Here is a 57671-nt window from a genome sequence, read left to right on the forward strand (position 1 = left end):
TTTTCTTTTATCCATTTTACTTGGCGATACTTTCGTATCAATTTCTGAAACTTCTTTTTATAGAATTTTCAGGGGTTGGAATATACTGTTCAGTTATCAAGGTTCTCTTTGCGCTGATCTCTCAGCGAACGGAGAAGGAGGGATTTGAACCCTCGCGCCGCTATTAACGACCTACTCCCTTTCCAGGGGAGCCCCTTCAGCCAGCTTGGGTACTTCTCCAGATGCCTGAATCCTTTTATATAAATCCGTTATTTCCGAGCGGAGAGAGTGGGATTCGAACCCACGCGCCCTTTCGGACAAACGGTTTTCAAGACCGCCTCGTTATGACCGCTTCGATATCTCTCCAAAAGTGTGCTCGACTACTTTATCATATATCTCAGTGTTTGTCAAGAGGTTTTTTATTTTCTTTTTTGTTGCTTTGTGTTTTTCACACGCGCAAGGAATACTTTACCACCTTTCATCAAATATGTCAATTACTTTTTTCAATTTTTTTCATTTTATTTTTTCTTCTATTTTTCTTGTGGAGCGCTCTGTTTTTCGTTATACTAATATCATTGGTCTTCATAAGGCCACAACGACATTCCGATAAACGAATAGGACATTCAACAACAGGAGGTTTACTATGGGAGGTTTCTTTGGAGTCGCTTCCAAAAGCGACTGTGTCTTTGATCTGTTCTTTGGTACAGACTATCATTGTCACCTTGGGACAAGGCGTGCCGGCATGGTGACATATAATAAAAAGAAGGGCTTTGACCGGGCAATCCACAACATCGAAAACGCCCCGTTCCGTACAAAATTTGATAAAGAGGCAAATACCATGCACGGCAACATGGGAATCGGCTGTATTTCTGATTATGAACCGCAGCCGCTGTTGATCCGCTCCCATCATGGTACGTATGCTCTGACAACTGTAGGAAAAATCAACAATGCTGATGCCCTCGTGGAACAGCTTTTAAAGGATTCTCCCTCTCATTTCTTTGAAATGCGCGGCGGCCTCATCAACGCGACCGAGCTGGTGGCCGCTCTGATCAACCAAAAGGAAAATCTGATCGAGGGCATCCAGTATGCACAGGAAATCATCGACGGTTCCATGACCCTGCTGCTTCTGACACCGAAAGCCCTTTATGCCGCCCGTGACAGGCTTGGACGTACTCCTGTTGCCATCGGGCAGAAGGATACCGGCTTCTGTGCCGCGTTCGAAAGCTTTTCCTATTTAAATCTTGGCTATACTGATTACAAGGAGCTCGGCCCCGGAGAAATCGCTCTGATCACACCGGAGTCTGTCCGCACCCTGGTAAGTCCCGGAAAGGATATGAAGATCTGTACCTTCCTCTGGATCTATTATGGATATCCTTCTTCTTCCTATGAAGGAATCAGCGTCGAACAGATGCGCTACAACTGTGGTGCAAAGCTGGCGCAGCGCGACAACATCCGCCCGGATACCGTCGCCGGAATTCCCGACTCCGGAATTGCTCACGCCGTCGGATATGCCAACGAATCCGGAATTCCTTTTTCTCGTCCATTCATCAAATATACACCGACCTGGCCCCGTTCCTTTATGCCGACCATGCAGACACAGCGAAACCTGATCGCCAAAATGAAGCTGATCCCGGTTCACGATCTGATCCAGGGGCGCCGTCTTATGCTCATTGATGATTCCATTGTCCGCGGAACCCAGATGCGGGAAACCACCCAGTTCCTTTATAAGAGCAGTGCTAAGGAAGTCCATATCCGTCCGGCCTGTCCGCCTCTGATCTTCGGCTGCAAGTATCTGAACTTCTCCCGTTCCTCCTCGGAGATGGAGCTGATCACCAGACAGGTCATTCAGGAAATGGAAGGGAACTATCGCTTCGCAAGGCTGGAAGCCTACGTCGATCCGGAGACAGAAGAGTATCAGACCATGGTACATAAAATTGGGGAAAAGCTTGACTTTACCTCCCTGCGGTACCACCGTCTTGATGATATGATCGACTCCGTAGGAATCGACCGTGAAAAGCTCTGTACCTATTGCTGGGACGGACGCGAATAGCTTATCTGAATTTTTCATTTCACAGGATGAACTTTCCTGTGAAATAAAAAAAGCAGGCAGATGTGCCGCCTGAGTGACTGCCTCCGATGGGGAGGCGTCCGGGGTACACATCTGCCTGCTTTTCTATATTCTATAGCTCTGCTTTCATCTGTATCAGATCCCACGCTTCTCCGTGAAATTCCAATGCCGCCGGTTTTCGTCCGACTTCGGTAAAGCCCAGTGCTTCATAGCAGCCGATGGCCGCCGGATTATTGGTAAACACACCAAGGGTGGCCGTTTTCATGCCAAGGATCGTTCCGGCATAGCGAAGCGCCTGAGAAACCATCTGCTTTCCGGCTCCTTTTCCGCGCATGGACGGGGAAAGGATGATAAAGCCCAAATAAGCACTTTCCGCAGTAAAATCTGCCTGGCGGATCATGATATGCCCTACCGTATTTCCCGCATCATCAAGAGCCGCCAGACTCCAGCGGTCTTCCCGCTGTTCGGATTCCTTCTGGTATGCCTCGAACTGCTCTGCTGTGAACGGCCAGGCAAATACACCGTTACTCCATTTTGCAAAGGCTGCCTCATCGGCAAACCAGCCGGGAAGCAGTGCATGATCCATTTTTTTCCAGGGTCTCAATCGAATCATATTCTCTCCTCAAACGCTATCTGTTTTCCTTCTCCCGACTCTCCAGAAAGACTTCGGCAATCTTCATGTCCTCCGGTGTTGTCACTTTAATGTTTTCATAGCTGCCACGGACAAGCTTTGCCCGCCTGCGAAGGAAGATCTCCGCCAGCATGGTATCGTCCGTCACCGGGATCCGGTACTCCCCGGAGCGAAATCGGCGATGTGCCTCCAGGATCACCGGATAAGAAAATCCCTGAGGGGTATGAATCGCCCATAGACTCTTCCGGTCTGGTGTATCCACGGCCAGCTCCTCCTCATCCGCAATCTTGATGGTATCCTTTACCGGCATTCCCGTGGTGCAGCTGTCGTACATCAGTGCACCATCCAGCACTCCCGCGATAATCTCCTGGGTCAGAAGCGGCCTGGCACCATCATGGATCAGCACGTAATCACAGGGGGCTGCCGCCAGAAGCCCCTCATAAACGGAATCGTAGCGCTCGGCGCCGCCGGGAATGATCTTCGCCACCTTGGAAAAGCCATACTTCTCCACCAGCTCCTTCTGGCAATGCTCGATCTCTCCCTCTCCGGTGACCAGGATCACCTCATCCACGGGACTTTCTTCAAAGGCTTTCAAAGAATAATATAAGACCTCATGCCCCTTCAGCAGACGATACTGCTTCGGAACACCTGCTCCCATCCGTTTTCCCTGGCCTGCTGCCAGAACGATTGCTGTCACCTTCATTACCGTTCTCCCAGCCGCAGATTTGGCACGGCATTAAGATCCCAGCCGCTCCTGCGTCCTTTTTTATACTCATAATACGCCGCCGCACCGATCATGGCCGCATTGTCGGTACAGAGGATCGGCGACGGATGGTAAAAGTTCAGATGTGCTTTTTCACAGGCTGCCTTCATCCGGGCACGCAGCTCCGAGTTGGACGCTACCCCGCCTGCAATGACCACATCCCTGATCCCATATTCTTTTGCGGCAAGCATAGTCCGGCTTACCAGTGCCTCCACCACTGCATTCTGGAAAGACGCTGCCAGATCGTTGGGATTTACCTCATGCCCCTGCATCTTCTCATGGTTCAGATAATTCAACACTGCTGATTTTAAGCCGCTGAAGCTGAAATCGTAGGGAGATCCCGCAATCTTTGCCCGCGGAAATTCCATAGCATGGGGATTTCCCTCCTTTGCCGCCCTGTCGATCTTCGGGCCGCCCGGATAACCAAGGCCGATGGCCCGTGCCACCTTATCAAAGGCTTCTCCTGCCGCATCATCTCTGGTTCGTCCGATGATCTCAAACTCTCCGTAATCCTTCATGATGACCAGATGGGTATGCCCTCCCGACACGATCAGGCATAAAAAGGGCGGCTCCAGCTCTTTGTTCTCGATAAAGTTTGCACTGACATGCCCCTCGATATGATGAACACCGATCAGCGGCAGTTTCTTTGCATAAGCAATGGCCTTCGCTGCGGAAACACCTACCAGAAGCGCTCCTACAAGACCCGGTCCATAGGTCACGCCAACCGCCGTCATATCATCCAGTGTCATACCTGCATCCGAAAGTGCCTGCTCCACTACCTGATTGATTTTCTCGATATGCTTTCTGGACGCAATCTCCGGAACCACACCGCCGTACAGGGTATGAAGCGCGATCTGGGACGAAATCACATTGGATAAAACCTCTCTTCCGTTCTTGACCACGGCCGCTGCCGTCTCATCACAGGAGCTTTCAATCGCCAAAATATATACATCTTTTTCCTGTTCCATTTTCTCCGCCTCTATTCTTCATCCTCGAACTGGAGCGTCAGGGACTGACCGTCCTTTGCCGCCACCGCCCGCGGGAATATCTTTCTCACTTCATTCATGTAATCCTCCGGCCATGCCAGGGACGGACTGTAATGAGTCAGCCACATTTCCTTTGTATCGGCATCTCTCGCCAGTCTGGCAGCCTCATGCATGGTCATGTGTTTATGCTCTTTCGCTTTTGCCAGCTTCTCCGGCTCCCCGTACATGCCCTCGCAGATAAACAGATCCGCTGTTTCTGCTTCCTTTGCGATCACCGGAAGCGGTCTGGTATCGGTGCAGTACGTCACCTGGATTCCCTTTCTGGGTGCTCCCATGACCTGATCGGAGGTATATGTCACGCCGTCCAGCTCCACCGTTCCGCCATGCTGAAGAACGCCCCAGGCCTGAACGGGAAGTCCCAGCGCCTTCGCCTTTTCCACCTGGAATTTCCCGGCACGGGGCAGAGAAACACTGTATCCATAACAGGTAATGTTATGATTCACCCGAAAAGCCTTAATGGTATAAGGTCCCGCCTGAAATTCCTGCTCCTTTTCCGTCAGCTCCAGAAATTCAATGGAAAAAGGAAGCTCCGGTGCAATGGTCCGAAGTGCCGTTACCACCCGCTCCAGGCCCTTGGGGCCGACCATCAGAAGCGGTTCCGTCCGCTCTGCATTTCCCATGGTCAGCAAAAGCCCCGGAAGACCACTGATATGATCCGCATGATAATGGGTAAAGCAGATCACATCAATGGGCTTTGCGCTCCAGCCTTTCTTTTTCAGGGCGATCTGCGTTCCTTCTCCGCAGTCGATCAGCAGATGGCTTCCTTCACATCTGGTCATCAGGGAAGTCAGCCATCGGTAAGGGAGGGGCATCATGCCGCCCGTCCCAAGCAAACATACATCCAGCATATCGATTCCTTCCTAAATAGTCTCTGTTGTATCTGTGATCCTCACATTCTTCTTCCCACCCGAACCGTCACGCTTCTCTGATGTAACAGAACAGTCTGGCATCCTCGGTGGGATTATGATAATAAGCCCGTCTTTTTCCGGTTTCCCGAAAGCCGCAGGACTCGTAAAGGGCGATGGCCGCCTCATTTCCGGCACGAACCTCCAGAAACGCTGCCTTACACCCGGTTTCCTCCAGCCAGGAAACGAACTGCTCCATGAGCATTTTTCCGATTCCGTGCCTCCGGTACTCCGCTGCTACGGCAATCCGGTGCAGCTCCCCCTCACCGGCTACCGCCATGGAAAAGAAATAGCCTGCCAGTACGCCGTTTTCAAACCAGCCGAAGGCTCCGTAGGACAGCGCCGCCGTCTGTTCTTCTGCCTGACAGATGGATTCATTCACCATATTTTCCGTCCATGGTTCCCCGAAGCTCCGGCGCTCCAGAAGCGTCACTGCTTCCGTATCCTCCGGCCGCAGTCTCCGGATCATGGCTGCCCCTTTTCCATCCGGTTCCGTTCTGCCTGGGACAGACGCAGATACTCCGGTCCATGCTCTGCCGCTGTCTCCGTCTTTCCCTCCCGGTAATAGACCGCTCCAAGAGCCGCCACCGCACCGGCTCTCGCCCGCGCACCAAAGGAGGGTGCAATTACATAAGGCACCGGGCAGTCCCGTTCAATGACTTCCCGGCTCACGGGAACACCGTCTCCCAGGAATACCACAGGACAGGAAATCTCTCCCAGCTTATCCAGCACCTCGCCGATGGCCAGCGGTGTCTGAGGCATCAGGATTTCAAACTCATCGTGAAACTGGTAGATCCCCGCATAAACCTGTCCCCTTCTGGCATCCAGCATGGGACAGATCACCCGGTCCGTTCCATAATGCTGATATGCCATGGCATCCAGCGTCGGCACATGGATCAGAGGTTTTTTCAGGGCAAGGCCCAGCCCCTTTGCCGTTGCCGACCCAATCCGCAGTCCTGTAAAGGAGCCCGGGCCGCCGGACACTGCGATGGCATCCACCGTTTCCAGATCTGTTTCCGTCATGGTCACAATCTCATCGATCATGGGCAGCAGCGTCTGGGAATGGGTCTTTTTATAATTGACTGTATACTCTGCTGTCAGAATATCGTCCTCCCAGATGGCAGCAGAGGCCGTCAGGGATGCACTTTCAATTCCCAATATTTTCATCGTTTCTCTCCAAACCGTTCTTCCACGGTAATCGTTCTGTAATCAAAGCCATGTTCCAGATCCTTTTTTATAGTAACCTGAATGGCCGTTTCCGGAATCAGCTCGCTGATCATGGACGCCCACTCGATCAGGCAGACTCCGTCTCCGTAAAAATAATCCTCATAGCCGATCTCATCCATTTCCTCCGGCTCTTCAATGCGGTAAACATCGAAATGGTACAGAGGAAGCCGTCCTTCCTCGTAGATCTGAAGGATCGTAAAGGTCGGGCTGTTGACCGGCTCTTCAATTCCAAGTCCCACGGCAAAGCCCTGGGTAAATACGGTTTTTCCTACGCCAAGCTCTCCATCCAGGCAGATCACGGTTCCGGCCTTTGCCTGCTTTCCCAGCTCTTTCCCGAACTCGAATGTTTCTTCCGGGCTGAATGTTTCTTTTACCACCGTTACTTCCTCCGTTTTTTCCGCTTATTGACAATCTTCATGCCGGACGCATCCGCAAGGATCGCCTCTGTCACTGCATCCGCCTGGGCCTCCGGGAGCTGATCCAGCGGAAGCAAATGGGCACGGACCTTCCCCATATAAAAGATTACCAGGTTCTTTAAAATTACGATCTTTGTTACCTCTTTCCAGGCAATGCTTCCGCCGTTTTCCCCCTGGGTCAGGGAAATTCCCTCTTTGGTGATCTCCAGATCAATGGGATTTTGGAACAGCTCTGCAGCCTCCACCTGGCGTTTTGACTTGAAATATAAGTTCACCGGATTGATGACCAGCGCCCAGAGGATCAGAAGCACACAAATCGCTTTTGTTCCCGTATTCATCGATGTAAAGTTTCCGATAAGATCCGCCAGGGCCAGAATGGAAAGAAGCCCCAGCAGCAGTCCTGTCACACCAACATACGTATGATACAGCTGGAAGCGGTACATATCCTTTGGCCCGATCTTGGTAGTTGCCTTCACACCGCACTTCTGTCCGGAAGTACTGCTTTTCACTGTCTCTTCCCCGGTTACTGTTTCTGTATCTGGCGTCTCCGCCGCTCTTTTTTCTGTATTCTCACTGTTTTCCATATCCATTTCTTCCTTTCCTTTCCGCCGGCCACCCGCTTCGGCCCGCTTTCTGTCTTACCTCCCGATCTTCATGGTAAGCTGGATCCGTCTGCGATCCACATCCACCGTCATGACCTGTACCTCGACCACATCACCTACACTGACTGCCTCCAGCGGATGCTTAATGTAGCGCTCCGTCATCTGGGAAACATGCACCAGTCCGTCCTGATGAACGCCGATGTCCACAAAGGCGCCAAAATCGATCACATTCCGGACAGTTCCCTTTAAGATCATACCCGGTTTCAGATCCTTGATATCCATCACATCAGTCCGCAGGATCGGCTTGGGCATTTCATCACGGGGATCTCTTCCGGGCTTTTCTAACTCCGACAGAATATCCTTTAAGGTGATCTCACCGATCCCAAGCTTCTCCGCCATCTTCTCCGGCATCGTCACCTTCTTTGTGATCCCCGGAAGTCCGCCGGAGCCGATCTCATTTTTCTCATATTGCAGGCTCTTTAACAGCTCATCCACGGCCTTATAGCTCTCCGGGTGGACTGCCGTTGCATCCAGCGGATTGTCACCGCCGCGGATCCGCAGGAAGCCGGCGCACTGCTCATAAGCCTTGGGGCCCAGCTTCGGCACCTTCAAAAGAGCCCGCCGGTCACGGAACCGGCCATTTTCCTCCCGGTAAGCAACAATGTTTTTCGCCACTGCTTTGCTGATTCCGGAAATATAGGATAATAAGGACGCCGATGCCGTATTCAGATCCACGCCCACCTTATTCACACAGTCCTCCACCACACCGGTCAACGTCTCATCCAGCTTTTTCTGGTTCATATCATGCTGGTACTGGCCCACACCGATGGCTCTCGGTTCGATCTTCACCAGCTCTGCCAGAGGATCCTGAAGCCGTCTTGCAATGGAAACTGCGCTTCGCTGCGCCACATCAAAATCCGGGAATTCCTCTGTTGCCAGCTTGCTGGCAGAATATACCGAGGCCCCCGCCTCATTTGTGATAATATACTGAACCTTTTCAGGAATTTCCTTCAAAAGCTCTGCGATGATCTGCTCCGACTCTCTGGAGGCTGTTCCGTTACCCACGGAGATCAGCGTGATCCCATACTTTTTAATGAGCTTTTTCACCGTTTCCTTGGCAGCCTCCACCTTATTCTGAGGCGCGGTCGGATAGATCACCACCGTATCCAGTACCTTGCCCGTGGGATCCACCACCGCCAGCTTGCAGCCGGTACGGAAGGCCGGATCCCAGCCCAGCACCACCTGTCCCTCAATAGGCGGCTGCATGAGGAGCTGCTCCAGATTCTTTCCGAACACATGGATTGCTCCCGTCTCGGCGTTTTCGGTCAGCGTACTCCGCACTTCCCGCTCCACTGCCGGAGCGATCAGTCTCGTATAACTGTCCGCGATGACCTCCTTTAATACCGGAGTCGTGTTAGGGTTGTCCCGTACCAGGATCTTCTTCTCCAGATAACGGAGGATCTCTTCTTCCGGTGCTTCCACCTTGACCGTCAGAAATTTCTCCTTTTCGCCGCGGTTCAGTGCCAGGATCCGGTGTCCTGCTGCTTTCTTCACCAGCTCTTCATACTGATAATACATTTCATAGACTGATGTTTCCTCCGGATCTCTTGCCTGGGAGCGAAGCAGTCCCTTCTTCATGGTCAGCTCCCGGATATGGATCCGGTAATCGGCTTCATCGGAAATCCGCTCTGCCAGAATGTCTCCGGCTCCGGCCAGTGCCTCCTCAGCGGTCGAAACACCTTTTTCTTCAGAAACATACGCCTCCGCTGCTTCCAGGGCCGGCTCCTTCATCATCTGAAGCATCAGCGTATCTGCCAGCGGTTCCAGTCCCTTTTCTTTGGCAATCGTCGCTCTTGTCCGCCGCTTGGGACGGTAGGGACGGTAAAGATCCTCTACCACCACCAGCGTCTGTGCGTCCTCAATCTGTTTTTTCAGCTCAGCGGTCAGAACGCCCTGCTCCTCAATGGAGGAAAGCACCTGTACCTTCCGCTCCTCCAGGTTTCTCAGGTATTTTAACCGCTCATCGAGGTTTCGCAGCACCTCGTCATTTAAAGAGCCCGTCATCTCCTTCCGGTAACGGGCGATAAAAGGGATCGTATTCCCCTCGTCGATCAGGTTAACGGCAGCCTCCGCCTGGTTCTGTCGGATTCCAAGCTCCTCTGCCAGTGTTCTGATGATATCCATAAACCAACTCCTCCGATTACAAGCTCGCCGCCGTCCACTTTCCCGGAGCCGCCCGATGATCCGGACAGGTTTTGGGAAAGCATACCGATGACGATCAGTATTACTGCTATTTTAATATAAATACGCCGATAAGTCACCCCCTGTATTTTCCCATAAATGAAAATTTCCAGAGTGTGGCTGAACAGAAAGGCAGAAAAAAGACAGGGCGGCTACCACGAGGATAGCCGCCGGTCCCAGCCGATATAAAAGTCCGCTCGATATTTTTTATTCTTCGCCAAGGTCAAACTTGTCGTGAATTGCTCTCATGGCTCTTGTCACATCGTTCTCATCGATCAGAACCGTGATGCGGATCTCGGAGGTGGAGATCATCTGAATATTGATGCCTGCTCCGTAAAGTGCCTCAAACATCTTTGCCGCCACACCGGGATTGGAGGTCATGCCTGCACCGATGATGGAAACCTTTGCCACATGCTCATCATACTTGAAGGAGTTTGCGGTGAATGCATCCTTATGCTCCTCAATAATGGCCAGTGCTTCCTGAAGCTCGGTCTTCGGTACGGTAAATGCAATATCACGTCTGCCGTCTCTTGCTACGGACTGAAGAATGATATCAATGTTGATATTCTTTGCTGCCAGGTAATTGAAGAGCTTGAAGGCAATGCCGGGCTCATCCTTTACACCGATAACCGAAATTCTAGCTGTATTCATATCAGAAGCGACACCGCTTACGACCATTTTTTCCATTTTTGTTTCCTCCTTCACAACAGTTCCTTCTGCATAGTTCAGACTGGAGCGTACCACAAGCTGCACACCGTATTTCTTTGCCATTTCCACTGAGCGGTTATGGAGCACCTTTGCACCGAGAGACGCAAACTCCAGCATCTCATCATAGGTTACCTCGCTCATCTTTCTTGCATTGGGCACGATCCGGGGATCTGCCGTGTAAACCCCCTCTACATCTGTGTAGATCTCACAGGCATCTGCATGAAGCGCTGCGGCCAGTGCAACGGCCGTGGTATCAGAGCCGCCGCGTCCCAGCGTGGTGTAATTGTCATGACGGTCAACTCCCTGGAAGCCGGTCACGATCACGATCTTTTTTGCATCCAGCTCATTGCGGATCCGTTCCGTGTCGATTCTCTTCAGCCGGGAATTCGTATAAGCAGATGTGGTATGCATTGCCACCTGGAAGGCATTTAAGGAAACAGCCGGAATTCCCAGGGATGCCATCGCCATTGCCATGTAGGCAACAGACATCTGCTCGCCGGTTACCAGGAGCATATCCATCTCACGCTTGGGTGGATTGGGGTTGATCTCATGGGCCTTCGCAATCAGGCCGTCAGTGGTCTTTCCCATTGCGGACAGAACCACGACTACATCATTGCCTTTCTGGTAATCTTCGATGCAGCGCTTTGCCACATTGAAGATCCGTTCCTTGTCGGCAACAGAGCTGCCGCCGAATTTCTTAACGATTAACATAATCTCCTCCTGATTTGCATATAGGTTCTTTTATGCAGCTTTCGCCACAGTAACATCTTTTATAATGTATCCATGCGGATCATATGAAGAACGCCTTCGAGCTGTCCTGCCTTCTTCTCGTACTCCGCCTCGCTCATCACCGGCGTTACGAATGCAAACTCGTCCATGCCGGGAAGCTCGACATATTCCACAGCACCAAAGAGCTTTTCCACTTCTGCCTGGCGGTCTGCTTTCTTTCCGGAAACGCGGACAAAGAACTTCCGCTCCCAGCTTCCCTTGTCTGCCAGCGGCAGCTTCCTGGTGCTCCAGCTTGTCACCAGAGTTCTTCCGGGATTCTTTGCCATCTCGATCACATCAGCCACTACAGCACTTGCGGTGGGAAGGCTTCCGGCTCCGCGTCCGTAGAACATCAGCTTGTCAACCATGTTTCCCTCGACCAGAATGCCGTTAAACACATCGTTTACCGCGTAAAGCGGATGCTCCGGCCCGATCATCATGGGCGCTACCATGGCATAAAATTTTTCACCGGCACGCTTGCTGGTTCCGAATAATTTAATCGATGTTCCCATCTTTCTTGCATAATTAAAGTCCACATCGGTGATCTTTGTGATCCCCTCGGTGTAAACATCCTCGAAATCCACCTGACAGCCATAAGCCAGAGAGGACAGGATCGAGATCTTTCTGCAGGCATCAAAGCCCTCAATATCTGCGGTGGGATCCTTCTCGGCATAGCCCTTGTCCTGCGCTTCCTTTAATACGGCATCGAAGGTCATACCCTCCTTATCCATCTTGGTCAGCATGTAGTTGGTGGTTCCGTTTAAGATTCCGGTGATCTCCTCGATCTCATCCGCTGTCAGACACTGGTTCAGCGGACGGATAATGGGGATTCCGCCTCCGACGCTGGCCTCAAATAAAAAGCTTACATGATGCTCCTTTGCCAGCTCCAGAAGCTCGGTTCCCTTCTTGGCCACCAGCGCTTTGTTGGAAGTCGTAACGGACTTTCCGGCACACAGGGCTTTCTTGACAAAGGTGCAGGCAGGCTCTACGCCGCCCATAGTCTCTACCACAATCGCCACCTCAGGATCGTTCATGATCACATCAACATCATGAACGACCTTTTCCTGAATCGGATCGCCGGGGAATTCCCGAAGATCAAGCACATACTTTACTTCCAGAGCTTCTCCGACCTTTGCGGCAATGCTCGCAGCGTTTGTTTCCACGACCTTGGCAACACCGGAGCCGATGGTGCCATAACCCATGATTGCAATCTTCATTGTTGTTTTCCTCTCACTCTCTCGCAAGTATTTTTAAATAATGGATTCCTTCCAGTTTCTCAATGGTCTCCAGCATGGACGAGGTGTCTCCCGTTGTGGGAAGCACATCCACGCTCAATGTCAGCGATGCCACACCATTGATGGGAATCGTCTGATGGATCGTTAAGATATTTCCGTTATACTCGGCGATAGTCTTTAACACCGCCGACAAAAGCCCCGGCTTATCATCCATCTGAAGCACAAAGGTAATGGTCTTCCCCCTGGCATTGTCATGGAACGGAAAAATATCATCTTTATATTTATAGAAAGAACTGCGGCTGATCCCGACACGCTCCGTTGCTTCCTGTACTGTAATGGCTTTTTCCGAATCCAGAAGCCGTTTGGCCTCTACTACCTTTAACAAAACCTCCGGAACTGCCTTATTTCTCACCACATAATACTGATTATCCTCTGCCATAACTCCTCCGTCTCCAGGGCGTCCGTCCGTCAAATACATGTGTTTTTACCAGAAAGAATATTAACATATACTCCGGGAATATGCAACCGTTTTTTCAAAAAAAATAAAATTAGTATTTTCCCTTCGCGGCTCCACCCGGGCCAGCCAACCGGCACATATAGAAGCTGCCTCTGTCTGGCCCGGGTGGAGCCGCGAAACTGCAAAGCTTAATCAATTCCGGGGCTCAAAACATTCCCTCCGCAACAGACATGCACGCTTCCGGCTGATTAAATGTCGGAAAAGGAGCGCGCCCGGATCGCTGATAACCCGAACACGCTCCCAGAGCCTTCCGCTTACGCTTCCGGCGTTTTTTCTCCAAGCTGGAGATATTTTAAATACGCACTGATAAAATTATCAATATTTCCGTCCAGCACCGCATTCACATTGCTGCTCTCCTCACCGGTCCGATGATCCTTTACCATGGTATAAGGCTGCATCACATACGAACGGATCTGGTTTCCCCAGCCGATCTCCTTGACATCACCGCGGATGTCAGAGATCTTCTCCGCATTCTCCTGCTGCTTGAGCAGCAAAAGTTTTGCCTTTAACATCTGCATGGCCTTGTCCTTGTTCATATGCTGGGAACGCTCATTCTGGCACTGTACCACGATTCCCGTAGGAAGATGGGTGATACGGATTGCCGATGAGGTCTTATTGATATGCTGGCCGCCGGCGCCGCTGGAACGGTACGTATCGATCCGCAGGTCATCCGGATTGATCTCAATATCAATATCCTCCTCAATATCCGGCATCACATCGCAGGACACAAAGGATGTCTGCCGCTTTCCTGCTGCATTAAAGGGAGAAATCCGCACCAGACGGTGCACACCTCGCTCCGATTTCAGATAGCCGAAGGCATTCATGCCGTTGATCTGGACTGTCACCGACTTGATCCCGGCTTCGTCTCCGTCCAGATAATCCAGCACCTCTGTGGAAAAGCCCTTTCGTTCCGCCCAGCGGGTATACATGCGGTACAGCATGCCCGCCCAGTCGCAGGACTCGGTTCCGCCCGCCCCTGCGTGAAGGGTCAGGATCGCATTGCAGTTATCGTACTCTCCGGAAAGCAGCGTCGCAAGACGCATTTTCTCCAGTTCTTCAGAGAGGGTTTTCATTCCCTCCTCAATCTCGGGAAGAACCTCCGGGTCATTTTCTTCATAGCCCATCTCAATGAGGATCTGGATTTCTTCTTTTTTCTCCTCCAGCTCCTGAAATTCTTCCACCGTATCCTTTAAATTCTTTAACTCCTGCATGATCTTTGTGGAACGCGCCGCGTCATTCCAGAAATCCGGCTCCTCCAGGTGCCGTTCCAGCTCCGCGATCCGTTCCTTTTTGCCAGCCAGGTTAAAGTGAATCCCTCACTTCCACTAAAGGCTTCTCAAGAGCCGCAAGATCGGCCTTGTAATTATCTAATTCAACCATTAGCTTCACCTTCTTTCTATATGATGTTCCTGCGGCAGTTCTCCCCGCCGCAGGTCTTTCCGAACCGCTTCCGGTCCGGTTTTTCTTTTTATTTTCCGGCTTCTCTACTTTTCCAGCCGTCCGCAGCACTGCTTATACTTTTTGCCTGAACCACAGGGGCAGGGATCGTTGGGATAAACCTTCCGGTTTTCCCGCTTTTTGGGTGCATTGGCAACGGTATCGTCCTTGTTGGTTCCGGTCACCTTTGCCACCTGCTCACGTTCTACCTTCTGCTCTACCCGTACATGATACAGAAGCTTGATGGTATCCTCCTGAATATTGGCTGTCATGGCATCAAACATCTCATAGCCGGCCATTTTATATTCCACAAGGGGATCTCTCTGGCCATAGGCCTGAAGTCCGATTCCCTGGCGGAGCTGTTCCATATCGTCGATATGATCCATCCACTTCCGGTCGATGACCTTTAAGAGCACCACGCGCTCCAGCTCTCTCATCTGCTCTGCCTCGGGGAACATGGCCTCCTTTTCCTCGTAGAGCTTCACAGCCTCTTCTTTTAACATATGCTTTAACTTACTCTTGTTAAAGCTCTTATATTCCTCCTCGGGGATCTCGATGGGCTTTAAGGGGATCACCGGCCCGATCAGGTCGTTTAAGCTCTTAACATCCCACTCCTCCGGGGACTGCTCATCGGAGATGCTGGCATCCACCGCATTCTCCAGGGTATCCGTGATCATTTTAAAGATCACATCGCGCATGCTCTCGCCGTCCAGAACCTTCCGGCGCTCGGCATAGATCACCTCACGCTGCTCGTTCATGACCTCGTCATAATCCAGCAGACGCTTACGGATTCCGAAGTTGTTGCCCTCGATCTTCTTCTGAGCCTTCTCAATGGCACTGGAAAGCATTTTATGCTCAATCTGCTCCCCGTCCTTAACACCCATGGCATTAAAGATGGACATGAGACGCTCCGATCCGAACAAACGCATCAGATCGTCCTCCAGGCTGATATAAAACCGGGATTCACCGGGATCGCCCTGTCGTCCGGAACGGCCGCGCAGCTGATTATCGATTCGTCTGGATTCATGGCGCTCCGTACCGATGATCTTTAAACCGCCGGCCTCTCTTGCCGCATCATCCAGCTTGATATCGGTACCACGGCCTGCCATATTGGTCGCAATGGTCACAGCTCCGTGAACACCGGCCTCCGCAACGATCTCCGCCTCCAGCTCATGGAACTTGGCATTCAGAACCTTATGAGGAATTCCGCGGCGCTTCAAAAGCTCGCTGATTTCCTCCGAGGAATCGATGTTGATCGTTCCGACCAGAACCGGCTGTCCCTTTTCATGAGCCTCCGCCACCGCATCAACTACCGCATGAAGCTTCTCCCGCTTGGTCTTATAAACCGCATCATCAAAATCCTTTCGGATCACCGGACGGTTGGTGGGGATTTCAATAACATCCATGCCGTAAATATCACGAAATTCCTTTTCTTCAGTAAGAGCCGTACCGGTCATACCGGCCTTCTTGTCAAACTTATTAAAGAAATTCTGGAATGTGATCGTTGCCAGAGTCTTGCTTTCTCTCTTGACCTTTACATGCTCCTTTGCCTCAATGGCCTGATGAAGGCCATCGGAATAACGGCGGCCCGGCATGATACGGCCCGTAAACTCATCGACGATCAGCACCTGATCATCCTTTACCACATAATCCTGATCACGGAACATCAGATAATTCGCCCGCAGTGCAAGATCGATGTTATGCTGGATCTCCAGATTCTCTGCATCTGCCAGGTTTTCAATATGGAAGAACTGCTCCACCTTGGAAACACCCTGCGCCGTCAGATTTACGACCTTTTCCTTTTCATTTACCACAAAATCACCGGTCTCGGTAATCTCCTCTTTCATGATAGCTGCCATCTTGGTCATCTCACCGCTGGCCTCGCCGCGCTCCAGACGCTTTGCCAGACTGTCGCAGACCTCATACAGCTTTGTGGACTTTCCGCTCTGTCCGGAAATGATCAGAGGCGTTCTCGCCTCATCGATCAGGACCGAGTCCACCTCATCGACAATGGCATAATGAAGCTCTCTGAGAACGAGCTGCTCCTTATAAATGACCATGTTGTCACGAAGATAATCAAAGCCAAGCTCATTGTTGGTCACATAAGTAATATCACAGTTGTAGGCTGCGCGGCGCTCCTCGCTGTTCATGCTGTTCAACACCACGCCTACGGTCAGTCCCAGGAACTCATGGACCTGCCCCATCCACTCAGCATCTCGCTTTGCCAGATAGTCATTGACCGTTACCACATGGACGCCTCTTCCCTCCAGGGCATTTAAGTATGCCGGAAGAGTCGCCACCAGAGTTTTTCCTTCACCGGTCTTCATCTCTGCGATTCGTCCCTGATGGAGAACGATACCACCGATGATCTGCACCGGATAATGTTCCATTCCAAGCACACGCCTTGCCGCCTCACGGACAACCGCATAAGCCTCTGGCATGATCTGATCCAGAGTCTCTCCCTTTTCCAGGCGGGACTTGAATTCCTTTGTTTTTCCGCGAAGTTCTTCATCGGACAGCTTCTCCATCTCCGGCTTTAAGGCAACCACCTTGTCAGCGATGGGCCGGATCAGCTTTAACTCCCGGTCACTGTGCGTTCCGAATATTTTCTGCATTAAACCCATAATCGTTGTTCGCTCCTGCTTTCTTTATTCAATCAAAACAAGCTGTCAATCTGTTTCATTGTATCACTAACCGCCCCTCAGTTCAACTGTTTTCCTGTGCGCTCCCCCGTTCCCGCCCCTGTTTTCCCTTTGTCAACCTCTTTTTTTCCTGCTTTTTACACAAATCTCGCTCAATTTATACAACTTGCACAATTCGACACCGTGCGGTTTGTCTCTCCACAGGGACACCAAAATCTTATCCACATTATCCACAAAAGTTTTCCACAGGTTTTTCGCCCGTTTTCCCTTGATTTTTGGGTTATCCACGAAGTTATCCACATTATCCACAATTTCCACAGCGTGTTTCGTGGACAACCAGACAAAACATCCGTTTTGTGAACTTGCCCGAAAATACCATTTTCCGACCGTTTTCTTTCTTTTTCCCTTGACTTTTCCCTCGCATCTGTTCACGGCCTCCTTCTTCCATTTTGTTGTCGAACAATTCATAATCTTTTTATATTTTTGCCTTGTAAATTTTTCGTTTTATGATATAATATCAATACAATCTCTCATTACAAACACGAGAGAAAAAGCAGGTAAAGGAGTTGATGTTATGCAGTATATTATTACAGGAAGAAATATCGACATCACCGAAGGACTCAGATCTGCAGTCCATGAAAAGATCGGAAAACTGGAACGCTATTTCAGCCCCGCAACCGAAGTTCACGTTACTCTGAGTGTGGAAAAGGATCGCCAGAAAATCGAAGTTACGATCCCCGTAAAAGGTTCCATTATCCGTTCCGAACAGGTCAGCAATGATATGTATGTTTCCATCGACCTGGTAGAAGAGATCATTGAACGTCAGTTAAAGAAATATAAAACCAAGCTGGTTGACCAGGAGCAGAGTGCACTCTCCTTCTCCGAAGCCTATATGGAGGAAGAAGCGGAAGAACCCGATGCCGTAAAGATCGTCCGCACAAAGCGCTTTGCTGTAAAGCCTATGGATCCCGAAGAAGCCTGCATCCAGATGGAGCTTCTCGGACATAGCTTCTTCGTATTCCGCGACGCAGAAACCGATGAAGTATGCGTTGTTTATAAGAGAAAGGACGGTACATACGGCCTGATCGAACCGGAATTCTAACATCGTTTTTGCTTTACGGAGGACACCACCAAAGCCATTACCATGCGCGTGCAACCGGCACCTCCTTTCTGAACCAGGATCCCCGACGGGGGATCCTGGTTTTCTGTTGAAATACATCTGCTTCCTCCTGCAATCGAATTTCCGGCCCACCGATGACATCATACCGGCTGCGAAGGGGACGTCCCGAGCCCCGGCATTTCCTAAATTCTCTCCCACCTTTTCTGTAAATCGAATTTCCAGATTGGCGGCGCTGCCATATTGACTGCGCCGACTCCTCGGAATTCGGAAACTCTCTTTACTTTCCCCCCGTTCCCCGCTATACTTATACGCGGAGGAATTTATCATGTCATACACAAAAGAACCATCATTCTGGGAAGCCGGTCTGCGTGACGGTCTTCCCATCTGTCTCGGATACTTCGCAGTATCCTTTGCATTCGGCATTCAGGCGAAGAATTCCGGCCTTACGGTATTCCAGGCTGCCCTGATGTCCTTAACCAATGTCACCAGCGCCGGACAGTTTGCCGGCATCGGCCTCATTGCCGCCGGTGCATCCTATCTGGAAATGGCATTGACCCAGCTGATCATCAATCTGCGCTACTGTCTCATGTCCTGCGCCCTGTCCCAGAAGATCGGCCCCGACATGGCATTCGGCCACCGGTTCGGAATTGCCTTCGGCGTCACCGATGAGATCTTCGGCGTCAGTATCTGCCGCCCCGGCTCCCTGCGTCCGTCCTATTCCTACGGACTGATGGCAGTTGCCATTCCCGGCTGGGTACTGGGAACACTCTTCGGAATTCTTTCCGGAAATCTTCTGCCGGCCGGAATCATCAGCGCCCTGGGCATTGCCATCTACGGCATGTTCTTAGCCATCATCATCCCGCCGGCCAAAGAGGAAAAGCCGGTGCTTCTGGTGGTACTCAGCGCCGTTGCTCTGAGCACCCTGTTTACCTATACACCGGTCTTAAATAAGATCTCGTCCGGTTTCCAGATCATTCTGATCACGGTTCTCGTTGCCGGAGCTGCCGCGATCCTCTTCCCCGTAAAGGAAGAAACGTCCGGAGACGCAGCTTCCGATGGGGCCGACAAGGAGAAGGAGGCACACCATGAAGCCTAATGTATATCTTTATATCCTGGTCATGGCCGGTGTCACCTACCTGATCCGTATGCTGCCCCTGACCCTGATCCGAAAAGAAATTAAAAGTCCGTTTATCCGGTCTTTTCTGCACTACGTTCCTTATGCCACCCTGTCAGCCATGACCTTCCCGGCGATCCTTTATTCCACCTCCGGGATCTGGCCGTCCCTGTGCGGCTTTCTCACAGCGCTTTTCCTGGCCTATAGAAAGAAAAGCCTGCTCACCGTGGCAATCTGTGCCTGCGTGGTTGCATACGCGGCAGGACTGGTATTTTGAGCTTGTAAAAGAAAATTTTAAAGTTTTCCTGATAAATTAAGATATGGCAGACGAGTATGTTTCCGACCTCTCTCATCGAAAATCGGTTCCTGAGGAAGCATACACGATCTGCCATATTTCGTTTCTCTATTATCTTTACCAATTTCTCCGGCATCGTCTTTTTAATCCGCGCCCGTATCCGTCCTTTTAATTCCACAAATCTCCCGAAGACTGCGTTCTTTATAGCCGATCCGGCCCGCGGGGTGTTCCGTCTGAAAAATCCGATGTTCCGATGATATTCCGTCAGATTCCAGTGCGTGCCGAATCAGATTCAACAGTTCTTCTTCTCCTGTTGTTTTCCGTGTTCCTGATACACGGTTTCGTTCCTCTCCGCTTTCATTCCCCAGTTTCCAGTCTCCCATCAGCACCACATACTCCGGTTGTAACAGCTCGATTTCCCGCTGAAGATATGCCTGATAATACCGGACATAACCGATCAGCCGCCGGGAATCACAATTCTTATAACCGCCCCGCTTATTCAGGTTCAGATAGGCGCAGTCAGCAAGGCTCCATGTTTTCCATGAATCAGATCCCGATTTTACTCCATGATTTCCTGCCGTCTCGTCTTCCGTCCTGCTCCCTGTCAGGCTCTCATTTCGGGCCTGCTTCTCCAATTTCTTTAAAATCCATTCCAGAACATTCTTATACCTGGTCTGTGCCGCTTTTTCCGATGAGCTTAACAAAATTCCCAGACGCTTCCGCTCTTCCGGCCAGTAATAGCTGCCCTTCTTCTTCGCCCGCAGCACCTCCCGCAGCCAGAAGGTATCGCTTCGCTCCCCGGCAGCTTCTGTCCTGCTCCCGTCTGTGCCATTGTCCAGCAGATGCGATTCTTTTGCCACAAATAAAACATGCGCTCTGCGCTTCTCCGTTTCTCCCAGGAATCCATCTGGCGTGAAGCTTCCCTTAAATAATTCATACACCGGAACATCGTCTCCCGATTTTGGAAACGTGTTTTTCAGACAGGACATTTCCGATTCCAGCTCCTGAGCCTGTTTCCAGGATAAAAACAGTTCTTCCAGTGTCCGGCAGGCTTCCGGCGCAGAACCAGCTTCTGAAGCGGAACTGATTCCGTTTTCCCCGGCTTCTGGTAAACATCCATCTTCCGTCCTCTGTATCTTCCGCTCCACCGGTTTCCTGTGGAACAAAAACGCTCCGCGGGGATCGCCGCGTCTGCTGTCCTTACGCACCTTCATTTGTTCTCACGAACTGGCTGTTGTAAAGCTCGGCGTAGAAGCCGTTCTTCGCCAGCAGTTCCTTATGCCGGCCCTGCTCGATGATATGACCATCCTTCATGACCAGAATGATATCGGCCTCCCGGATCGTGGACAGACGATGGGCAACGATGAAGCTGGTACGTCCCTCCATCATCTTTGCAAAGGCCTCCTGGATCCGGATCTCAGTCCGGGTATCAATGGAGGAGGTTGCCTCATCCAGGATCAGCATGGGCGGCAGACACAGCATCACACGGGTGATGCAGAGCAGCTGCTTCTGTCCCTGCGACAAATTATCGCCATCCTCGGTGATCACGGTATCATAGCCCTCCGGCAGACGTTTGATAAAGCTGTGAGCATGAGAAGCCTTCGCTGCCGCAATGACCTCTTCGTCGGTGGCATCCGGCTTGCCCATGGTGATATTCTCGCGAATCGTGCCGGTGCGGAGCCAGGTATCCTGAAGCACCATGCCGAAGTTCTCCCGCAGGTTCTTTCTCGTCATGTCTCTTGTTTCGATTCCGTCCACCTGAATCGTTCCGCTGTCCACATCATAGAACCGCATGAGCAGATTGATCATGGTTGTCTTTCCGCAGCCGGTGGGACCGACGATGGCGACACGCTCGCCGGGGCGGACAGACAGATTAAAATCCTCGATAAGCTTCTGCTCCGGATTATAGGAGAAGTTCACATGGGAAAGCTCCACGTTTCCTTCTGCCTGCTTTAACACCTGCGGATCTTCCTTGTCCGGCATCTGAGGCTCCTCCTCGATCAGCTCAAAGATCCGCGCCGCACAGGCCACCGCGTTCTGCAGCTCTGTCACCACGCCGGAAATCTCGTTGAACGGCTTGGTGTACTGGTTCGCATAAGAAAGGAAGGTGGTCAGCTGGCCGATGCTGATGCCGCCGCGGATTGCCGAAAGAGCGCCCGTGATTCCCACTCCGGTGTACACCAGGCTGTTGACAAACCGGGTTGACGGATTTACCAGCGAGGAGAAAAAGGTCGCACGCAGGGAGCATTTTGCCAGCCGTTCGTTGATCTCATCAAACCTCTCCTGGGTTTCGTCCTCATGGGAGAAGGCCTGAACCACCTTCTGGTTTCCGATGGCTTCCTCGATGAGCGCCGTCTGCTCGCCCCTTGTCTCTGACTGGAGCTTAAACATGAAATAGGTTTTCTTTGCAATAAAGCTTGCCACAAATAACGAGACCGGGGTGATCAGAACCACCACCAGAGTGATCTGGAAATTCACCAGCAGCATAAAGCCCAGGGTTCCGAGGATCGTGATCACACCGGTGAACAGCTGGGTAAAGCCCATAAGCAGGCCGTCAGCAAACTGATCCACGTCTGCCACCACACGGCTCACGATGTCGCCGTAGGAATGGCTGTCAATATATTTCAGAGGAAGGATCTCCAGCTTGGCAAAGGCATCACGCCGGATATCCTGCACCACATGATAGGTGATGCGGTTATTGCACACGTTCATGATCCACTGGGATACCGCCGTCAGGGCAATAACGATCACCGCGGTCCGCAGGACACCGAACACGCCGTCAAAATCCACATGGCCGGGGCCGATGATAAAGTCTACGGCCTTTCCGGTCAGGATCGGGATATAAAGGGTCAGTGCCACGGTCACCGCTGCGAACAGGATCGACAGTACCACAAAAAACCAGTATTTTCCAATATAGTGTAAAATTTTCCGGAAGGTATCTTTTCTGGCCGGTTGCTTTTTCATCTTGTCGTCCATTTACTTTTCCTCCTTCGGGAACTGAGAATAATAAATTTCCTGATAAACCGGGCAGTCCGCCATCAGGGTCTCATGGGTTCCGATCCCGGCCACATGACCGTCATCCAAAACCACGATCTGATCGGCATACTGGATGGACGCCGCGCGCTGGGACACAATGAACACCGTCAGCTTTTCCTTCATGGCGCCGATGGCAAGGCGGAGCTTCGCATCGGTGGCAAAGTCAAGGGCCGAAGCACTGTCGTCCATGATGAGGATCTCCGGCTTCTTCACCAGTGCTCTGGCAATGGTCAGTCTCTGACGCTGTCCGCCGGACAGATTTTTTCCGCCCTGGCTGATCATGGTATCGAGACCATTCTCTTTCTTTTCCACGAACTCCTTCGCCTGGGAGATCTCCAGTGCCTCCCAGATTTCCTCATCGGTGGCATCTTCCTTTCCCCATTTCATGTTCTCACGGATCGTGCCCTTAAACAGCACGGCCTTCTGGGGCACAACGCCGATCTTTTCCCGCAGCGTTTCCAGCGGATATTCCTTGACGTTGATGCCGTCCACCAGGACCTCACCCTCACTCACATCATAAAACCGGGGGATCAGGTTGACCAGCGAGCTCTTTCCGGAGCCGGTTCCGCCGATGACGCCGATGGTCTGCCCCTCACGGGCCCTGAAATCCACATCGGTCAGGGAATGATCGCCGGCATTTTTATAAATCAGCCCTGCATGGGCAAATTCTACGGTTCCCTTTAAGGGAGAAAGGCTTCCCGCCCAACTCTCCGCCGCCGGAGCCGTCATGCTGGCGGGCGTCTCCAGAACTGCCGAGATGCGGTTTGCACAGGCCAGTGCCTTCGTGATCGTAATGATCAGGTTGGCCAGCTTAATGAGCTCCACCAGGATCTGAGACATATAGTTCACCAGAGCGACCAACTGGCCCTGGCTGATGATCCCGGAGTCTACCTTAATGGCTCCTGTCCAGATCAGAACCACAATCGCTCCGTTGATGATCACATAGGTAATGGGATTCATCAGTGCCGAGATCCGTCCTGCAGACACCTGCATCTTTGTCAGGGTTTCATTGCGCCCGGAGAACCGCTTCCGCTCCTCCTCCTCTTTGTTGAAGGCACGGAGCACACGCACACCGGTCAGGTTTTCTCTTGTGCTTCCAAGGACCCTGTCCAGCCCTGCCTGTACCTTTTTATACAGGGGCATGGTCCACAGCATAATTCCGAACACCACGATCGACAGCAGCGGGATCGTTACCACGAAGATCATCGCTGCCTTCACATTGATGGTAAAGGCCATGGCCATAGCGCCAAACACGATAAACGGAGACCGCAGGAACAGCCTCAGCGTCATATTCACCCCCTGCTGGGCCTGGTTCACATCGCTGGTCATCCGCGTGATCATGGTCGATGTCCCCAGTGTATCCATTTCCGTGTAGGAGAGGCTCTGGATATGGGAGAACAGCGCATGACGCACGCCGGTCGCAAATCCAACCGCCGCCTTCGCCGCAAAATACTGAGCGGTGATGGAGCTGGCCAGTCCGACGATTCCCAGTCCGACCATGACCAGACACATCCGGATCACATATCCCACATCCTGGCTGGCGATTCCGTTATCGATCACCGCCGCCATAACCAGCGGCACCAGCAGCTCGAAGGACGCCTCCAGAAGCTTGAACAGCGGCCCCAGGATACTTTCTTTTTTGTAGTCTTTCAAATACACCAGAAGCTTTTTCATCTGCACACCTCTTTGTTCTTATTGTTGCGTTTTTCCGTTTTTTATACTATCATAATTCATAATATAGGAAAAGTATTAGATTTATATGGTTTCCATATTTTTTTCGTATAGAAAGAAGAAAGGACTTACATACCGATGGATTTCAAACAGCTTCTTTATTTCACCACCGTTGTGGACGAGGGCACCATCTCCGCCGCCGCAAGGAAGCTTCATATGACCCAGCCTCCTTTAAGCACCCAGCTTCGGCTTCTGGAGGACGAGGTGGGCTGTCTTTTATTCGAACGCGGCCCCCGCTCCATCCGTCTCACCGATGCCGGCCGCATCATGTACGACCGGGCTGTTCTTCTCCTCCGTATGTCCTCCCAGCTCACCGATGAGCTGGACGCCTGCACCCGAGGCTCCCACGGGACTCTGCGGATCGGAATCATCTCCTCCGTAGGCAGCACCCTCTGCTGTGACTGGTTCCGCGGCTTTCATGAGAAATATCCCGATGTTGGCTTTGAGGTTTCCGAAGCCAACACCTATCAGCTTCTGGAAAAGCTCCAGGATGGCGTTCTGGAGCTGGCCATTGTCCGCTCTCCCTTTCCCGCCGGAGATTATATCTCTTTGCCGCTAAAGGAAGAACGGATCTACGCCGCGGGACACCGGAAATTTTTTGAAGTATCGGATCATCCGCCCATCACCCGGACTCCACTCTCCATCAGCCAGTTATCCCGGCTTCCGCTGATCCTCTACCGCCGCTGGGAGCCTCTGTTTTCTGATGTTTTTCACGCCGCCGGCTTCGAGTTAAAGCCAGTCTGTAAAAATGATGACGCCCGTACCACAGCCTTCTGGAGTGATGCCGGACTCGGTGTCGGGCTCCTGCCCGAAGCTGTCCTTCCCCTGCTCCATAATCCAGAGACCGTCTGCCTCCCCCTGGAGGGCACCTCCTTCACCACAAACATCTTTCTGATCCGCAGCAAAAACGCTTATCTGTCGGCGGTGGGAAAGAGCTTTATACAGTATCTGGCAGAAACAGTAACAAATACGTGATTTCCGCACATAAAAAGGGACTCCTCCGGCATTTTGGAAGAATCCCTTTTATCGTATCAGCCTGCGGATCATACCGCGGTTCTGAATTTTCTGATTCCATTGTTTCTGTTCTGTCTTATCCCAGGCTGTCATCTGTTATTCTATATACTTCTATCACCATGATTCATCATCTGTCCGAAACGATCCCTGGAAGAGCATTTCTGAATTTCTGAAGCCGGTATTAGTTCCTCTTAATCACGCGCAACGGAAAACGCAACCGTTACATCGTAGCTGTTCGGGTTATATACATAAACACGATGGAAGCCATTCTGATTTACCGTAATCGGATATGCATATGCACCCGTTCCGGTAACGCCACGCATTATGCCATCCGGCTGGCTGAGACCGGTTCCAATTTTTGCATTTCTGGGAGACGGATTAATTGCAATTGAAATCCCTTCTCCTTTGGTTGCATAAAAAATCTGCGTCTCATACGTCTTGCCTGCTGGAATGTCCCATGTATAAGATTTCACGGACCTGCTGTCCAGATCCACCTCAACATCGGTAATCACCACATCGGCCGGATCAGCCGTCCAGGTATACTCCTCCAGATCCTGTACCGGAATCTCTCCGTCTGTTTTCATCACCCTGGTTGCTTCATAAATCTTTCCATAGATCCCGGCGGCCGCTTCGCCTGCTGCTATCGATGTCAGACCCGATGTCATCAGGAAACAAAGCAACAGTGCAATGAGGACAGCAGGTTTCATTCGTTTTCTTGTTTTCATCTCTCTCATTCTCATAATCCTCCTTCGGACTGCGTCAGGATCTTTTGCCAGACGCATTGCAGTATAATTCCAGTCCTCATCGTCTGCCGAAGCATAATCCAGAATCAGATTTCCATATCTGGATACATCCCAATGATGAATGGACTTTTGACAGATATAATAGTCGCAACACGCTTCTCCCCACTCCACAACATCCCCGATCAGCTTGGGCGTCATCGGATTGAACCAGTGAATCCGGACGATCCACGCGCAAAGCTTCTGCAGGATCGGATCACGTTGCTTATAATGCCGCAGCTCATGTTCCATAATCACTTCCATTTTCCAGTCTACCGGCTTCGCCGGGACAAGTATCATGTTGCTGCGAAAACTAACCAACATTGGTGAACATACTTCATCTGTTTCACAGAGGACGATTCTTCTCCGGATCCCCATCTCTGCTTTGAGCCGTTCACAAAGCTCCTGAATCTCCGGACGCGCCGGATGATTCAATTGCAGAAAGCGCTGGCTGAGAAAGCTTGTTTTCAGATAGTGGTAAGCTCTCTTCAAAAAGCCCACCAGCCAGATATACGCTATCCACAACAGCCCTATGGAAAACCAGGGCGTCAGACTGAACATGGTTCCTGTCTTCCTTGCTCCGAATATACCTGCCGTCCCCGCCTGATAAAGAAACGAAACGGGAAGCAGATGCAGGAGCAGAACAATCGTAAGACTGATCCGTATCATCACGACTTCTCCATGCGGCACAAGGAACCTCACTATAATCTTCTTCCAGAAGACATAGCTTACCGTTCCTACGATATCGGCCAACAGGATCATCCAAAAGATACTAATCAATATCATCCAACAGTTTCCTCAGCTCGTCTGCTTCTTCTTTGGTAATCTTCTCTGAACCACTGAGCGCCATGATTCCGTAGCGGGCGGTACTCATATTCCAGAAACCAGCCTGGTTTTCTACTTCCTCATGCATATACTGCTCTTTTGTGATCCTGGGCTCATAGAGCTTGTAATAATTTCCAGGTTTCGTTACAGTGATGAATTCTTTTCTCTGTAATTTGTCGATATAAACGCCGATTGCCTGGGGCGTCAGCTTCTCCCCGTACCATTCGTAAAGTTTTTTCACGATCTGGCTCGTTCCGGCGCCCTCGCCAATATCCCAGATTGCGTTCATCACAGTAAGCTCCCTGGCAGTAAGACGCTTCTTTGCCGACTTCATCAAATCCCTCCTTTCTTTTGTGATAGTTACAGCATACCATATTTTCGCCAAAAAGCAATGCTGTTTTCTATTTTTTTTGTATAAAATGTGTATTTTAAGTTCTTAAATCACTTATCGCGAAGCACTTTATACAGAAGATCTGCCAGCGGCTCCATCGCATTCCGCGCCTCCTCAAAGGTGTTTTCCTCCGTCCCCACTTCAATTAGCGTTGCCCGCGGCAGTACATGCTGGTTATACCGATAGGCCTTTAAAAAGGTCCGGAGCGTAAACCCCGGATAATATGCCTCCGCCTTCAGCTTCAGCTGAAAATTAAATGCCAGATTATCCAGCAGATACGGATTCGACACTCCCTCCAACGGCCCGTCCGGTGTCTGGCACATGCCATTAAAAAACATGATCGGAGCCGTCGGTTTTCCGTTAATGTCCACCACCTCATGCCCTCCGGAATCACGATGCAGATCAATCGTCACCTGGATCGAGGGATGTTCCGCCAGCGTTTCCTTTAACATGGACGCCGCCATGGAATAGGAATCCGAATAGGGAAACACTTCTGTATTATGGAGCACCTGAATCCCATACTGAGTCGATAACAGCTCTGCCAGATAATTTCCGATCCCAACCACTGTCATCGACTCATCGCCCTTCACCGAATCCGCAAACGCCTCGCTTCCGTGAGTATGAAACAACAGGAGCTGAACCTCATCCGTTTCCGGAAGTGTCATGTCCTTTCCCAGAAGTACGGAAGCATCCAGCTGCTCCGGATAAACCGTGGTGGACTTATGCACATAGAAAAACTTCTTTTTCATGAACTCAAAATCCGCCAGCTCCTCCATGGTATATACCGTTCCCGTTACTTCTTTCGCCGCCATGACAGGCTCTGATTCGCTGCCCGGCTCTCCAGATGCAGCTGATTCTTCCGGCGCAGCCATGTCTGTTCCTCCTGTGCCCTGTTCTGCTTCATCAGAATTACTCCCGGCGTTTACTCCGGCCGGTACTGTCTCCGTTTCTGCCTGTATCGTCTCAGCTCCATCCTGTACTGTCCCAGCTCCCGTCTTTACTGTCTCAGCTCCGGCCTGTGCCGCCAGCACACTGTTTCGGTACAGCTCCTGCTCTTTCTTCATTTCTTCATACGCCGGATCGGTCTGCGCCAGGACCGTTTTCTGTTTTTCCAGAAAACGGGACAATGCCGGAAACGCTGTCCGGTACCAGAACCTCCCCGCTGAAAACCAGGAACCTGTCCCCGATAAAGCTGATCCGGCAGTGCCTGTTCCGACAGTGCCGTCTTCTGATGAACTGCCTGCCTCTGATGCGCTGCCAGCCTCTGGTGAGCTGCCTGCCTCTGTCATGGAAGCTGCAGGATTCTTTATGACCGTCTCCTGCCAGAATGATACCATGGGCATGCGCGCCGCAAGAGCTGTCAGACGCCCCATACTGCCGCGCATACAAATACCGATCATCAGCATCGTTCCAAGCAGTGCGATTCCCCGTTTCCCATATTCTTTCACTGGCCGCAGTCCTCCCCTTTCGGTCGTTCCTGCTATTTTATTCCCAAAGAACCGCCATTATGCAGCTCTTCGTTTTTCGATCATTTTCCACCCATTCGAATGTAGTCAATTCGAAAAATGGGTACAAAAATGCCCCCGTCAGATTTCTCGATAATCTGAAATTTACAATTCTGTCGTTGCTAAGCAACAGAAAAAGAGCTATACTTAAATTGAGAAGTTGTGCTCAAAGGAGGTATGCTCTATGAGTGGATATAATATTGACATTGCCGATATGCAGTGCTGGGTCTTTCGGATGGCTCAATCCAAGTGGAAAATGTCTCACAGCGACTGCTCAGAATTGTTTAAGAAATACGACATTCTCGGATTTATCGCTGACTGCTATGACATTCTTCATTTGAATAGCTACGAATGTGTTTTACATGATGTTGAAACCCTGCTCAAGAATCGAGGTGTTACCGTATGATAGGACTTGAAGATGGAATGCTGCTCTACCACGGAAGTTATGTCAGTATTCCTGACATCGACTTAAGCCGCTGTATGGGTGGTCTCGATTTTGGTCGTCTTTTTCAAAAACCCAGTATCGAATGGTTGCATTTTGTAGCGGCCAATCGAAAGAAAGACCTCTTTCCTCAGCTTCTGAAAAAATACAGCGTAATTGATATCATCGGTGGAAAGATTGCCGACGATCAGACAGCCCGTACCCTTCAGATTTATATCAGCGGTGAAGGTGCCGGTGAGCCTGGAACTCCAAAAGCAGACAAAGAAACGATTGAAAAACTTTTACCAAACCGTCTCAAGGATCAATTTTGTTTCAGAACTCAGGATGCCGTCAAGCATCTTGAATTTATAAGGAGTGACCGCTATGGCGACATCAAATTATGATAATGCTATAAACTATAAATCTACAGACTCTCAAAAGGAGTGTTGCGCAGTAATTGCGATGCGCGAAGCTGTAGAAACTCTTGCTGTACGAGAAAAGATTTCTTATGAAGAAGCTCTTCTCCGTTTCACAAGTTCTCGTGCGTATGAAGCCCTCTTTGATTTTGACACAGAGATTTGGAAAGAAGGCTCTGATTATCTGCTGAACCTTTATGACTACTGCACTTCCAAAAAGACTGCATAAAAAATCAACCACACAAATATCGCCAGACGAACGTGCTTATTTCGTTCACAATATAAGCATGTTCGTCTGGTTTTTCATTTTGCGAATTCTGAGCCTCAATTGTAATTCAAGATCATTCTCATCCTTCTGTCCGTCATTTTTTCCGGCATTTGCGTCCGTTTCTTTTTCAGCATCTTCCCCGGCGTTCTTCCACTACTACCTGCGTTCGGTTAGAGGAGATTCCTTTAGCGCTCCTGCAGCGAATAACATTTTCTTCAAGCATATCTTCTCTTGTAAAAATCAAAAGATTATTATCCACTAGAACATCAATAATTGCGGCTTCTGCTGATCCTTCACATATACACGCTATATATGGTGCTAACTTCATCCTACCGCCCCCTTATTTAATTGAAGCGGCCAGATTTTTCTTCAAACGCATATATGCTTCATACGCTGGAGTTGTTCCTTCCAGGAATCCGCTTTGATATGCATCGCTCTTCTTAATGTCATTGCGCTTTAGAATATAGCTCAAGTTTTCCACTGTAATGCCATTTCGATTTCTTACGATACAAATTCCATCATTTCTGTCATATTCATCCAGCAGTTCCGGATAATGCGTTGTAAAAATCAGCGTTCCGCCTCTTTTGTTAAGTCGGCTGTCCATGAAGAAACGCATCAGAGTCGTTACAATTTCTTTATTAAAATGATTTTCAATTTCATCTACCAGAAGGTATCCTCCAGATTGAAGAACCTCTTTCACCATCGAAAATGTAATAATGCCCTTAATTGTACCAGAGGACAAATACTGTTCAAGATCTGCCGCATTATTCAAGATTATCTCATCTTCATCTCTAAATTTCAGATGAATAAATGTTTTTCCTTCCGCCTGCTCAAAACATAGCTTCTCGATGGTCGGGTCAAGAAAAGCAATCACTTCCAGCGGAATATCTTCTGTAAAAGGCAAAACATTCACATTCGTATAAGAAAGAAGGCTAAACACATCAACAGTGTCATTTACCTTTTTATTATGAGCGATAATAAAGCTGACATCATCTGAAAGATAAGCTTCATTGCTATTACGTGAATCAACAGGCTCTATTCCATCGAAATCCGTCAAATATTTTTTCGACTTAACGCTTGCAATCGGCTTTTCCCATAGTCTTTCAGACAAGATTAAATACACATACTCGCCTGTCTTTGCTTTTTTCGCTGTAATCACGGTTTCAAGACAGCAGATATATTTGCGCTTATCATAAAAGCATGTGCGAATCGTAGCTTTCTCTGATCCTCCAAGAATGGTTTTTGCCTCCACATGATTGATTGGCTCATTCTTTATAATGTTCAATGCTAAATTGATGACTTTCAGCACAGAGGTTTTACCAGAAGCATTGATTCCAATAAACGCACATGCAGAATGAAGGTAATAGTTATCAATCAGGTTATACAAATTATTCTTGTCATCTTCACTCACACGCTGCTGAGTGTAAAAGCAAATATCCAAGTCCTCCTTAAACAACGGAAGCCCTTGTGCTGTAATACGAAGTATTTTCATGTACCATTCTCCCTTATAAAAACGGTTTTCGCGTTTTTATTTTCCATCAAATTCATTATACCCTATTCTCCAGAAATTATCAACGACTTTTTCGTTTTTATTTTTCGTATTTCAAACTCCGATACGCATCCAGCACGAACTCCAAAAACTGGGGACTCATCTGCTCCACCATGCTCTTGCCATCCACATTCTCCAGCATGGTTACACCCGCTTTTGACAGGTCATCTTCTCTCTTCCCCAACTCCATGATGCTGTCTGCCACGGCCGCATCAATGAACGCAGCGAGCTTTGCTCCGTCAACATTGCTTTATGCCGGCATCGGTGCGCCATCATCACCGACTAAGTGATCACATCGCCGTCAACAGTTCCTTCCTTGATGAATGCGAAATAAACGCCCTTTTCAAATTCCAGAAAATCCGGAGCCTGATCTACCCGGTCTGCACTCATCTTTCTTTTTCCACGCCGGATGTCACTCAGGATTTTGCTTCGTGCCTTGCCGCCAAAGTCGCGCAGGCAGCTTCCATCCGTATCCAGTCCATTCTGGAGGATCTGAAAAGCCTGAAAAAACACACGCCCTCGCCGTAACAAGCGAGGGCTTTTGAACTCAAGGGGTTCATTTTATTTCCGTCACAAACTATACGATTCCATCATGAGCCGAATTCCGACTTTCAGGCCTTCCTCAAAAGCGGTCTTTTCCCATGCACAGCACACCGTTCCCTGTCGGTCCATGATCTTCTCCCAGAGAGGAATCCTATCGCCAACATAGTCATCTACGAGCCTATCCATACCATCTAACCCTCGCAGCCACTCTTCCAGTTCCTTTTCCTTTGCCTTTGCTGCTTTCCCGGCATCTGTGTTTTTCTCTACTGGATTGTTTTCCGTGTAATGCTCGTAGATCAGATCAAGCAGGTTCTCCACTAGCGGATAATACTCTGGTTCCGTTTTCTTCAAATACTCCTCCAGCATTTTCTTCAATTTTTCTATAATGCTGCCATCCTTCCCAACCGAGATTCACATTCTCAGTTACGGCACATATTACTGCACACTTCTGTACATAGCAACCTATTTTTTGCGGGTTTTTGGACGGCCCATCTTCTCCTTCACTTCATCCGGCACATCGATCAGACCGAACCGATAGAACATCCCGTAGATGTAGGTCACGCCTCGAATATCGCCCAGTGCTTTCGGTCGATCTACCACTTCTCCTTTAACATTCTTCAGCGCCAGCAGCACCGAACTCCACGCCAGACTTTTGCTGTTTTCCCGGCGGTCGATCCAGAGCTCCTTTGTATACTCGCCGTTCCTGCCCTTTTTAATTTCGTAAGAGAATGGTAAGCCAGAATAAGTTTTGAATTTCACACCGGCATAGGCCAGAACCACATCCCAGAAGTTTTCTTCTGTCGGATCAGCCCTCCACCGCTTCATTGTTCTGTATCTCCGCTGCCGCTCTGCTCCGACACTGATTTTCTCTTTTGATGCAGTACTTGGGAAGTATACACCTTTCTGATATGGCAGGTACGAGGTGATGGAGGCTTTAGATAGTTCAAGGGTTGCTGCGGTTGAGAGGATTGCTTCTTTATAGTTCTGTGTTTCTCGATACTCCTCAAAGGTATCCTGTACCTTCTCGGCTACTTCTGATTCATACACACCTGCTGTGATGAGCAGCTTCCGTACCTTGATGGGATTTAATCCCAGCTCATCTCCGATGGCCTGCAAGGACATCTCAGAATCATAAAGCGCCACAGCACTTTCCATCTGCTCTTTCAGGTTCTTCCCGGCATCGTACTCCGGCTTCAGCTTCTTCCGACCGCCGCCGGGCTTCCGGGGTTTATATGGTCTTTTCTCTCCCATGATTATTCATGCAGCTCCAGCGGCAATCCATCCGGGTCGTGGAAGAAAGTCATCTTCTTGCCGGTGTAATCATCCACGCGGATTGGCTCACATTCAATTCCTACCTCTGCCAGCTCATTCACTGTCTGTTCCACGCTATCAACGGAGAACGCAAGATGACGCAAACCACATGCTTCCGGACGGTTTACACGCGTCGGTGGATTTTCCTCAGCAAAAATCTCCAGTTCTGTGTGTTCATTAACGCGAAGATCCAGCTTCCAATCCCTGCGCTCCGGGCGGTAGTTTTCTCTAATAATGGGAAAGCCCAACTTGTTTACATAAAAATCCTTAGCTGCTTCGTAGTCAGATACGATGATTGCAATATGATGTATTTTTGATAAATTCATTTCCTCACGCTCCATTTCTTTTATTTTTGTTCATCTTTTATTTCCGTTATAAACTATATAACAGCCTTCAAAATATACCGTGCGAACTCCTGGAGTTCAGTTTGTCCACACGGTCGATCTTATTTCAGTTTTTCGAGGATCTCATCCGCACTCATGCCACTTGCCAGCAGCTTCTTCAGCACAGCCTCTGCTTCGGTCTTCTTAGCTTCTTCAGCGGCCTTAGCATCTGCCTTTGCTTTCTTCGCTTCCAAGGATGCCATTTCTTTTTCGGCCTTCTTCAGAGCAGTCTTTTTCTCTTTCAAGTCAGCCTTCAAAGTGTCAATGTTAGCGGTAATGGATGAGATCTCGGCTGTGAGTGCTTCCTTTGCGGACTGCTTTTCTGCAATCTGTGTTGCAAAATCTGCAGTCACAGTTTTGGGCTTATTCTTACTACCTTTAGTTCTGGGCATAGGACACAAACCTCTTTCCAAAATTATAATCGTTTAAATTAAGTATTGTGTAGGTATGAGAACAACATAAAAGTCTCTTTTTTTAGTATATCACAAAACTATACTCTTTTACAGTCGCTTTCTTGCCTTCATCGTCGCATAGTACACCAAGCCACCTACTACTCCGCCGACTGTGTTATAGAAGATGTCTGATAGTTGGAACGTCCCTAGCCGCATCAATAACTGCAACATCTCTATGCTTATCGAAAAGATAAATGCTATCTTTCCGCTATTGCACAGTATCTTCTTCCAGCCGTTTCCAATCTTCTCTCCGAATGTCCACATTACTACAACAGAAAATGGCATCATCATGATTACGTTCTCGATGCACTCGGTGGTCAGCTTCTGTTCACCGTTCACTGTCTCCCAGATGCCCCAGCCACCCATGACATCGGATAAAGGATTCATCCACAGCTGACGGTTTAACAGGGTTCGGAACAGAATAAGTGAGGTCACAAAAGCTAAGAAAAACAGCTTCCGAAAGAACACACTCTCTTTGAACTTCTGATACCATGTCATCATGGCAATCTTCCAGCCTTTGCCCGCATGTATTGGCTCATACGCATACAGGTAGAAAAACATGGCGAGGAAGGAAAGCAGGAGTGAAAATCCAAATGGCTCATAGAGAGCAGTCAGGATGTTTGTGATGATCTTTCCGAGTAAATCAATCGTTTCTTTCATCGCTGTTTACAGATCACTGAACAAGTCAGCCTTATACACACCGTTCTCCAGCATCTTCTTGAAGCTGTCCTTTACTGCTGCGACATCTTCATGGTAGGTCATGCCGTACCAGGTGTCGTTGGTCTTCAAAACCTTTACAGACATCTTGCCCTGCTCCAGTAATTCTCCAATGAAGATAGGGATCAGATACTCGGCTTTCTGAGGATTACCCGGTACTTCTTTCTCAAAGAATTCCTTGAAGCCTTCTTCCAGCACCTCTAAGAAATCAGGAGTCAATCCCCACATGTTCATAGACACCAGAGAATTCACATCAACAGCCACGCCGTCTGCCTCTGCCCCAGTTGCAGTCTTCACAATGTTCTTGGTTTCCACAACTTCTGTTAAATTATTCTGCTCATCCATCTTGCAGATGCCACGAGTCACACCGCCATTATCAGACAGAGTATTCTTCAGCACAAAGCCAGCCATGCAGGAGTTACCGCCATCCACCAGATACTCATGGACTGCCTTGAAGCCTTCCTTACCATAGTAATCGTCTGCATTGATCACAATGAATGGTGTCTTAATTTCTTCCTTCGCTGCAAGCACGGCTTGTCCCGTTCCCCACGGCTTAGTCCGGCCTTCTGGAAGCTCTCCCGGAATATCGTTGATATCCTGGAAAGCATAGTCCACTGTTACATTGTGAGAAGAACAAATAGAGGCAATGCGGTCACCGATGACCTCTTTGAACTCCTTCTCAATATCCTTACGGATGATAAATACCACATGATTGAAACCAGCTTCAATCGCATCATGGATCGAGTAGTCCATGATGATATGATTGGAAGCATCCACCGGCTCCAACTGCTTAATACCCGTTCCGAAGCGACTGCCGATACCAGCTGCCATAATAAGTAATGTTGTTTTCATATCTCTCTCCTTATGTACCGAACTTTCATTTTTTAAGTTATTGTATTACACCGATTTTCTATTCCGTTTTACTCTACTTACAACTTCCATTGCTAAGGAATTATTAAGCACCAGTAATACTACTCCGTACACGCCAGCTGAAAGCGCAACTGCGAAAATTGTGTAAATCACTGTTCCAAGATGGAAATTTCTTAGTGCCATACAAACTACAGCAATCCCTATACACCCAACACAAACAGAAACAACATCCTTTTTATTCACTGTGATTTTAGTTAAGTCCTTTGAACAGCACATGCAAATTACCATTGAACAAAGTTCTGCAATAAATGTTGTTAACGCTGCAGCATTCTGCTTCCACACAGGGATCAAGATGATATTCAGCACAATATTAATAATTGCACTCACAAGTGTTGCTATAAAAACTTGTTTTTCTCTTTTATATGGTATTAAAACACATGAGTTATATAACCATCCAAAAAGGCATACTGCTAACGCCAGGCTTAATATTCTTAAAGAAGTAGTCGCGTCTGTAAATGTTACATCGGAAAGTATTAATACTACTTCTTTACTGAGCATAAACAGTCCAATGACTGCAGGCATTACAATTATGAATAGACTTCTAAAAATATTGTTAAAGGTTCTATCAAAATTCGCTTTATCCTTCTTTCCTGCGTACAATGAAAGTCGCGGAATTGCAACAACAAGAATTGCCGATAGAAACATCTTAACAATTTTATATATTTTAACTGCCAACGAATACAATCCAACATTATAATCTGATGTCATAAAACCAAGAATAGTTATATCCGAATTAACATAAATTGTTGTTGCTACTGTTGTTGCAAATATAATCAAAATAGGCTTTAAATGTGTCTTCCACTCAATTGCAAAAGTTATTTTAATATCACACATTCTTTTTGCGTGGAATAGGTTAACTATGTTTGCGCCTGCATCTGCTACAACCGTAATAACAGCATATATATAATAATCCTCTGGCTTATGTACAAAGGCAAATAACATAATAATTGATGCAATTTGAACAATTATACTTCTGATTGTTATAAATGCGTAATCTTCATATATGGAATATATCCATTCCACGCCTATTGTGCGGAATAAAATTTCCGCACTAAAAATAAGAATCAATACTGCGTATCCATGAAATTTTGGCACAACAATAATTGCCAGAATCAAAATTATATAGGATATTAGCATTGAAATAATATTTATCGAAAAAATTTCAGATGAAAATTTTGATATTTTTTCTCTATCACCTTTATATTTTGCTCCCTCACGAATCGCGTATGTTGAGATTCCCAATGCCGCCAATAAAATAAAATAGCTATTAACCGAGTTAGCAAAATTATATTTTCCCAAATTCTCAACTTGAAGAACTCTAGAAACATACGGGAATGTAATCAGCGGAAAGACCACCGACATTATATTTTTTATTCCATTTAAAATTGCATTTATTCCAAGTGACTTTCTTTTCATAACCAATTTTCCTTTTGCTAATAATGAATATAGGGCTCGTTACTGCCACCATAAATAAAATGCCTAATATTCAACTTCCTATTTGACCTTAAATGAAATCCAACTATATTTTCTATGTATAAGTACTTCTTTTTCTATTTTCCACCTTAATCCAGTGAAATGAATTCCTTTGATTTCATTAAAAAGACGATTGTTACTTAGCTCCTGATTAATTACATCTTTTCCAATTCCGTGTTTTTTTAATTTCGCAGATGTTATAAGCATTTTATGTAAGAACGTACAATTAAGTTCTTCGATATGTCTATGCAAATCATGTCTCTTCAAATATGCAAGCCAAAGATAATAGACCGTAGAATAATTATTCAAGTATTCAATCTTATGTTTTCTTACGGCTCCCGCTTCATTGAAGGAATATGTATATATTGCATCTTCGCAATATCGTACATCTTTGCAATGTTCCAAATATTCCATACAGAAAATCACATCTTCATGAATTTTCAGTTCTCTATGGTAATGCAAATTATTTTCCTGAATAATTTCCAATTTAAACAATTTGCTCCACGGCCCATTATTTCCATCTACATAAAAGTATTCGTAAGCTTCATCCACAGGAACCGTTTTCCCTGTAACGCTATAATTCTGCTTTTGAATAATACCTTTTTTCACTTCTTTTTCAGGAGGAAAAATATAGTAATCGGCTTTATTATTTTTTACTTCTTTCATTATGGACGAGAGCGCATTGGGCGCAAGTGTATCATCTGCATCTACAAACAGAATAAACTGCCCACGTGCAACTGATAATCCAAAATTTCTAGCCGAACTCACGCCACCATTCTCTTTATGAAAGATTCTGATATTCCTATACTTCTGAGTCAAGTCTTCTAATATCTTATATGTATTGTCATTTGAGCCATCATCAACAACAATAATTTCAGCATCTTTTTCATATTTTTTTTCCCGCTCAATAGAGATTATACATTTTTCAATACTGTTTTCTCCATTAAATACTGGTATAACTATCGATAATATCATTTTCTTGTCCTTCGTCTATTATTTTATATGGAATAACAGCTAATCCCATAACTGCATACATACATATTCCCCAAAAACTCGATGTATTATTTGAAACCATTATGCTAGATAAAATAGTAATTAATGTAGAAATCAAAGCCGCTTTGCTATATGTATTGTTTTGTCCCCTGCTCAGCAGCTTGTATATTGCATATATAATTCCTATATAGCAGAAAAATCCAATCCATCCGTATTGTCCAACAATCATACCCAAATAGCAGTCATTTAGCGTTGTTACACCATAATTTGATCCTTCACGATTGGCTTCCGGTGACATGCTCCAAATACGATCAAAACCATATTCGTAATATAATTTGGAATAATATCTTTTTGCCATTTCAGACCCATAGCTTGCAAATCCAGAACCCAGCGGAAAATAATTGATAGCTGTTACGAAACCATATCTCAACAATAAAGCTCTCGGCGCATTACCAGAAAAAATATAATCCTGCAAGTCACTGTATGCAAAGGCAAAACATGCTCCTGCTAATATTATAATTTGCCAAATATGGAGTTTTCTTTCTTTATCTTCTCTATATAAATACAAATACAGTGTCATAGATGCAAACAATGCACTTGCAAATCCACCCACACCGCTTATAAATAAGCCAATATAAAATATAACTATATATTTTTGCGTTATCTTGCGCTCATTAGTTGCAGCAATAATATTGAGACAAACTACCCTCAGCCAAGATACCTGCGCCATATTGCTTAATATCGGAAATACATTCGACATCAAGAAAAAGCCGAATGTTCTATATACTATATAATATATAAAAATAAATACAAATATAACTTTTGCTATTCCATTTAATCCTTGCAATATTTCTTTTTTCACCGTTTCAGGTATACTAAGAAAAATCAAAAATATTACAAACGGTTTTGCCAGGAGAATAAAGTCATATATTGCTGCTATCGGAAGTAGCGCTATTTTATAGACAACTGTTGATAGCACTCCAATGCATATTATTACTATTAACAAGTAAAAGATCTTGCAACCCGGTATATATTTCTTAAGAATATAATTATTACATACGATTCCTATTCCTATTATTGTAATTGCCTCATCAACCGCTGAAAACATCGAAATATATGGCGTTATTAACGGAGCCACCAACAATAATAGAAATAAGTTGTAATAAATTAAAGTCTTTTTCTTTACAACAAACGATCCGTGCATATTTTACCTCAGTACCCTTCCATTTCCTCCATTCTTTATCAGGTTCTCTACATCAGATACCGTCACTCTGTTAAAGTCCCCTTCAATCGAATGTTTCAGGCAGCTCGCGGCAACTGCAAATTCAATGGCATCCTTATCATCTTTACCTGTAATCAAGCTGTAAATCATTGCTCCTGTAAAGCTATCGCCACCACCTACTCGATCTACAATATCAATATCATAATGAGTGGAATAATTTGCCACACCACTTGCATCATATATCATTCCGCTCCATCCATTGCGGCTTGCATTGATGCTCTCTCTTAATGTAATAGCTACCTTCTTGCAACCGAATCGTTCGCAAATTTCCCTTGCTACATACTCATAGCCACTCTTATTCAGCTTTCCAGATTCGACATTGTTATTTGGTGCTTTAATCCCAAGAACCTTGTCCGCATCTTCTTCATTTGCAATACAAACATCAACGTATCGAACAAGATTACTCATCACATACTGAGCCTTTTCAGAACTCCAAAGATTTTTTCTGAAGTTTAGGTCACAGGAAATCGTGATGCCCTTTTCCTTTGCTTTTTTGCAAGCCTGCTCACAGATTTGTACCATATTGTCAGACAGAGCCGGATTGATGCCTGTCCAATGGAACCAGTTCACGCCATCAAACAACGTATCCCAATCAAAATCTGTTGGCTCAGCCAACGCAATCGATGAAAATGCTCGATCATAGATTACCTTAGATGGACGCTGCGAAGCTCCCTTTTCAAGATAATAAAGTCCCATTCTACCATTCTTGAAAAAGGTCTTGCTCGTGTCAACGCCAAAATATCTTAGCGCATTCAATGACGCACGTCCGACATCATTATCAGGAACAACCGTCAAAAACTCCGACGGTACACCAAAGTTCGCCAGCGACACGGCAACATTCGCTTCTCCGCCACAAAAAGTAGCATCCAGACTGTCTTTTTGAAATAATTTTGTATATCCAGGCGAAGCTAATCTTAAAAGAATTTCGCCAAAAGAAAGCACTTTCATCATCCATTGCCTCCTTAAATCTTCACATAATGCGGTTTGGTTAAAAAGTTCAATTCTACAAGTTCGCTATACTTTTTCAGCATCTCTGTCATTCCCTGATTCATTGCATCAAGAACGGCAGTTCTTGTAACAAACGCCATTGTAGATTCTCCATAGTTTTCTTTCTCATCATGAGAATATCCATCGAATCCTGCCAGATAAATCTTCTTTACTCCCATCTGTGTAAAGAATTTAATTGCCATCAGACCCGCATTATCTTTCACTGCCTCAATGTCGCACAGAAGATCTCGATATTTTGTCTGAAGATAAACATTGTCTGCCGGAATGTTTGATGTAACAATGCACTTTTCCCTGTTTGATACATCTAATTCTCTAAAACGTCTCAGATTGCTCAGGAAAATATAATCCGTGTTCACAAGAGGGTAGTTATAATTAACACTTACTGTCACGACATCTTCATTCACGAAAGATGCAATCCTATCCTTTTCCTCTATCGAACTTTTTCCGGGAGCAATTATCAATACTGTTTTCCCACGCAAATTCTCAATTAATTCGGTCTTATGTTCTTCCTGTGACCTTCCAGTTGCCATATATCTCAGATAGAGTTCTTCGATATAGTCCTTATCATAGGATACTTTTTTATCCTCATCCATCATGTCAAAAATTTCGTTCATATTTTCGACAGTCAGAGTCTTTTTATCGTCCAAATATCCTGCATAATTCGGATGGGCGTTATGCGCAGCAGATAAATAATTCGGTAACGAATAGCCCCAGTAATTACGCTGATAGAATTCATTCAGAATTTCATCAATAATAGACAGCAACGGTTTGATATCATAATTGCTATCAGCATTGTCATTTAGGTACTGCACAAACAACTCTGTGTTCAGATTTCCAGCACCACGTCCCATTCCATAGACAGAAGCGTCAATGATCAACTCACGATCAGAATGTAGATCCACCAAGCTCTGAGCATTCGAGTAAGCCAACTGCATATTATTATGCGAATGGAAGCCAATTTTAATTTTCTCATTCAAATTATGCTCAACCAAATAGAAGAGTCTGGTCAAGTCTTTACGTTTCATCATGCCAAAACTGTCCACGATATAAAACGCATAAGGTTCTAATTCATTCACTCGACGAATCAAATCAAGGAACTCTTCATCCGTATAGCTCAGCGAAACCATTGCCTGAACAAAGACCTTGTAGCCTTTGCTTTTGATAGCTTTACATTCTTCTAATGCAGCTACACGATCTTTTTTATGAAAAGCCACACGCAAACCATCTACAGAAGTTCCATCGTACTCTGGCAAATCTTCGGGACGATACTTACCATAGTCAGTAAGCATTACAAAGGTTTTTCCCTCTTTATTTTGTGGAATAATTTTTGCAACCTCATCGAGAGAAGTGAATTTTGTGACATCTTTATCATATTCCACAGTATTCATGAGGAAGCCACATTCAATAATATCGATGTTGGCATCCACAAGTCCGTGAACAATCTTTTTCTCATTATCAAAGCCAAATCTACAATTATTGCAATAGCCACCATCTCTAAGTGTGCAGTCCAGTACCTGTATTTTACTCATCATGCTTTCTCCATAAAATTGATTTTACTTTTGCTGAAGCTGATAGTTATAGATTGCATCAGCAATCATAAAATCCTCTGCCTCATCGATATCAACACTTTCAATTTCGCCCACCTCAACGATAAACGGTTTATCACCAATTCGACGATTAAGATCTGTCATAACATTGCATCTGTAAATATAGAAGCCACTGGTTTCTTCATAAAGTGCCGGCAAGTCCTGTGTACGCGGAATATTATTCAGCTCATAGTTAAACGGCTTTCCATCTTTCCACAGAAAATCCTGCAACCTCTTTGCTGCAAACGAAGAATCATATTCCCCACTCTTAACTGCTTCCAAGCCCTTTTCGATGGACTCTTTCTTAATGAACGGAGCAGTCGTATGTGTCATCACATAAATATCCGCCGGTACTTCATTTGCAAAGCAATGCAGAACTTCATTCATCTTTGTAGTATCCTGATCCAAACTGGTCGAACGCTGAAGATACTTTACTCCTTCCGGGATAAATTCCTGAATATCCGGATTACTGCAGTAAACATAAACCTCGTCTACCCCCTCAACGGTCAAAAGAGTAGACAGGATATAATGGCAAAGCGGCTTGCCGTTGGTAAAGCTCTTGGTATTTTTCTGCGGCAAACGACGATTATTAAGTTTCATAGGAACAATTGCTACTGTTTTCATCTTAATTTTTCTCCTTTAAAACATCTTCCAATTTCATTCTTTTAAATGTTTCTAACATGCCACCCCGGGTACAGTTTACGATTTTGATTCCGTGCGCATCTGCATATTCTTTTGCAGCCTGATATCCAACACGCATTCTGATCGGATTAGATGCGGCGTTTTTATCAACAAATCCGCTCTCTACAAAATGATTTTTCTCTCCCTTTGGATAATTACAGTCTGCACCCAGAAGGTAGATTTCTTTAAATCCCATATAGATAGCAATTTCAATCAACGAATACGTAATAGAATATCCGTCATACACTACTTCGTATGCGTTTGGACTAAAATCAACGGAATAATCTTCATATGCACCTCTATAAATGTGATAGTTTCCGTTGTAAGGGAACTGTATAAAGTTTGCTGGCAAATGAAAATACCTTCCAAGCTGATCCGCAACAAAAACATTGTCGGCAGTCTGATAATAGTCTAAAATTGAATTTTCCATTTTTTCATAGACCTGTCTATCTTGAATGCCGTAATATGTTGGTCTCCAATCTGTTTTATCAAATATCTTGGTAATTGAATTCATACCAAATGTAATTTCATCTTTTATTAGTTCTAGATCTGACATAGTCAAACTTGGACCAGTAGCAACAATAAAGCAACGATCCCCCTTATGAATATTTTCCATTTTTCTTATTGCTGCAAATTTTTTATCGTCGAATCCATTTTTTCTTTTTTTTATCATTTTTTCAACATTATGTTGATCAGGATAATCCTTGCACCGCCAATAATACAATTTTATCTTCTTAAATAGAGGGTTTGTATCTGACAGATAAACAAGTTTTTCTTTAATATTCACTCCAAGTCCACCTCCACAACTAATAAGCATCTACTCTGAAATAATTATAAAAAGTCTTTCAAAATGGTCTTACATTTAGCTTCCCACGTCAAATATTTATTCACATATTGATAACCGTTTAGTCCCATCTGTTTTGCCAGTTCTTTGTCCTGTCCCAGTGTTACAATTGCTTTGCAATAGTCTGCCTTGATGTCGTCAAGTGCCTGTTCCGTATTTACAAATACACCGCAGTCAACTTTCTTTAGCAGTCTACAAAAGCTTGTATCAAACGCGACAATTGGCACGGCATATGCCATTGCCTCAAGCAGCACATTTCCACTTGTTTCTCTAAGACTCGGCAAAACAAAAACATCTGCCTGCTGATATGCTTCAGCAATTTGATCCAATGGGCGATTACCCATTAGTTTTACATTTTTTCCAATACCACTATCTGCTATTTGTTTTTCGATTAATGCGCGATCATCGCCATCACCAAAAATCAAGAGTTCCCACTCCATATCGGTAGGCATCAGCGAAAGAGCGTCAACAAGAAAAGCTATTCCTTTTTTTCCAATCAATCTGCCTACAAAAACAATTTTAAGAATATCGTTGTTTCTTTTCTGAATAGGAAGATTTTTGTATTCATCTCTTAATGCCAATTCCGGCATTAATGGTACATCTTTTCCTACGATGTGAGAGATTTGCTGTTGAGTTTCATTATTTATGCAATATATCTTATAATATGAACGTATTGCTTTTTTATAAAAAGGATTCCATGAACAGCTTTTATTTACAAATTCTCTAAAATTTGCAACCAGTTGATTCTTTTCATAGATCTTCAAGGGCTTAGGCGTTACCTGCGCACCTCCCATTGGTCCCCAAATCACCTTTGCGCCTTTAGCCTTATATAACTCACTTGTGATTCTGTAATCATTCATAGTAACATGATGAATTACATCAAAATGAATTTCTGAATGTTTAACCCAAAGCCATGCCCAATGCTGCCATAAAATATAATACATATGATGAAAAGCGGAATGCTTTTCTCTGAACCAGTTAAGTGCATCAGGGACATCTACAATAACCAATTCGACATGTTGTATATTAAATTCTTCAAGTCCTTTTCTTGTGTCCTTCTCATTGAATTTCTTGGTAAGAAGGATTATTCTATCGCCTTCTTTATAGTTTTTCTCATACTGTAAAACCCAATTCCAGCCAATACTATCCTCTGATCCCTTATAAGGATTCACACTATATGCAGAAATAAGATAATTCATCATTTCACCTCCCAAGAATCAGCGTTGAAAGAATTCGATTATTTCTAACGATGTATTTCGACAGAATTATCGGAGCTATCAATCCAAAAATCAACATTAGCCAAGCATATATTAAATAATCAAGTCCTAAGATCTTGCCACATATAACAAAAATTGCTTGCTGCACATAATACCCAATCATATATATATCCATTCCATAATCGCCTAGCAACATCCATACCTTTTCTCCGCAATGGTAATGTTCAATCTGCACGGCAATAACAAAAAGCAGAAATACACCAATAACGGTTACTGCGGTTGCCAAAATCCAAGACTGAGACTTATAGATTCTAACAAACGCAAGCATCATATATCCTACGGAAACAACCGCTATTATCACTATTCCTTTTACCGACATCAGTAGTTCGGAATTCTTTATTTTTTCATAAAGATGCTTTCTCACAGCACCACCCATAAAGTAAATCCATGCGTAACTAAGGAAAAAACCAACAGCATATCCAGACTGTTTGAAGACAACAGTGTTTAGCATATATAGTATAAACATAGTACCCGTTAAAGCTGTGCGATTTATAGTATCAAATAGGATTCCAAAAATAGAAATAATAAACAGGGCGTACAGAAACCAAAGACCGCCGTTCGGATTATTTCTTCCAATTAGAACATCTACCGCAAGAGTAGAATAATTAAGCGGATTCCTTGCAAATGCACCAAATAATAGCTTAAGAACGGCTGTGACCACTGTTAAAAAGAAATACGGCACCATCAGCCGCTTAGCTTTTTTTACAATCGCTTGTCTCTTTTCACTAAAGCTACGTCTTTTCTCGCCTTCAAGAAATCCACTAATAAAGAAAAAAGCTGGCATATGAAAACAATATACAAAACTTTTTATAAAGCCCAAAATAGTCGGTGTTTCTGTCGGATTAAAAGAATGTCCAATGACGACGCAAAGCACAGCCATTCCACGCATTATATTTATTTCATTAAAATATTGTTTTTTACTTTTTTCCATCGTCAAGCCTTTCTCTTTCTATCTCTATAAATTGTTCTACTCTTTGTTTTGTAGAAAGTTTGTATCTGTATTTCATACAGTTTTCAATATATATGTCACTGTTAGAAACCACATCATTCAAATCTGATTCATCCCACTGTTTCTTCGCAATGCCAAGTTGATATTCTTTGATATAGGTAGAATTTAGCGGAACGTCTGTTGTAACAATAGGCGTTCCAACTGCAATCGCTTCTACAATGGAAATCATATTGTTGTCTTTCACTGTATTAACAAGCAATGCCTTTGACTTAGACAAAATCGGGAGCAGTTCATCGTGTGTCATCTTTCCAGTGAAAATCACATTCGGAGCAATTCCCAAAGTCTGTGCCATCCTCCGAAGTTTTTCTTTCAACTCCCCTTCGCCTATAATGTATAACCGACATGTAGAATTGTACTGATTCAGATACTTGGCAAACTTTTCAAGGATTCCATCGATTTTCTTTCGTTCAATCAGTTGCGAACACACCACGAAACTGTTGTCTTTCTCAGTAGATGCTTTAAACTTATCAAGGTTGACACCATGATCGATTACATTTACATCTGTATTCATGCAGTATTTCTTCACAAAGTTCCTTGCCTCTACTGAGCGTGCAACAACCTTTGCGTTTCGCATAAAGAGCCTTGCTATAACTCCATACCAAATCTTTGAGGGTATTTTCTTCATAATTGCATTATGCTTTGCAAGTTCATGCCAGATAATTGTCTTGTCTGGTGCTGCTCGATATGCCATCAAAGAGTTCAGTGAGAACACTTCACTTGTAATAATAAGATCATATTCTGAACGATGTTGTTTTACATACTGATATGTCTCCGGCATAAACGGTAAACAGTGCGGCATACAAACTTTTTGGCACTTACACTTCCACCACAGTACCTCAAATGGATATGTTTCGCTTTTTGTCGGTTTGAATGGCTCTCCTCCAACTAGCGTTACAGAATGACCCATTTCATGGAACGCCAAGCAAAAATCATACATCATGGTGTCTTTTATTGATGCAGCTCTTTTTATATTTTTTGTTTCCGATGTGTACATAATCGGATTAATAACAAGTACTTTCATTAAATATCTCCCATCATCTACTGACAGAAGACATTTAGGCACTTAATCAATCGAATTACTGTGCTTTACTCCATCGTGAATGCAAGAACAATCCACCCGGTGTGCACACTGTTGCAAGAACTTTATGTTTTGATTTGCGAATCAAATCGACAACCTTGACTCCCGCAAATCTCCCATATACAATATACTGTAGTCCACCCTTGATTCTATATCTTGTCTTTAAGTCGGACTCCATGAATTCCTCGGCTCGATGCATACACCCAATCGGCGATGCAATATTATGCTTACGCCGATTATTAGTTAATCCATCTTCAAGATAATTTCCGACGTAAATGGCTTTATTAATATGTACCATCTCATATTTTCTAGCCATTCTGACCCAAACAAGATCCTCCCCAAGGAATTTCTCATTCGGGTATTCAGGAAACGGGAATTCCTTCAAGCAATGTGTTTTGAACACCTCTGCCTTATCTGCGCCAGTGTCATCACCGTTTACGCGCACATCGATATAAGAACCTATTTTTTCATCTACATCAAACTTCTTGCCATTGACTTTACCATCAGGGAACGCTCTGAGAAACGCATATCCACAGATATTGTTTTGTGACCTGTATTTCTTGTGAATCTTCAGTATCGACTCAATTGCATCATCTGTCACACAGTCATCTGAATCAACTATAAAGGTAAGTTCGCTGCAAATGGTCTGTATTCCTACATTTAAAGCAGTGTGTTTTCCACCATTATTCTTATAGATATATCGTATTGGAAAATCACTTTTTTCTTGTAACTGAGTAATTAAATTTTTCGTACCATCAGTACTTCCGTCATCAACTACAAGCCACTCAAAATCTTTTACAGTTTGCTTTTGCAGCGAATCCCAAAGGCTTCGCAATATCCCCCCCCCGATTAAAAGTAGGGGTTAAGACTGTTACTGTCATTCTATGATCTCACTTTTCTAACTAAAATATCTTGGACAACCTTCAACACACTTGACAAAAGTAGAGTCAAACCAATTGTCCACAATACAATTTCCAAGTTACCTACTCGTTTTCCTTCCGCTGTCTCCTTTTCAAAGAAATAAAGAATAAACGGATGAATAATATAAATTTCATACGATATTGTTCCTAACCAAATCAGGAATCTATTCTGTATCCTCACATTTTTCAACAACCCAACCAAAGGAACAATAAATGCAATCGTGATAATGTTCCGAAGAACTGACTGAAGCAATTGATTATCAAAACCCGCCACACTTAAAACAAGTCTTCCGATAAACAAAATTACAAAAGCTGCAATCGCAACAATTTCTTTCCTCAAAAAATAAATTTCAAAATAAGAATCTATTTTTCTCTCATATACCGCCCACAGAATTCCAAGAGGCATGCCAATAATAGACGCATACATTTCATCACGTGGATTAACAAAGGCACTGATCATAATATAAGCAATTGTTATACTCGTAAACCAATATGCTCCCACATTGATTTCTGTGTGCCGAAACACTGCATAGAACATTATATATGCGGCTATTATCACCCATATAAACCAAAGTGGTTGGATGTATCGAATTGTAAATGCTTCAGCGATTGCTCTTACAGGTGTCTGCCCCCCCCAGATAATTTCTAGCCCTATCCAGGTGATTGCGACTATCACATAGGGAGCAATAATGTTCAAAAGCCTTTTGGACAGAAACCCTTGAAGATAATTCTTCTTTTGCAGTAACCCACAGGTCAAGCCATAGCCTGACATAAAGAAGAAGAACCCCACTATTGGAAATGCAATGTACCAAATCGGTTTCACATACACAGGTAAATTTGATACTCGAAAAGATATGTGGTGCAACATGATAATTATTGCCGCAATTCCTTTACAGCAATTCGTAGTCGTCCTATCCAATCGGCCATCCATTACTTCGTCTCCATCTGCTGTGCGATATCATCATCCACAATTTCCTCGCCGGTCTTGTGCTTCAGCTGTTCCTTGGATGCTTCACTCAGACCGTTGTTGATCACGCAGTTCATGTCGCAGGTGCTGCACTTATCCAGATCCTCTTTGGTAACTTTGCCATCACGATAATCGCGGCAGATTTTCAGCTCGTACATGCTGTACGGATGCTTAGTGAACAGAGCCTTAAACTTGTGAACCAGAACCCAGGTAGCCGGCTTCCAGATGTACTTGTGCATCGCAGGACTTACGCTGCCGATCATCCAGCAGTCACGGTCGCAGCAACGAACCTTTGCACGAACTTTCTCTGCTTCCGGGCTGTTCCACAGCTCGTCCCAAGTCTGGTTGTTCAGGTTGCCCATGACCTCTTTGTCCTTGGTGCCATTGCAAGGCATAACATCGCCATACGGATCGATGAAGAAGGTATCGAAACTCATGTCGCAAGGCAGCAGACGCTTCTGGCCGTAGATGTAGTTGATCAGACCGTGATTAAAGTATGCACGGAACCACTTCTTCGGGCTGTTGCTGCGGAGCAGTTCGTTGACCAGATTTTCAAAGTTCTTTGCGACCATCGGACGGTCGTGAATGATGTTCTTGGCCTCAACGAAATAGAAGCTGTTGTGCAGGGAAGCGGTTGCAAACTCCATGCCCATCTCGTTGGAAATCTTGTACAGCGGAACCAGGTCAGGAGCATTCTTGTCCTGAACGGTCATACCAAAGCCAACGTCCTTCATGCCCATTTCACGCAGCTTCTTCAGCGTGCCGTAACCACGCTGGTAGCCGTTCTGCAGGCCACGGATCTCATTGTTGGTCTGCTCCAGACCCTCGATAGAGATACGGATACCAATCTGCGGGAATTCCTTGCACAGGTCAACGATACGGTCAGTGAAGAAACCGTTCGTGGAAATAACGATACGGTCAGACTTCTTGTACAGTTCACGCACGATATCCTTCAGGTCGGTACGGATGAACGGCTCACCACCGGTGATGTTGGTAAAGTACATCTTCGGTAGCTTCTTGATGGTTTCAATGCTGATTTCTTCTTCCGGCTTGGAAGGTGCCTTATAACGGTTGCACATGGAGCAACGAGCATTGCAGCGGTAAGTGACGATAACCGTACCATTCAGTTTCTTTTCGTTATTGTTAGCCATTTTTCTAATACCTCTATCTCTCTTTTTATCTATAAACTTTCATAATTTTCTCGTAATACTCATCAATGGTATCGAAGCTGATGTCCTTACAGTTCGCACTGTACTCCGCACACAGCTTCTTATCACCCCAGAGCTTCTCGATCTTCTTCTTCAGATCTTCGGCATTACCGCTCTCAAACAACTCGCCGGTCTTACCAACCTGGATCAGTTCCGGGATGCCGCCGATGTTCGCTCCCAGCACCGGCGTGCCGTACATCTGGGATTCCATCACGGAGAATGGACAGTTCTCATACCACTCAGACGGATAGATGGAGATCCGTGCCTCACGGATGAGTTTTTCCAGCGCCTCGCCTTTCTGGAAGCCCACGTTCTTGATGTTCTTAACGCCATTCACCATTTCTTCCAGAGGACCGGTACCGGCGAAAATGAACTGTACATCCGGCAGTTCCTTACAGACCTTGATGAATGTGCCGATGCCCTTCTCCTCGGAGAAGCGGCCAAAGTAGAGGACGTAATCCTTCTTCTCCGTCTCTTTCCACTCCACCTTGTCGATGAAATTGTGCATTGCCACGGTCTTCGTCGCAAACAGCGGATTGCTGTCCATCTTGCTCTTCATGAACTCGGAACAGCAGATCATCGTGTCAATGTACTTGTAGGTACCCTTCCACTTCCAGAACTCTGCCTCCATCATGCCGATGGCACTCTTCGCAGTAGAGCCATGGATGCACTTGCCTTTCATGCAGTTCATGAAGTGGCCGCCGAGGCACTTCTCACAGTTCTGGTGAGTATTCGGATTGTTCAGCATGTGGTTCGGGCAGACCAGCTGGTAGTCATGTGCCGTGAAGATGATTTTACAATCTCTTCCGGTCTCCTTACGCCACTTCACGATTTCCAGAATGATGGAAGGTGTCAGCTGGTAGTTAAAATTGTTCAGGTGACAGACATCCGGCTTGAAGTCGTCCAGAACTTTTCTCAGCTGTACTCTTGCTTCCTTGCTGTAGATAGTTTTGATGGGGTAGGTCAGCTTGCTCAGTTTGCTGCCGCCGTGGAAGTCCATATCAGATGTATAAGCATTGACACGGTTTCCCACGCAGCGGCCTTCATGCTCCATACCGAAGTACTGAACCTCGTGTCCATGCTGCTCCAGCGCCTCACCCAATTTGAATATATACGTCTCACTTCCGCCGTTTCGGTGCAGAAATTTATTCAAAATCAGCGTCCTCACGTTAAATTTCTCCTTGTTCTATGTTCTATTTCACTACCTCTGTTCAGATGAAGCACTTCCAATGTGTTATTCATAAACCAGAGTGCTCCATACAAACGCAGGTAGTGATATTGAAAGTCCTTATGATAATTTCATCTGCTGTTACTGAACCTAGGTAGCGAGATAAAAACTGCTCTTGCAGCTTCACCCATCTCTCGAAAAATGCCGTAAATGCGCTATTTTTCAAGCGTTTTCACTATGTACATCTCACCACCTGCGTTCGGTTAGAGGAGATTATTGATCATCAATACCTTCATCTACGCTCTGTCACTCCTATATAACGCTTCCGTCTGTTTCACTGCATCTTCCCAGCTATATTTGTTACAGATATAATCAGCCGCCTGCTCTTTCATCCGTTTCACAAGAGAGGCGTTATCACACGCTTCCTGTAACTGATTTCTCAGATCCGTTACATCTGATTTTTTAAAAAGCAGTGCTTTATCCTCTACTACTTCCGCACATTCCGGAATGTCCGATACCAGACAACAGTTTCCATAGCTCATGGCCTCCAGAAGGCTTAACGGCATACCCTCCAGATCCGAGGGCAGTGTATAAAGATAAGCATTGCTGTACAGCTCCTCCAGCAGCTGTCCCTGCACAAATCCGGTAAACAGGATCCGTTCATCCTCCTTTGCCAGTTCCTTCAGCTCCTGTGCGAATGAATCCGTGTCGCTTGCTCCGCCTGCGATCACCAGTTTTTTATCCGTCTTGACCTGCTTAAATGCACTGATCAGATAACGCAGCCCCTTTTCCGGGACAAGGCGTCCTAAAAACAGCACATAAGAATCCTTATGCAGTCCGAATTTCCCGGTGATGGTATCGGCAGGCTGATATTCTGGCCGGCTCACGCCATTGGGGATGAACCGCGTATCTCTTCCATAGGTTTTTTTGAAATATTCCTGCACGCCCCGGCTTAAAACAATAATCTCATCCGCATATTTCACTGCATATTTTTCGCCTTTGTGAATAAACTTTGATCCGAAGCCATGCTTCCATTTTTCACGGTTCCAGTCCAGTCCATGGACCGTTACGATTACCCGTTTACGGAACAGTTTCGGAATCCAGGAAAAGAATGCAGGTCCCTCTGCATGGATATGGATCACATCATAAGGGCCAAATGCACTGCATAACGCTGCAAAAAAGGAAGCACTTACGGCTGCCATTCCTTTTTTCTCAATGGTGGGGACCGTTTTCAGACGGACACCCCTGTACTCCTTCTTTTTTCCGGCATCATACTGGGCGCCGCTCACATGATGCCCGGCACGGTTATAGCAGACGACACGGCTTCCGGCCGCCGCCATCCTTGTGCAAAGCTCTTCTACAACAATCTCGATTCCACCCTCACGGCTGGGAATCCGTTTGTGTCCGAACATGGCAATACGCATCGGTTTTGCTTTTTCTCTCATACTCTGTATAGTTCCTTTACCTACACCGATCCTTCTTTCCGAAACACCACAAGTATGGTTTTCAGAAGGATCTTGATATCCAGTCCGATATTCCAGTTGCTGATATATTCCTTATCCAGATCGACAACTTCCTCAAAGTCCGTTATGTCGCTCCGGCCGCTTACCTGCCACATACCGGTAATTCCCGGCTTGATGGCCAGTCTGGCATGATGGTGCGGCTCATAAAGGTTCGTTTCGGAGATCAGCGGCGGTCTGGTTCCCACTAAGGACATATCGCCCTTCAGGACATTGAAAAACTGGGGGAATTCATCCAGGCTTGTGCGGCGGATGAAATCGCCGATGCCGGTTTTCTTCCTGCCATTCGGAAGAATCCTGTTTCCGATGACACGTGGATCGAAGTCCAGCTTGAACATCTTTCCGTCACCCAGCTTGTTGTCTTTCATTAACTCTGCCTTCCGCTCCTCCGCATCGAGATACATGCTGCGAAATTTATACATCTTGAACCGCTTTCCGTTTTTCCCCACACGCTCCTGAGCGAAAAAGACCGGGCCGGGAGAACTGATACAGATAGCCGGTGCCACGAAAACAAAAATGACCGCCGTGGCAATGCATCCAATCGCTCCCGCCAGAATATCCATGAGACGTTTTATGAGCAGTTCCCCTGCGGAAGCATAATTCATGCTTGTCGTTAAAACGGTATAGCCGCCGATCTTCTCCACAAACTGTTTCTTTCCGGGAAGCTCCACGGTCTTTGCCAGACTCAGATGGATCGTCACACCGGTTTCTGTCAGCTGACTGATCAGAGACTGCAGGTAAGGTAGCTCGTCTGATACAACGATCAGGATTTCATCGACCCACGCCTGGCAGACATAGTCTGAAAGAGTTTCCGCATTGGCTACGACATCAATTCCACGAATGGAGCGTCCGGTCCATGCTGCATCGATCACTGCCGCTCCGATGATCGTATATGTTGCAATATTATGCTCCTGTACCTGTTTAATGGCCTGTTCCACGGAATCTTTTGTTGCCACGATCAAAAGCGATTTCCTTCCGTTGTCCTTCCTTCTCCGGTGAAGGCTGAGCTTCCACAGCTCCCGGACAATATAGTTGATCCCCAGATACAGGCACACAAACCAGAGCAGCGCTTTTCTGGAATACAGATGACCTTCCTGCAATAAGAACAGATATACAAGTGTCGCAACACCTAAAATAACCGTCTGCTGGAGCACCACCAGAAACTCCCGGTAATGTCCGCGCCACACAACCCCCTTTAAGGTTCCCCAGGCAAAGATCACGATCAGATCCGCCAGTCCCAGATAAATCGCCATGCTGCGGTATAAAATGCTCTCATAGGGATTCCAGCCGTATCCGCTGAACAGATAAGCCAGTATAAATGCTGCCTGCAGGCAAAGCATGTCCCATAGAATAAAATCAATATGCTTTAACCATTCTCCTGAATCTTTCCTGTACATGATATTCCTCGTTTCTTCTGCTGTTTTTCCAGATGCTTTCTGTCTGTCCGGCCATCATTTCTGTCCGATCCGCAGTTTTTTCTTTATACAAAGATACCCGCGTGGCAATTTCCCCGCGGATAACTGGATGTCGTATGCTTGATATGTACAGGAAATCAGAGACAGCCTGTTTACTGCTGTCTTGCAGGATAACTTCTTCTGAATTTCATAAATCCATAAATTCTTTCCATCTGATTTGTTCCTCATACGTTTACCCCCCCCTAAATTTTTTTAGAGGTTTGTTGTTTTTATTCCGGTTCTTCTAGTCCCCGTAGTAGCTGCCATAATATTTCCCATAGTAGCCTCCGTAATAATTACCGTAATACTTGGACTCTTTTACATTTACCTGGTTCAGTACCGCTCCCAGGATCCTGCAGCCGGTCTTTTCCAGCTGCTCCTTTGCACCCTGGGCCAGACGGTAGCTTACCGTATTGGCTGCGATAACCATGACCGTACCGTCTGCCTCTTTCGCAATGATCGCTGCATCGATCACGCTTCCGATGGGCGGTGCGTCGATAATGATATAATCATACTTGTTACGAAGCTTCTGAAGCCCTAAGCGGAACATATCTCCTGCCAGAAGCTCCGACGGGTTCGGCGGATACGGGCCGGCAAAGATAATATCCAGGTTTTCGACCCGGTCGCTGGGGACAATAACCTCCGAAAGAGAGGCCTGCCCGGAAAGGAAATGGCTGAGGCCCTTGGATTTCCGGTTGTTCATACGCATCCGTTTTTTCAGCACGGATTTTCGGAGATCTGCATCGATCAGAAGGACTTTTTTATTGTCCAGCTCCGCAAAGGCTTCCGCACACATCATGGATACATACGTTTTCCCCTCATTAGGGATACAGCTCGTAAGGACGATGGTTTTAAACTCACTGCCGCAGAACTGGATATTGCTGCGCAGGGCACGGAACGCCTCCCGTACCTTAAAATCACCGTTCTGTCTCCGGGGCATGTTCAGGTTCGTCTGTGTACTCCGGTTTGCAGTCTTCGTAACGATTCTCTGTGTATTGTCTGATACGCTTCCGGTTCCGGTGTTCCCGGCTGAATTAAGACTCTTCACTGCCATAACCCCTATTTACTCCTTTTTTTCTTTTTTCCCTTTTCCTGCATGTCCGGATCGATGGGAATCATGCCCAGACAGCTCATTCCGAGATAACGTTCAATATCCTCTGCCGTTTTGATCTTATCGTTCAGGAAATAGAACAGCAGAACAAGCGCACAGGACAGGACAAAGCCGATGGCTCCTGCCAGCATCATATTTTTCTTTTTACTGGGACTGGAGGGGGCTGTCGGAAGACTCGCACTGTCCACGATATTCATGCTCTCCACGCCCATCTTATCTTCTACTTCTTTACAGCTTACCTTTACCAGCTCATCGGTAATGGCCTGTGCCTGTGATGCACTGGGACTGCTGACCGAAATCGTCAGAATTCTGGTATCGCTGCTCGTTCCGACACTGATCATGGAATCCAGCCCGGAAGCACTCATATTCAGATTTAAATTTTTCTGAACCTGCTCCAGAACTGAGCGGCTTGTCACAACTACCTTCGCATCGTTTACCAGCTGGGTCGCCGCATACAGATCCGAATTTGTCGCCACACTGTCCTGATTCTGACGGTTCAGCACATAGATCTTTGCACTGGATACATAAATGGGCGTAATCAGATACTCGGTGATTCCCCATGCCGCTGCCATAAAGGCGACAGTAACCAGAATAATCCTCCACTTTCTTCTCCAGAGGGCGAAAAACACTTCCCGCAGATCGATCTCCCGTTCCTCTTCCCCTTTTGTTTTCTCTCTCTGTTCCATTTTTCCAAATCCTTTTCTTTATTTCTGTTTCATTCTTTCCATATATATATATCCCTTACTCGATATACTGGTTTTCCAGAAGCTTTCTCTGATTGATCCCGGTAATTCTCCGAATATAGGAATAACTGCACCATTTTCTCAGATTCTTCAGGCACGGCTCCAGCCGGAACGCCCGGTTTGTCTCATTATGGGCATCTGTTGCCAGAAAATGTACTGCTTCTTCCTCCAGAAGCCTCCGGATAAATGTTTTTCCGAACCGTTTCCCGCCCTTTTCCACAGCGCCTGCATTGACCTGGATCAAGGCTCCCAGATCCCGCAGCTCCCAGACCCGGTCCATATCTTCTTCCAGAGCATTATAACGCTCTGCATGTGCGATTACCGGTCGATAGCCTTCTTCTCCAAGAAGCTCTGCTGCAGTTCGGATATACGGATACTGCTGCACCGGTGAAAATTCGACCAGGACATAGTCTGTTCCTGCCAGTGTATGACAAACGCCTGTCCGCAGTTCTTTTATGACATCCTGGTAAAAGAAAATTTCATTGCCCCGGTAAAACCGGAATCCCGGAAATTCTTTTCCGGCAGTCTCCTCCAGTAACTGAAACTGCTGTTCATACAGCTCCCTCTCCCGGATATAACGGTCCGGCTTAAAATGTGAGGTGGCGATCAGCCCTGTCATTCCCTGTGAAACCGCCTGTCTGAGCATAAAAAGAGCCTGATCCAGTGACTGTGCTCCGTCATCCAGGCCAGGTAATACATGATTATGTATGTCGATAAATCCTCTTATGCCTCCGGTAGCGTCTGTCTTTCCTTCCTTCATTTTCCTCGCCAATTCTGATTTTTTAAGAATATACCATACCCTGTTACTATAACTATACATAGTTCGACATCTTTTGTCAACGGATTCCCCTGGTTTCCGAAAATAAAAGAATTTTACCGTTTTGGCCGGCCAGTTAAGGCCGGCTTATTTTTCTGATTTCTGCCCTACTCATGCTCCACCACGGCTTTTCTTACCTTCAGAACTGTTCCCGGCGCGACGGAAAGCTCATCAACACCCATTTCCAGAAACTGTCCCGTCAGGCTGGTATCTGCTGCCAGCTCTCCACAGATCCCGACCAGACAGCCGGCGGCATGTCCGTTTTCAACGGTCATCCGGATCATACGAAGCAGCGCCGGGTGGTGAGAATCATAAAAGGCTTCCAGTGTCGGATTCTGACGGTCGATGGCCATGGCATACTGTCCGAGGTCGTTTGTTCCGATACTGAAAAAGTCCACCTCTTTCGCCAGCAGATCACTGATCAGGGCGGCGGCCGGAGTTTCGATCATGATGCCCTGCCTGATTTCTTTATATGGAAGCTTTTCGCTCCGGAGGGACTCCTTGACCTCTTCTGTAATGACACGGATTCGGGACAGCTCCTCCACGG

The 57671-nt window shown here is 46.5% G+C and carries 59 protein-coding genes and 2 tRNA genes (1 of these 61 running past the window's edge); 8 read left to right on the plus strand and 53 right to left on the minus strand.

Going from position 1 to position 57671, the window contains the following annotated elements; genetic code table 11:
- Nucleotides 1-129: 129 nt before the first annotated feature.
- Together ACTQ3K_RS07850 and ACTQ3K_RS07855 are read right to left on the minus strand one after the other, a co-directional pair.
- Nucleotides 130-219: transfer RNA gene (locus tag ACTQ3K_RS07850), tRNA-Ser, on the minus strand.
- Between the two features lie 40 nt (nt 220-259).
- Nucleotides 260-345 (minus strand) — tRNA-Ser (locus ACTQ3K_RS07855).
- A 277-nt stretch (nt 346-622) separates the two neighbouring features.
- Between ACTQ3K_RS07855 and ACTQ3K_RS07860 the strand changes: the two genes are divergently transcribed.
- Nucleotides 623-2029 (plus strand): amidophosphoribosyltransferase, encoded by a 1407-nt coding sequence (locus tag ACTQ3K_RS07860; RefSeq protein WP_441567013.1) that lies wholly within the window; start codon nt 623-625, stop codon nt 2027-2029.
- Between the two features lie 130 nt (nt 2030-2159).
- Here ACTQ3K_RS07860 and ACTQ3K_RS07865 read toward each other — a convergent pair whose 3' ends face one another.
- The 15 genes from ACTQ3K_RS07865 to ACTQ3K_RS07935 all read right to left on the minus strand — a co-directional run bounded on the left by ACTQ3K_RS07865 (nt 2160) and on the right by ACTQ3K_RS07935 (nt 17617).
- Complete coding sequence (locus ACTQ3K_RS07865) at nt 2160-2660, minus strand: GNAT family N-acetyltransferase (protein ID WP_441567015.1); 501 nt, start codon at nt 2658-2660, stop codon at nt 2160-2162.
- Between the two features lie 16 nt (nt 2661-2676).
- Nucleotides 2677-3381, minus strand: coding sequence for a 2-C-methyl-D-erythritol 4-phosphate cytidylyltransferase (gene ispD / locus ACTQ3K_RS07870; protein WP_441567017.1), 705 nt, complete (start codon nt 3379-3381; stop codon nt 2677-2679).
- Nucleotides 3381-4409 carry a tRNA (adenosine(37)-N6)-threonylcarbamoyltransferase complex transferase subunit TsaD gene (tsaD, locus tag ACTQ3K_RS07875; protein WP_441567019.1) on the minus strand — a complete coding sequence of 343 codons (1029 nt, stop codon included), beginning with the start codon at nt 4407-4409 and terminating at the stop codon, nt 3381-3383. Before tsaD ends, ispD begins: the two co-directional genes overlap by 1 nt.
- An 11-nt stretch (nt 4410-4420) precedes the next feature.
- On the minus strand, nt 4421-5335 hold the full coding sequence (locus ACTQ3K_RS07880; RefSeq protein WP_441567021.1) for a ribonuclease Z: 915 nt from the start codon (nt 5333-5335) through the stop codon (nt 4421-4423).
- A 67-nt stretch (nt 5336-5402) separates the two neighbouring features.
- The gene (gene rimI / locus ACTQ3K_RS07885) at nt 5403-5861 is read right to left on the minus strand and encodes a ribosomal protein S18-alanine N-acetyltransferase (RefSeq protein WP_441567023.1); all 459 of its coding nucleotides are present in this window, start codon (nt 5859-5861) and stop codon (nt 5403-5405) included.
- Entirely contained in the window at nt 5858-6559 is a 702-nt protein-coding gene (tsaB, locus tag ACTQ3K_RS07890; protein WP_441567025.1) for a tRNA (adenosine(37)-N6)-threonylcarbamoyltransferase complex dimerization subunit type 1 TsaB, read from the minus strand. The genes rimI and tsaB overlap by 4 nt, the downstream gene beginning before the upstream one ends.
- Complete coding sequence (gene tsaE / locus ACTQ3K_RS07895; protein WP_441567027.1) at nt 6556-6996, minus strand: tRNA (adenosine(37)-N6)-threonylcarbamoyltransferase complex ATPase subunit type 1 TsaE; 441 nt, start codon at nt 6994-6996, stop codon at nt 6556-6558. The genes tsaB and tsaE overlap by 4 nt, the downstream gene beginning before the upstream one ends.
- Before the next feature lie 2 nt (nt 6997-6998).
- Nucleotides 6999-7619, minus strand: coding sequence for a YcxB family protein (locus ACTQ3K_RS07900; protein ID WP_441567029.1), 621 nt, complete (start codon nt 7617-7619; stop codon nt 6999-7001).
- A 54-nt stretch (nt 7620-7673) separates the two neighbouring features.
- Complete coding sequence (locus tag ACTQ3K_RS07905; RefSeq protein WP_441567030.1) at nt 7674-9821, minus strand: Tex family protein; 2148 nt, start codon at nt 9819-9821, stop codon at nt 7674-7676.
- 264 nt (nt 9822-10085) lie between these two features.
- Entirely contained in the window at nt 10086-11297 is a 1212-nt protein-coding gene (locus ACTQ3K_RS07910; RefSeq protein ID WP_441567032.1) for an aspartate kinase, read from the minus strand.
- Between the two features lie 59 nt (nt 11298-11356).
- Complete coding sequence (locus ACTQ3K_RS07915; protein WP_441567034.1) at nt 11357-12571, minus strand: homoserine dehydrogenase; 1215 nt, start codon at nt 12569-12571, stop codon at nt 11357-11359.
- A 13-nt stretch (nt 12572-12584) separates the two neighbouring features.
- Nucleotides 12585-13028 carry an ACT domain-containing protein gene (locus ACTQ3K_RS07920; RefSeq protein WP_441567036.1) on the minus strand — a complete coding sequence of 148 codons (444 nt, stop codon included), beginning with the start codon at nt 13026-13028 and terminating at the stop codon, nt 12585-12587.
- A 332-nt stretch (nt 13029-13360) separates the two neighbouring features.
- Nucleotides 13361-14486, minus strand: a protein-coding gene (prfB, locus tag ACTQ3K_RS07925) for a peptide chain release factor 2 (RefSeq protein ID WP_441567038.1) whose coding sequence is annotated in 2 segments (ribosomal slippage) — nt 13361-14410 and nt 14412-14486 — 1125 coding nt in all. Because the reading frame shifts where the segments join, the coding sequence is not laid out codon by codon here.
- 104 nt (nt 14487-14590) lie between these two features.
- Nucleotides 14591-17167 (minus strand): preprotein translocase subunit SecA, encoded by a 2577-nt coding sequence (secA, locus tag ACTQ3K_RS07930; protein ID WP_441567040.1) that lies wholly within the window; start codon nt 17165-17167, stop codon nt 14591-14593.
- A gap of 132 nt (nt 17168-17299) precedes the next feature.
- A complete protein-coding gene (locus tag ACTQ3K_RS07935; protein ID WP_441567042.1) occupies nt 17300-17617 on the minus strand; it encodes a hypothetical protein in 318 nt (105 codons plus the stop codon).
- A gap of 142 nt (nt 17618-17759) precedes the next feature.
- Here ACTQ3K_RS07935 and hpf point away from each other — a divergent pair, with 142 nt between their 5' ends.
- From hpf to ACTQ3K_RS07950, 3 genes are all read left to right on the plus strand, one after another.
- Entirely contained in the window at nt 17760-18287 is a 528-nt protein-coding gene (gene hpf / locus ACTQ3K_RS07940; RefSeq protein WP_441567044.1) for a ribosome hibernation-promoting factor, HPF/YfiA family, read from the plus strand.
- Nucleotides 18288-18630: 343 nt separating this feature from the next.
- A complete protein-coding gene (locus ACTQ3K_RS07945) occupies nt 18631-19401 on the plus strand; it encodes an AzlC family ABC transporter permease (protein WP_441567046.1) in 771 nt (256 codons plus the stop codon).
- Entirely contained in the window at nt 19391-19696 is a 306-nt protein-coding gene (locus ACTQ3K_RS07950) for an AzlD domain-containing protein (protein ID WP_441567048.1), read from the plus strand. The genes ACTQ3K_RS07945 and ACTQ3K_RS07950 overlap by 11 nt, the downstream gene beginning before the upstream one ends.
- Nucleotides 19697-19857: 161 nt before the next feature.
- Here ACTQ3K_RS07950 and ACTQ3K_RS07955 read toward each other — a convergent pair whose 3' ends face one another.
- From ACTQ3K_RS07955 to ACTQ3K_RS07965, 3 genes are read right to left on the minus strand one after another with little or no spacing between them, the layout of a single operon-like run.
- On the minus strand, nt 19858-20928 hold the full coding sequence (locus ACTQ3K_RS07955; RefSeq protein WP_441567050.1) for a hypothetical protein: 1071 nt from the start codon (nt 20926-20928) through the stop codon (nt 19858-19860).
- Entirely contained in the window at nt 20915-22690 is a 1776-nt protein-coding gene (locus ACTQ3K_RS07960) for an ABC transporter ATP-binding protein (RefSeq protein ID WP_441567052.1), read from the minus strand. Before ACTQ3K_RS07960 ends, ACTQ3K_RS07955 begins: the two co-directional genes overlap by 14 nt.
- The gene (locus ACTQ3K_RS07965) at nt 22691-24424 is read right to left on the minus strand and encodes an ABC transporter ATP-binding protein (RefSeq protein WP_441567054.1); all 1734 of its coding nucleotides are present in this window, start codon (nt 24422-24424) and stop codon (nt 22691-22693) included.
- Nucleotides 24425-24559: 135 nt separating this feature from the next.
- Here ACTQ3K_RS07965 and ACTQ3K_RS07970 point away from each other — a divergent pair, with 135 nt between their 5' ends.
- Complete coding sequence (locus tag ACTQ3K_RS07970) at nt 24560-25456, plus strand: LysR family transcriptional regulator (protein WP_441567056.1); 897 nt, start codon at nt 24560-24562, stop codon at nt 25454-25456.
- Between the two features lie 230 nt (nt 25457-25686).
- Here the strand turns inward: ACTQ3K_RS07970 and ACTQ3K_RS07975 are convergent, their stop codons facing one another.
- The 3 genes from ACTQ3K_RS07975 to ACTQ3K_RS07985 form a co-directional block, all read right to left on the minus strand.
- The gene (locus ACTQ3K_RS07975) at nt 25687-27060 is read right to left on the minus strand and encodes a M56 family metallopeptidase (protein ID WP_441567058.1); all 1374 of its coding nucleotides are present in this window, start codon (nt 27058-27060) and stop codon (nt 25687-25689) included.
- Nucleotides 27047-27433: a BlaI/MecI/CopY family transcriptional regulator gene (locus ACTQ3K_RS07980; protein ID WP_441567060.1), complete on the minus strand. Its 387-nt coding sequence runs from the start codon at nt 27431-27433 to the stop codon at nt 27047-27049. The genes ACTQ3K_RS07975 and ACTQ3K_RS07980 overlap by 14 nt, the downstream gene beginning before the upstream one ends.
- A gap of 107 nt (nt 27434-27540) precedes the next feature.
- Nucleotides 27541-28938 carry a stage II sporulation protein P gene (locus ACTQ3K_RS07985; protein ID WP_441567062.1) on the minus strand — a complete coding sequence of 466 codons (1398 nt, stop codon included), beginning with the start codon at nt 28936-28938 and terminating at the stop codon, nt 27541-27543.
- 241 nt (nt 28939-29179) lie between these two features.
- Here ACTQ3K_RS07985 and ACTQ3K_RS07990 point away from each other — a divergent pair, with 241 nt between their 5' ends.
- The 3 genes from ACTQ3K_RS07990 to ACTQ3K_RS08000 are packed head-to-tail and all read left to right on the plus strand — an operon-like array spanning nt 29180 to nt 30061.
- Nucleotides 29180-29401 (plus strand): DUF3791 domain-containing protein, encoded by a 222-nt coding sequence (locus ACTQ3K_RS07990; RefSeq protein ID WP_441567064.1) that lies wholly within the window; start codon nt 29180-29182, stop codon nt 29399-29401.
- The gene (locus tag ACTQ3K_RS07995; RefSeq protein WP_441567066.1) at nt 29398-29820 is read left to right on the plus strand and encodes a DUF3990 domain-containing protein; all 423 of its coding nucleotides are present in this window, start codon (nt 29398-29400) and stop codon (nt 29818-29820) included. Before ACTQ3K_RS07990 ends, ACTQ3K_RS07995 begins: the two co-directional genes overlap by 4 nt.
- Nucleotides 29801-30061: a hypothetical protein gene (locus ACTQ3K_RS08000; protein ID WP_441567068.1), complete on the plus strand. Its 261-nt coding sequence runs from the start codon at nt 29801-29803 to the stop codon at nt 30059-30061. The genes ACTQ3K_RS07995 and ACTQ3K_RS08000 overlap by 20 nt, the downstream gene beginning before the upstream one ends.
- Nucleotides 30062-30227: 166 nt before the next feature.
- On the opposite strand, the gene ACTQ3K_RS08005 is transcribed toward ACTQ3K_RS08000, so the two are convergent.
- From ACTQ3K_RS08005 to ptsP, 30 genes are all read right to left on the minus strand, one after another.
- Nucleotides 30228-30428, minus strand: coding sequence for a hypothetical protein (locus ACTQ3K_RS08005; RefSeq protein ID WP_441567069.1), 201 nt, complete (start codon nt 30426-30428; stop codon nt 30228-30230).
- Nucleotides 30429-30440: 12 nt separating this feature from the next.
- A complete protein-coding gene (locus ACTQ3K_RS08010; RefSeq protein WP_441567071.1) occupies nt 30441-31592 on the minus strand; it encodes an AAA family ATPase in 1152 nt (383 codons plus the stop codon).
- A 97-nt stretch (nt 31593-31689) separates the two neighbouring features.
- Complete coding sequence (locus tag ACTQ3K_RS08015) at nt 31690-31839, minus strand: hypothetical protein (RefSeq protein WP_441567073.1); 150 nt, start codon at nt 31837-31839, stop codon at nt 31690-31692.
- 92 nt (nt 31840-31931) lie between these two features.
- Nucleotides 31932-32162 carry a hypothetical protein gene (locus ACTQ3K_RS08020; protein WP_441567075.1) on the minus strand — a complete coding sequence of 77 codons (231 nt, stop codon included), beginning with the start codon at nt 32160-32162 and terminating at the stop codon, nt 31932-31934.
- A 57-nt stretch (nt 32163-32219) separates the two neighbouring features.
- A complete protein-coding gene (locus ACTQ3K_RS08025) occupies nt 32220-32543 on the minus strand; it encodes a hypothetical protein (RefSeq protein ID WP_441567077.1) in 324 nt (107 codons plus the stop codon).
- A 111-nt stretch (nt 32544-32654) separates the two neighbouring features.
- The gene (locus tag ACTQ3K_RS08030) at nt 32655-33443 is read right to left on the minus strand and encodes a hypothetical protein (protein WP_441567078.1); all 789 of its coding nucleotides are present in this window, start codon (nt 33441-33443) and stop codon (nt 32655-32657) included.
- A gap of 2 nt (nt 33444-33445) precedes the next feature.
- Nucleotides 33446-33829: an SMU1112c/YaeR family gloxylase I-like metalloprotein gene (gloA2, locus tag ACTQ3K_RS08035; protein ID WP_441567080.1), complete on the minus strand. Its 384-nt coding sequence runs from the start codon at nt 33827-33829 to the stop codon at nt 33446-33448.
- A 119-nt stretch (nt 33830-33948) separates the two neighbouring features.
- A complete protein-coding gene (locus tag ACTQ3K_RS08040; RefSeq protein WP_441567082.1) occupies nt 33949-34278 on the minus strand; it encodes a hypothetical protein in 330 nt (109 codons plus the stop codon).
- Nucleotides 34279-34386: 108 nt separating this feature from the next.
- Entirely contained in the window at nt 34387-34998 is a 612-nt protein-coding gene (locus ACTQ3K_RS08045; protein WP_441567084.1) for a VanZ family protein, read from the minus strand.
- 6 nt (nt 34999-35004) lie between these two features.
- Complete coding sequence (locus ACTQ3K_RS08050) at nt 35005-35907, minus strand: sugar phosphate nucleotidyltransferase (protein WP_441567086.1); 903 nt, start codon at nt 35905-35907, stop codon at nt 35005-35007.
- A 45-nt stretch (nt 35908-35952) separates the two neighbouring features.
- On the minus strand, nt 35953-37401 hold the full coding sequence (locus ACTQ3K_RS08055) for a flippase (RefSeq protein ID WP_441567088.1): 1449 nt from the start codon (nt 37399-37401) through the stop codon (nt 35953-35955).
- A gap of 78 nt (nt 37402-37479) precedes the next feature.
- Nucleotides 37480-38433, minus strand: a complete 954-nt coding sequence (locus tag ACTQ3K_RS08060) for a glycosyltransferase (RefSeq protein ID WP_441567090.1) — start codon at nt 38431-38433, stop codon at nt 37480-37482.
- Nucleotides 38402-39655, minus strand: coding sequence for a hypothetical protein (locus ACTQ3K_RS08065; protein WP_441567092.1), 1254 nt, complete (start codon nt 39653-39655; stop codon nt 38402-38404). Before ACTQ3K_RS08065 ends, ACTQ3K_RS08060 begins: the two co-directional genes overlap by 32 nt.
- Before the next feature lie 3 nt (nt 39656-39658).
- Complete coding sequence (locus tag ACTQ3K_RS08070; protein WP_441567179.1) at nt 39659-40681, minus strand: PfkB family carbohydrate kinase; 1023 nt, start codon at nt 40679-40681, stop codon at nt 39659-39661.
- A 14-nt stretch (nt 40682-40695) separates the two neighbouring features.
- The gene (locus ACTQ3K_RS08075; RefSeq protein WP_441567094.1) at nt 40696-42273 is read right to left on the minus strand and encodes an aldolase catalytic domain-containing protein; all 1578 of its coding nucleotides are present in this window, start codon (nt 42271-42273) and stop codon (nt 40696-40698) included.
- Nucleotides 42274-42294: 21 nt separating this feature from the next.
- Nucleotides 42295-42951, minus strand: a complete 657-nt coding sequence (locus ACTQ3K_RS08080) for an acylneuraminate cytidylyltransferase family protein (RefSeq protein ID WP_441567096.1) — start codon at nt 42949-42951, stop codon at nt 42295-42297.
- Nucleotide 42952: 1 nt separating this feature from the next.
- Nucleotides 42953-43795, minus strand: coding sequence for a 6-hydroxymethylpterin diphosphokinase MptE-like protein (locus ACTQ3K_RS08085; RefSeq protein ID WP_441567098.1), 843 nt, complete (start codon nt 43793-43795; stop codon nt 42953-42955).
- 44 nt (nt 43796-43839) lie between these two features.
- Nucleotides 43840-45054, minus strand: coding sequence for a glycosyltransferase family 4 protein (locus ACTQ3K_RS08090; protein ID WP_441567100.1), 1215 nt, complete (start codon nt 45052-45054; stop codon nt 43840-43842).
- Nucleotide 45055: 1 nt separating this feature from the next.
- A complete protein-coding gene (locus tag ACTQ3K_RS08095; RefSeq protein WP_441567102.1) occupies nt 45056-46060 on the minus strand; it encodes an acyltransferase family protein in 1005 nt (334 codons plus the stop codon).
- Complete coding sequence (locus ACTQ3K_RS08100) at nt 46047-47159, minus strand: glycosyltransferase (RefSeq protein ID WP_441567104.1); 1113 nt, start codon at nt 47157-47159, stop codon at nt 46047-46049. The genes ACTQ3K_RS08095 and ACTQ3K_RS08100 overlap by 14 nt, the downstream gene beginning before the upstream one ends.
- 55 nt (nt 47160-47214) lie before the next feature.
- Entirely contained in the window at nt 47215-48051 is an 837-nt protein-coding gene (locus tag ACTQ3K_RS08105) for a glycosyltransferase family 2 protein (RefSeq protein WP_441567106.1), read from the minus strand.
- Nucleotides 48052-48098: 47 nt separating this feature from the next.
- Complete coding sequence (locus ACTQ3K_RS08110) at nt 48099-49067, minus strand: acyltransferase family protein (protein ID WP_441567108.1); 969 nt, start codon at nt 49065-49067, stop codon at nt 48099-48101.
- Nucleotides 49067-50254 carry a radical SAM/SPASM domain-containing protein gene (locus ACTQ3K_RS08115; RefSeq protein ID WP_441567110.1) on the minus strand — a complete coding sequence of 396 codons (1188 nt, stop codon included), beginning with the start codon at nt 50252-50254 and terminating at the stop codon, nt 49067-49069. The genes ACTQ3K_RS08110 and ACTQ3K_RS08115 overlap by 1 nt, the downstream gene beginning before the upstream one ends.
- Nucleotides 50255-50279: 25 nt before the next feature.
- On the minus strand, nt 50280-51479 hold the full coding sequence (locus ACTQ3K_RS08120; RefSeq protein ID WP_441567112.1) for a glycosyltransferase family 4 protein: 1200 nt from the start codon (nt 51477-51479) through the stop codon (nt 50280-50282).
- A 296-nt stretch (nt 51480-51775) separates the two neighbouring features.
- Complete coding sequence (locus ACTQ3K_RS08125) at nt 51776-52924, minus strand: glycosyltransferase family 4 protein (RefSeq protein ID WP_441567114.1); 1149 nt, start codon at nt 52922-52924, stop codon at nt 51776-51778.
- 20 nt (nt 52925-52944) lie between these two features.
- Complete coding sequence (locus ACTQ3K_RS08130; protein WP_441567116.1) at nt 52945-54396, minus strand: sugar transferase; 1452 nt, start codon at nt 54394-54396, stop codon at nt 52945-52947.
- A 301-nt stretch (nt 54397-54697) separates the two neighbouring features.
- Complete coding sequence (locus ACTQ3K_RS08135; protein WP_441567118.1) at nt 54698-55507, minus strand: CpsD/CapB family tyrosine-protein kinase; 810 nt, start codon at nt 55505-55507, stop codon at nt 54698-54700.
- A 5-nt stretch (nt 55508-55512) separates the two neighbouring features.
- Nucleotides 55513-56250, minus strand: a complete 738-nt coding sequence (locus ACTQ3K_RS08140) for a YveK family protein (protein ID WP_441567120.1) — start codon at nt 56248-56250, stop codon at nt 55513-55515.
- 55 nt (nt 56251-56305) lie between these two features.
- Nucleotides 56306-57067: a CpsB/CapC family capsule biosynthesis tyrosine phosphatase gene (locus tag ACTQ3K_RS08145; protein WP_441567122.1), complete on the minus strand. Its 762-nt coding sequence runs from the start codon at nt 57065-57067 to the stop codon at nt 56306-56308.
- A gap of 164 nt (nt 57068-57231) precedes the next feature.
- A protein-coding gene (gene ptsP, locus ACTQ3K_RS08150) for a phosphoenolpyruvate--protein phosphotransferase (protein ID WP_441567124.1) crosses the window boundary here: on the minus strand, nt 57232-57671 show its final stretch. Its footprint extends 1174 nt past the window's final position; only the last 440 of its 1614 coding nucleotides appear in the window; its start codon lies off the right edge, out of view; the stop codon is at nt 57232-57234.

The sequence above is a fragment of the Candidatus Paralachnospira sp. LCP21S3_A2 genome (genome assembly GCF_052118925.1).
Lineage (GTDB): Bacteria > Bacillota > Clostridia > Lachnospirales > Lachnospiraceae > Lientehia.

Coding starts and splice junctions, on each gene's coding strand:
- ACTQ3K_RS08130 (WP_441567116.1), bottom strand. CDS start 54,396: ATGTACAGGAAAGATTCAGGAGAATGGTTAAAGCATATTGATTTTATT.
- ACTQ3K_RS08065 (WP_441567092.1), bottom strand. CDS start 39,655: ATGCACGGATCGTTTGTTGTAAAGAAAAAGACTTTAATTTATTACAAC.
- ACTQ3K_RS08070 (WP_441567179.1), bottom strand. CDS start 40,681: ATGAAAGTGCTTTCTTTTGGCGAAATTCTTTTAAGATTAGCTTCGCCT.
- ACTQ3K_RS07910 (WP_441567032.1), bottom strand. CDS start 11,297: ATGTTAATCGTTAAGAAATTCGGCGGCAGCTCTGTTGCCGACAAGGAA.
- ACTQ3K_RS07960 (WP_441567052.1), bottom strand. CDS start 22,690: ATGGACGACAAGATGAAAAAGCAACCGGCCAGAAAAGATACCTTCCGG.
- ACTQ3K_RS08010 (WP_441567071.1), bottom strand. CDS start 31,592: ATGAAAATACTTCGTATTACAGCACAAGGGCTTCCGTTGTTTAAGGAG.
- ACTQ3K_RS07860 (WP_441567013.1), top strand. CDS start 623: ATGGGAGGTTTCTTTGGAGTCGCTTCCAAAAGCGACTGTGTCTTTGAT.
- ACTQ3K_RS08050 (WP_441567086.1), bottom strand. CDS start 35,907: ATGAAAACAACATTACTTATTATGGCAGCTGGTATCGGCAGTCGCTTC.
- ACTQ3K_RS08110 (WP_441567108.1), bottom strand. CDS start 49,067: ATGGATGGCCGATTGGATAGGACGACTACGAATTGCTGTAAAGGAATT.
- ACTQ3K_RS08005 (WP_441567069.1), bottom strand. CDS start 30,428: ATGAAGTTAGCACCATATATAGCGTGTATATGTGAAGGATCAGCAGAA.
- ACTQ3K_RS07880 (WP_441567021.1), bottom strand. CDS start 5,335: ATGCTGGATGTATGTTTGCTTGGGACGGGCGGCATGATGCCCCTCCCT.
- gloA2 (WP_441567080.1), bottom strand. CDS start 33,829: ATGAATTTATCAAAAATACATCATATTGCAATCATCGTATCTGACTAC.
- ACTQ3K_RS08095 (WP_441567102.1), bottom strand. CDS start 46,060: ATGGAAAAAAGTAAAAAACAATATTTTAATGAAATAAATATAATGCGT.
- ACTQ3K_RS08060 (WP_441567090.1), bottom strand. CDS start 38,433: ATGATATTATCGATAGTTATACCAGTATTTAATGGAGAAAACAGTATT.
- ACTQ3K_RS07915 (WP_441567034.1), bottom strand. CDS start 12,571: ATGAAGATTGCAATCATGGGTTATGGCACCATCGGCTCCGGTGTTGCC.
- ACTQ3K_RS07900 (WP_441567029.1), bottom strand. CDS start 7,619: ATGGAAAACAGTGAGAATACAGAAAAAAGAGCGGCGGAGACGCCAGAT.
- tsaB (WP_441567025.1), bottom strand. CDS start 6,559: ATGAAAATATTGGGAATTGAAAGTGCATCCCTGACGGCCTCTGCTGCC.
- ACTQ3K_RS08135 (WP_441567118.1), bottom strand. CDS start 55,507: ATGGCAGTGAAGAGTCTTAATTCAGCCGGGAACACCGGAACCGGAAGC.
- ACTQ3K_RS08075 (WP_441567094.1), bottom strand. CDS start 42,273: ATGATGAGTAAAATACAGGTACTGGACTGCACACTTAGAGATGGTGGC.
- hpf (WP_441567044.1), top strand. CDS start 17,760: ATGCAGTATATTATTACAGGAAGAAATATCGACATCACCGAAGGACTC.
- ACTQ3K_RS08140 (WP_441567120.1), bottom strand. CDS start 56,250: ATGGAACAGAGAGAGAAAACAAAAGGGGAAGAGGAACGGGAGATCGAT.
- ACTQ3K_RS07865 (WP_441567015.1), bottom strand. CDS start 2,660: ATGATTCGATTGAGACCCTGGAAAAAAATGGATCATGCACTGCTTCCC.
- ACTQ3K_RS08030 (WP_441567078.1), bottom strand. CDS start 33,443: ATGGGAGAGAAAAGACCATATAAACCCCGGAAGCCCGGCGGCGGTCGG.
- ACTQ3K_RS07920 (WP_441567036.1), bottom strand. CDS start 13,028: ATGGCAGAGGATAATCAGTATTATGTGGTGAGAAATAAGGCAGTTCCG.
- ACTQ3K_RS08015 (WP_441567073.1), bottom strand. CDS start 31,839: ATGGAGTTGGGGAAGAGAGAAGATGACCTGTCAAAAGCGGGTGTAACC.
- ACTQ3K_RS08000 (WP_441567068.1), top strand. CDS start 29,801: ATGGCGACATCAAATTATGATAATGCTATAAACTATAAATCTACAGAC.
- ACTQ3K_RS07995 (WP_441567066.1), top strand. CDS start 29,398: ATGATAGGACTTGAAGATGGAATGCTGCTCTACCACGGAAGTTATGTC.
- ACTQ3K_RS08080 (WP_441567096.1), bottom strand. CDS start 42,951: ATGAAAACAGTAGCAATTGTTCCTATGAAACTTAATAATCGTCGTTTG.
- ACTQ3K_RS07965 (WP_441567054.1), bottom strand. CDS start 24,424: ATGAAAAAGCTTCTGGTGTATTTGAAAGACTACAAAAAAGAAAGTATC.
- ACTQ3K_RS08055 (WP_441567088.1), bottom strand. CDS start 37,401: ATGAAAAGAAAGTCACTTGGAATAAATGCAATTTTAAATGGAATAAAA.
- ACTQ3K_RS07905 (WP_441567030.1), bottom strand. CDS start 9,821: ATGGATATCATCAGAACACTGGCAGAGGAGCTTGGAATCCGACAGAAC.
- ACTQ3K_RS07945 (WP_441567046.1), top strand. CDS start 18,631: ATGTCATACACAAAAGAACCATCATTCTGGGAAGCCGGTCTGCGTGAC.
- secA (WP_441567040.1), bottom strand. CDS start 17,167: ATGGGTTTAATGCAGAAAATATTCGGAACGCACAGTGACCGGGAGTTA.
- ACTQ3K_RS07980 (WP_441567060.1), bottom strand. CDS start 27,433: ATGAAGTCGGCAAAGAAGCGTCTTACTGCCAGGGAGCTTACTGTGATG.
- ACTQ3K_RS08100 (WP_441567104.1), bottom strand. CDS start 47,159: ATGAAAGTACTTGTTATTAATCCGATTATGTACACATCGGAAACAAAA.
- ACTQ3K_RS07990 (WP_441567064.1), top strand. CDS start 29,180: ATGAGTGGATATAATATTGACATTGCCGATATGCAGTGCTGGGTCTTT.
- ACTQ3K_RS08040 (WP_441567082.1), bottom strand. CDS start 34,278: ATGCCCAGAACTAAAGGTAGTAAGAATAAGCCCAAAACTGTGACTGCA.
- ACTQ3K_RS08125 (WP_441567114.1), bottom strand. CDS start 52,924: ATGAGAGAAAAAGCAAAACCGATGCGTATTGCCATGTTCGGACACAAA.
- ACTQ3K_RS08045 (WP_441567084.1), bottom strand. CDS start 34,998: ATGAAAGAAACGATTGATTTACTCGGAAAGATCATCACAAACATCCTG.
- ACTQ3K_RS07950 (WP_441567048.1), top strand. CDS start 19,391: ATGAAGCCTAATGTATATCTTTATATCCTGGTCATGGCCGGTGTCACC.
- ACTQ3K_RS07955 (WP_441567050.1), bottom strand. CDS start 20,928: ATGAAGGTGCGTAAGGACAGCAGACGCGGCGATCCCCGCGGAGCGTTT.
- ACTQ3K_RS08115 (WP_441567110.1), bottom strand. CDS start 50,254: ATGGCTAACAATAACGAAAAGAAACTGAATGGTACGGTTATCGTCACT.
- ACTQ3K_RS08090 (WP_441567100.1), bottom strand. CDS start 45,054: ATGATGAATTATCTTATTTCTGCATATAGTGTGAATCCTTATAAGGGA.
- ACTQ3K_RS07970 (WP_441567056.1), top strand. CDS start 24,560: ATGGATTTCAAACAGCTTCTTTATTTCACCACCGTTGTGGACGAGGGC.
- rimI (WP_441567023.1), bottom strand. CDS start 5,861: ATGATCCGGAGACTGCGGCCGGAGGATACGGAAGCAGTGACGCTTCTG.
- ACTQ3K_RS08145 (WP_441567122.1), bottom strand. CDS start 57,067: ATGAAGGAAGGAAAGACAGACGCTACCGGAGGCATAAGAGGATTTATC.
- ispD (WP_441567017.1), bottom strand. CDS start 3,381: ATGAAGGTGACAGCAATCGTTCTGGCAGCAGGCCAGGGAAAACGGATG.
- tsaD (WP_441567019.1), bottom strand. CDS start 4,409: ATGGAACAGGAAAAAGATGTATATATTTTGGCGATTGAAAGCTCCTGT.
- ACTQ3K_RS07975 (WP_441567058.1), bottom strand. CDS start 27,060: ATGATATTGATTAGTATCTTTTGGATGATCCTGTTGGCCGATATCGTA.